Source organism: Frondihabitans sp. VKM Ac-2883, assembly GCF_015350875.1.
Taxonomy (GTDB): Bacteria; Actinomycetota; Actinomycetes; order Actinomycetales; family Microbacteriaceae; genus Frondihabitans.
In genome coordinates, this window is record NZ_JADKSF010000001.1 from 390470 (window position 1) to 444866 (window position 54397).

Consider the following 54397-nt stretch of genomic DNA (forward strand, 5'->3'; position numbering starts at 1 on the left):
GGATTCGGCGAGCGCCTCAAGCTTGTCGGCACTGCGAGCGACGAGCACCAGGTCGAGGCCGTCGCTCGCAAGACGGCGCGCGAAGTCGGCGCCGATGCCGGTGGAGGCGCCGGTGACGAGGGCCGTGCGGGCGGTCGTCAGGCGGCGGGCCGCGCTGGGGCGAGCGGCAGAAGAGCTGCGGTGGGAGGCCATTCGCCGATGGTACCGAGTCGGGCGGCTCGGTGGCGCGTTCCCGAATTCGAAGGAGAAACGGCCGCGTGACCCCGTCGGATCCTTGATTTTTCGTTGCCGACCGCGCGTTTTTCCTTCAAATTTGGGACGGGACGGGACGGGACGGGACGGGGCGAGCGGGGCGGTCAGCGGAGCGGGGTCAGGACAGGAGGGCGCTCGCCGGCACCGGAAAGCGGAGCGTCACGCGAGTGCCCGAGCCGGGAGCGCTGCGGATCGAGGCCTCTGCCCCGACGTTGCGCGCGCGCTCCAGGATGGAGACCCGGACGCCGAGCCGCTCCGACGGGATCGAGGTGTCGAATCCGACGCCGTCATCGATGACCGTGATCTGCGCCGCACCGTTCATCACCCGGATATCGACGAGCCGGGACGCCCCGGGGCCGGCGTGCTGACAGCTGTTGACCAGGGCCTGGCTCGCCGCATCGGCGAGGGTCTCGACGACGTCGGCCGGCAGCAGCACGGCGGGGATCTCGTCGGCGGGCGTGAGCTCCGCTGTCGGGTCGAGCGTCATCAGTGTGGCGGCGAGCCGATGGCGCACTTCGGCGAAGAGGACGGGCCGATCCCCGGTGGGCGTCTCGGCGGTGAGCGACGTCAGCCGGGCCATGCTCGCTCGCGCCATCGAGGCAGCGAGCCCGCGTGCGGCGGTCGTATCGGCCTTGGCCGCGGACAGCAGCGTCGTGAGCACCCCGTCGTGCACGATCGCGTCGACCTCGACGCGCTCCACCTCGATTGCGTGCTGCCGGACGGCATCGCCGTATCGGAGAACGGCCGCAGACTGGGCGGAATCGACGGCAGCCGCTGCACGCCGGAGCAGGGTGACGAGGATCAGGATGGCCGCACCGAGCAGGAACGCGTAGAAGCTCTCGAGGAGGGCGTGGTCGGCGGCGCCGTTACCCCCCGACGGCGTCTGCCGCACGACGAAGAAGATGGCCGGCACCACGACCACGTAGACCGCGGCGATCCACGTCACGAATGCCGACACGGCGGCGGCCATGACCAGGTTGCAGATGTACCAGAGCCAGGGCACCGAACTCTGCACCACGGTGTGGTCGAGAGTCGCGAACGGCCAGGTGATGAGAGCGGCGAGATAGGCGAGCGACACGAAGGTCGAGGCGAGGACGATGCTCCGGCCCAGAAGTCCGATCACGGCCATCACGGCGAACGAACCGTACAGCGCGACGACGAGCACGATCATCCACACCGGTTCGAGCTCGTCTCGCTGCTGAAGCACGAAGGGGATCGCCTGCCCGCCGAACACGAGACAGAAGATCGCGAGGCTGCGACTCAGGATGCGCTCGATCAGCAGGCCCGTAACGGGCTTGGGTCCCCGGCGCGCGGACGGGCGCTCGAGCGTCGGCTCGCCGAGCGCGAGCGCGGTCGGAGGCGCAGTCACAGGCGCGGACACGGGGACGGTCATGCGGTTCTCACGGGAATGGGTGGCGGGGAGCGGGTCGAGCTGACTGGCCGGTCAGATTACCGGACGGTTCGAACACTAATCGGCGAGAGGACTGGTGAGGAGCCCGAGGCGCAAAACGCACGTCTATTGGGGGTACGTGGGGCGTGTCGTCTCGGCGATCGATGCTCAGGCGAGGGCGATCGGCGCGCAGGGTGGAGACCCCGGTGGCCAGGGTGGAGATCCGCACCGCGTGGCAGGCTAGGCACATGGCCTCCCCCTCCTCGCCCGACTCCGACGCGCCCTCCGAGATCACCATCGGAGCGGGCCAGGCGCGGATCGACCCCGACAAGTACAGCCCCGGCTCGTTCACGCTCGTCGTCGACGGGACGCCGCAGTCGCACGTCGACCTCGAGGATCCGACCCACCTCGTCTTCGAGTACGTGCGCCGCATCGGTCACGCCATCGATACGCTGCCGGACGGCCCGATCACCGCCCTCCATCTGGGCGGCGGCGCCCTCACCCTGCCGCGCTACGTGGAGGCGATGCGGCCGGGCTCCCGCCAGCAGGTGATCGAGCTCGAGCAGGATCTGATCGACCTGGTGCGGGCCGAGCTGCCCTTTCCGCGCGGAGCCTCGATCCGGGTCCGGTACGGCGACGCCCGCGCCGTGATGGAGAAGCTCCCGGCCGGCCTGCGCGGCACCGTCGACCTGCTGGTGGTCGACGTCTTCGGCGGATCGAGGATCCCCGCCCACGTCACCTCGCTCGAGTTCTACACGGCGGCTGCGGCTTTTCTGTCTCCGCGTGGGATCCTCGTGGTCAATTCGGCCGACGGAGCCGGCCTCGCGTTCGCGCGCGGCCAGGCGTCGACACTGGCGACGGTGTTCGAGCACGTCGCGGCCGTCGCCGATCCGGGCACGCTCAAGGGGCGCCGGTTCGGCAACGTGGTACTCATCGGGTCGCACGCCGAACTGCCGCTGGGCGAGATGCCGCGGGTGTATTCGGCGGATCCGCTGCCGGCGAAAGTCGTGGCCGGGCGCGAGCTGCGCGACTTCATCGCGGGGGCGCCGGTTGTGACGGATGCGACCGCCGTGCCGTCGCCGGAGCCGTCGCGGTCGGTGTTCGGGGGGCGCTAGCGGCGGGGCCGAGGCAAATTCGAAGGAAAAATGCGCGCCTGCAGGCTCGGATCCGCGAGAATTCGTCGGCCGAGCGAGGTTTCTCCTTCGAATTTGAAGGAGAGGCGGGGCTACTTCGAGTCGGGCGCGGGCGGAGCGTCGGGGGCCGGCTTGTCGCCCAGCAGGTCGAGCAGGCGCGCTTCGGCGTCGTCGGAAGCCGCGGCCGCCTCGGCGTTGGCCTCGGTCACCGCACGGACGACCTCTTCGCGCTGCACCTTGATGCCGCGGGGGGCGTCGATGCCGACGCGGATGCCGTCGCCACGGGAATCGAGGATGGTGAGGACGATGTCGTCACCGATGAGGATCCTCTCCCCGACCTTGCGCGTAAGCACCAGCATCCCGCAAGACTACCGGCGCGGGGCGCTGCCGCAAGACGCCGTGCGGACCGAGCGACGGGCCGCGGCACGAGCGGCAGTCCGTACGACGCCGCGCGGCAGCACAGCAGCTACGCGTCGGCCCACCCGACCGGCAGGCCGAGCGCGCGCTGCGGCAGCACAGCAGCTACGCGTCGGCCCACCCGACCGGCAGGCCGAGCGCGCGCACCGTGTCGGGGCTCGACGTCTCGGCGATCCCGGTCACGGCGAGACCGTCGGCGTCGATCACGGCCGTGACCAGGGCGACGAACCGCTCGGTGTCGGCGTGCTTTCGGGCGGCGTCGACGACGACCCAGATCTGATCGGGCGCCAGATCCCGGACAATGTCGGCGGCGCGGGAATCCCACCCCACGGCGACGAGCGTGGCCCGGTCGAGCTCGACCCCGGAGGCGCGCGCGTCGAGGGCACCCCGACGATCCGAGACGGCGACGAACCGGCCGTCGGCGCAGGTGCCGGCCACTCGCACCGCCGCCCTGGTGCGGCTCGACCCCTCGGCCATGGCCTGGACCGTGGCGGAGGTGTCGGGGCGCTCGCCGACGACGACCACGAGGTCGCCCGGGCCCTCGAGCAGCGACGGGGCGAGCGGGCCCGCGGCAGCAGCGGCGGCACGACGGCCGCGGCCGGTCGGCGCGGGCCTGATCGGAACGGCGAACAGAGGATCCGACGGGGCCGGCCCGGCGGGAGCGCTCGGCTCCGTGATCGCGGGCGCGACGCCGTTGAAGGCGAGATCGTCCATGAGGTCGGCGAATGCTCCCGACCGGGTGGAGACCGCGGGCTCGGGCTCCGGAGCGGCGAACGCGGGCGACCCGGCAGCGGCGGGCGCACCCGTGCCCGCCGAGGAGCCCGACGCGGACTTCTGCGCGAAACCGTCCTCGGCCTCTTCGGCGTCGGCCAGCAGAGCGGCGAGCCCGACGCGCTGGGCCGGGGTCGGCGTGAAGGCGCGCTCGGCGTCGGGGCCGGTGAGGGGTCGGGCTGGATCCTTCGTCGGTGCCGCCCGGCGGCCGCGCTCGGGAAGCTCGACCGTCGCCTCGACGTAGCGCTTCGAGAACAGCCCGGCGATGCCGAGACCGCCCGAGGTGACCCGTTCGGCCGCGACGATCCGGGCCCTCGGGCCGTGCTCGCTGCGGACGCGAGCGGCGATCTCGTCGAGGGTCTTGCCCTTCAGGACGATGCGCTGGCCGGTCATGGAGTCAGCCTCTCACGACCTCCGCGACCCCGGAAGCCCACCGGTCAGGCCGCGAGCGAGTCGGCGCCGCGCACGACGCCGACGGTCTCGATCGTGACGTGTCCGGCCGTGGCCTCCTGGTACGACAGCACCGGCAGACCGCCGGTCTGGGCCGAGACGAGACGGCGGATCGCGGGGCGAAGGGCCGGCGCGCAGACCAGCACGGCCGAGAGCCCCGAGGCCTCGACGTTCTGCACCTGCGCCTTGAGCGAGCCGAGGATCATCTCGATGCGGTTCGCGTCGAGGAGGATCTGGGTGCCGTTCTCGGACGGACGCAGCCCCTCGAGCAGCGACTGCTCGAGCACGGGGTCGATCATGATGACGCGGAGGATGGCGCCGTCGAGATACTGGGCGGCGAGCGCCGGGCCGAGCGCCGCCCGAGCCGCCTCGATCAGACCCTCGGGGTCGCTCGACACCTTGGCGCGGAGGGTCAGCGCCTCGCAGATGCGGCCGAGGTCGTTGATGGGGATCTGCTCCTGCAGGAGGCCCTGGAGCACGCGCTGCAGTTCGGCCATGCTCAGCATCGACGGGATGAGCTCGTCGACGGCCGGCGCATTGACCGTCTTCACGCCCTCGACCAGCACGCGCACGTCTTCGCGGCTGAGCAGGCGGGCCGCGTTGTCGGAGATCATCGACGACAGGTGGGTGACCAGCACCGAGACGCGGTCGATCACGGTCGCGCCGGTCATCTCGGCGGAGTGCCGCATCTCGGCGGGGATCCACTTGCCGGCGAGGCCGAAGACCGGCTCGACGGTCGAGACGCCGGGGAGCGCGTCGAGGTAGTCGCCGAGAGCGAGCACTTTTCCGGCGGGAGCGATGCCGCGGCCCGCCTCGACACCGGCGATCCGGATCGCGTAGGTCGACGGCGGCAGCTCGACGCTGTCGCGGGTGCGCACCGGCGGCACGACGACTCCGAGCTCCATCGCGATCTTGCGGCGCAGCGCCTTGACGCGGCCGAGGAGGTCGTCGGAGGCGCCCGAGACCATGTCGACGAGGTCGGGGGCGAGCTGGATCTCGAGGGCGTGCACACGCATCTGCTCGAGCAGGTCGTCGGTCGTCTCGGCGGGCGCGATCGCCGCGGTCTGCGCGGCGAGTTCGGCCTTGGCCTGCTCGGCGGCGGTGCGGGCCTTGATGCGCTGCCCGATGACGAGCAGCATGACGCCGACGATGATGAAGGGGATCTTCGGCATGCCGGGGATGAACGCCATGGCGAGGGCTGCGACGCCGGCGATGGTGATCGCGACGCGCGACTGGGTGAGCTGGGTCGACGCCGTCGAGCCGAGGTCCGACTCGGCGTTCGAGCGGGTGACGATCATGCCGGTCGAGACGGCCATCAGCAGCGCGGGGATCTGGGTGACGAGACCGTCGCCGATGGTGAGGATGCCGTACTTCTGCACCGCGTCGCCGATGGCGAGACCGCCCGTGGTGACGCCCATCGCGATGCCGCCGATGAGGTTGATGATGATGATCAGGATCCCGGCGATCGCGTCGCCCTTCACGAACTTCGAGGCGCCGTCCATCGCGCCGTAGAAGTCGGCCTCGCCGGCGACCTCGGCCCGGCGCTGCTTGGCGATCTCGTCGGTGATGAGGCCGGCGTTGAGGTCGGCGTCGATCGCCATCTGCTTGCCGGGCATCGCGTCGAGAGTGAAGCGCGCGCCGACCTCGGCGACGCGCTCGGCGCCCTTCGTGACGACGACGAACTGGATGACCACGAGGATCAGGAAGATGACGGCGCCGATGATGACGCTGCCGGCGACGGCGACGTGGCCGAACGCCTGGATGACGTCGCCGGCGAAGCCCTGGCTGAGCACGAGGCGGGTCGACGCGACGTTGAGGCCGAGACGGAAGAGCGTCGCGATGAGCAGCAACGAGGGGAACACCGAGAAGTCCATCGGCTTCTTCACGAACATCGTCGTGAGCAGGATCACCAGCGCGAGCAGGATGTTCACGATGATCAGCACGTCGAGCAGGATGCTCGGCACCGGGACGACGAGCAGCATCACGATGCCGACGACGCCGACCGGGACTGCGAGTTTCGGCAAATTCTTCACGAGGTGGCTCCAACGAGGGTGGTGGGTGCTGCTGCGGGAGGTTCGGGTGCGGCGGCGATGGTGCCGCCCGGCATGGTGTGGACGCCGTGCGCTGCGCGGGATCCTCGTGCCTTGAGGGCCATGACGAAAGTGAGGACGCGGGCGACGGGCGAGTAGAGGTCGACCGGAATCTCGTCGTTCAGCTCGCAGGCGGCGTGGAGGGCCCGGGCGAGCGGGATGTCTTTGACCATGGGCACACCCTCGGCCTCGGCCTTCTCGCGGATGCGGCGGGCGACCTCGCCGGAGCCCTTCGCCACGACGCGGGGTGCGGATCGGCCCGGCTCGTACTTCAGGGCGACGGCGACGTGCGTCGGGTTGATCATGACGACGTCGGCGTCGGCGATGGTCGACATCATTCGGTTGCGGCTCATGGCGAGGGCCCGCGAGCGACGCTGCTGCTTGATCAGCGGATCGCCGTCTTGCGACTTGCTCTCGTCTTTGATCTCTTTCTTGGTCATGCGCGTCTTCTTCCGGTTGCGACGCATGACCACGATCATGTCGAGGCCGCCGAGCACGAGACCGGCGACGACCGCGGCGACGACGAGCGACGACACTCCCCCGCCGGCGGCCGACATCAGCGACGCCAGCGGCAGGTTGGCCGTCATGAGCACGGGCATGAGGTTCTGGATGACCATCCAGAGCACGAGCGCGACGACGCCGGTCTTGAGGAGCACCTTGGCTCCCTGCCAGAGCGCCTGCAGCCCGAACATGTTCTTGATGCCTGCGAGCAGGTTGAAGTGCTCGAACTTCATGATCGACTTCTTGAAGTGGATGCCGCCCTGGACCACGGCGGTGATGAGCACCGCGATGCCGACGATGGCGAGCATCGGGGCGACGATCCCGCCGATCGACGAGAAGGCGTCCATCATGGCGGCGGTGGCGCGCGCGGGCGTCGGGTCGTCGATGACGTCCTGCAGGGTCATGAGCTGGTGGAGGCCCGCGACGGTCGAGCGGTCGATCGCGCCGGGGATGGCGATGACAGCTGCGCCGACGCCGACCCACGCGCTCAGGTCGGTCGATTTGGAGAGTTGGCCCTTATCGTGGACCTCCTTCATCCGCTTCTCGGTGGCGTCCTCTGTCTTTTCGCCGCTGTCGTCAGCCATCAGCTCACCGCCCCCATCATCGCGTCGACGGCCTGCTTCGAGAGGCTGTTGACGATCTGCGGAAGAGCGACGAAGACCATGCCGGCGAGGCCGAGCGTGATCATGATCTTGAGCGGGTAGCCGAGCTGGAACGCGTTCAGGGCGGGCGCCACGCGAGTGAGCAGGCCGAGGCCGGCATCGGCGAGGAAGAGCACCACGATGAGCGGCCCGGCGATCTGCAGGGTGGAGAGGAACATCTGCGTGGTGGTCGACACCAGCAGCTGCACGGGATGGGCGAGATCGAGGCCGACACCGACGGGGATGGCGTCGAAGGTGCGGGTGAGGCCGCCGATGATCAGCTGGTAGCCGCCCGAGGTGAACATCAGCACGAGGGCGGTCATCTGGAAGAGGCGGGTGAATTGGGCGCCGTTGACCTGCGAACCGGGGTCGTAGCCCATGGCGAGCTGGAACCCGCCGAAGAGGTCGACCGCGCTGCCGGCCGCCTGGACGGCCGCGAAGACGAGCCACACCAGGAAGCCGAGGACGGCCCCGGCGACGACCTCGAGCACCAGCGAGACGAAGAAGGATCCCGTCGTCTGCAGCTGGTAACCGGGGACGACCGCCGGGGAGACCGCGATGGCGAGACCGACCGACAGCATCGCCTTCACGCGCGCCGGAATAGCCTTGTAGGAGAACGGCGGGGCGATGACGAGGAACGCCACCATGCGCACGCCGGCGAGCATGATCGCCTCGACCGCGCCCATCGAGAAGTCGAAGCCCATCAGCCACCGCCGAGCAGACCGGGGATCCGGTCGAACAGCGCCGTGGTGAAGCTCACCATGGTCGAGATCATCCAGTTGCCGCAGACGACGAGGGCGATGGCGACGGCGATGGCTTTCGGCACGAACGCGAGCGTCGGCTCCTGGATCTGGGTGATCGACTGCAGCAGCGAGATCGCGAACCCGACCACGAGCGCCGTGATGAGCACGGGCGCGGCGAGCTTGCCGGCGACGAGCAGGGCCTGCACGCCGATGTCGAGGACTCCGGTGGTGTTCATCAGTTGTAGCTCTCGATCAGGCTCTTGATGATGAGGCCCCAGCCGTCGACGAGCACGAACAGGAGGATCTTGAAGGGCAGCGAGATCATCACCGGCGGGAGCATCATCATGCCCATCGACATCAGGGCGGCCGACACGACGAGGTCGATCACGAGGAACGGCAGGAAGATCACGAAGCCGATGATGAACGCGGCGCGGAGCTCCGAGATCATGAACGACGGGATGAGGGTGAGCATCGGCACCGACTGGATGTTCTCCGGGTTGGCCTTCTTGGCGGCCCGGGTCATCAGGGCGATGTCTTCTTCACGGGTGTGCGCCGTCATGAAGGTGCGGAGCGGCCCCTCGGCGAGCTCGATCGCCTTCTGGAAGTCGATCTTGCCGCTCAGGTAGGGCTGCAGGGCGAGGTCGTTGATGTGGATCAGCACCGGACCCATGATGAACAGGCTGAGAAAGAGCGCGAGGCCCGCGATGACCTGGTTCGGCGGGATCGACTGGAGGCTGAGGGCGTTCCGCGTCATCGCGAGCACGACGAAGATCTTGGTGAAACTCGTCATCATCAGCAGCAGCGCGGGGGCGACGCTGAGCAGCGTCAGGCCGAGAAGCGTGACGACGGCGGACGAGGGCGTGCCGTCGGGGCCGTTGATGTTGACCGACATGCCGCCGGTGCCGGTTGTCGCAGGGGCGGTCGGCGTGGTCGGGGTGACGGGCGCGGTCGGCTCGACCGGCGCGGCATGGCCGGCGTTCGCGGTGATCAGCAGGATGCCGACGACGAGGGCGAGGACGGCGATGACGATGGCTACGACGCGCAGCACGCGGGCGAGGCGCTCGCGACGATCGCGGGCGGTGACGACACGGCTCGTAAGCGCGGCGGGCTTGGCTGCTCCGACCAGGCGGCCGGCGAGCGAGTGCTCGAAGCCGAGGCGGAGGGCGGTCATGGCGAATCCGGGCGCGGCCGAAGGAGCCGCAACCCACGAGCTGCGGCGGAGCGGGGCGGTCATGCCCTCTTCTGCGTTCGCATGGCTGCCGCCGCCTGCTTCCAGGTGCTGGCGGAGAGAATCGAACCGGCGATCGGCGAGGCGGCGACCGGCGTTGCGGCGGCGGCGCGGGCGGCCCGCCGCGGACTCAGAACGACGGGCTCAGGATCCGGCTGCACCGCGATCGGCGCCGGCGTCTGCTCGAGCACCGCAGCGAATGCACTCCCCGCGACCGGAGCCGCCGAGATCGCCGTGACCGTCGCGTCGACGGGCGCCACGGTCGACCCGATGACGCTGACCGACTGCTCGGTCACGCCCAGGACGTAGCGGACACCCTCGACGTCGACGACCGCGACGGACGCCTTGCCCGAGATACCCTGGCGGGCGACCACGGTGACGTGCTTGGCCTGCTTCGCGCCACGACCCGTCTTGGTGGCGACCTTCTTCTGGATAGCCCAGAGGAGGCCCAGCACCGCGGCGAGGGAGATGACGACCCGAAGGGCCAGGAAGAGGGTGTCCACGGGTCAGTTCTGCCCGTCCGCGAGGTCGAGGATCTGGGTGATGCGGACGGCGTAGTCCTGGTCGACGACGACGACCTCGCCGTGGGCGATGAGGCGGCCGTTGAGGAGCACGTCGGCCGGGGCGCCCGCGGAGCGGTCGAGCTCGATGACGGCGCCGGGCTCGAGGCCGAGCACGTCGCGGACCGACATGCGGGTGCGACCGATCTCGACGGTCAACGCCATCTCGACGTTGTTGATGCGGCCGAGCTTGTCGGCGACCGATCCCTGGAACGGGACCGCTGCGGATCCTTGCCCCGGGTTGACGGCGCCGAACTCGCGGATGCGGACGACGAACCAGCCGGCCGGGCGACCGGCGTCGGTGAGCTCGAAGAGGATGCTGTCGGGGTCGGCGGCGAGCGCCTGTGCGTCTTCCTGGCGGACGTCGCCGAGCACGCCGGCTCCGAGGGCGTTCGCGGCTCCCTCCAGGGCGGGACGGAGCAGGTCGCTGGCGTTCAGGCCGGCGGGGGCGATACCCGAGGCGTCGGTGTGGACGAGGGCGAAGTCGGCCGACACGTCGCCGACGAACGTCGCGGTGACGGCCTCGGCGAGGGCGCCGTAAGGGGCGGACTGGACGATCTGCGTCGTGAGCGGGACGCTCGAGGGCAGGAGGCCGGCGAGGGCCTTCGCCGCGCTGGCGTGCAGGGCGGTGACGGTCGGGGTCATGCGAGTCTCTCTTCGGTGGTGACGATGATGCCGGCGAGGCGCGAGCCGTTGGCGCCGACGGCCGCGCGACCGACGGAGATGCCGCCGACGGTCATGTCGAGCGGGCGGTGCGCGGGGTGCGGCAGGGAGATGAGGTCGCCGACCGCAAGGTCGAGGACGGCGGTCGGGCGCATCTGCGCCGGGAGGAACTGCAGGGCGACGTCGACCGGCACGGAAGCCAGCTGGGCGTCGATGAGCTCGCTGGAGTTCTGCGCCGTGGAGGTCGGGTTCGTCTCGCCGAGCTGCGGGAGGAGGATCTCGGCGGGCAGCGCGAGGGTGGCCGGGGTGGCGAGCTCGCCGACGCGGATCTCGAACGAGGCGACGATCATGAGGTCACTCTTCGCGGCGGCCTGGGCGAACTGCGAGTTGTACTGGAATCCGCCGACCGAGATCGGGGTGACCAGGAGGGATCCGAGCGAGTAGCGGAGGTCTTCGAGCGCGTCGTCCATGAGGCGGCGCACGAGGGCCTGCTCGATGGGCGTGAACTTGCGCTCGGGCAGCACTGTCGAGGCGTGCGTGTTGCCGCCCAGCATGTGGGTGACCCAGCCGAGGGCGGCGGCCGACGAGAACTGAATAACGGCTTTCGCGCTGACGCCCTCGAGGGGGCAGAGCACCATCGCCGTGGTCGCCGGGAGCGACGCGGCGAAGTCGTCGTAGGTCGTCATCTCGACCTGGTCGCAGGTGACCTGCGAGAGCACACGCACCTTGGCGGTGAGCTGCGTGCCCCACTGGCGGGCGAACGTCTCGAAGCCGAGCTCGAGCACGCGCGAGTGCTCACGGGCCAGCGTCGTCGGTCGACGGAAGTCGTACACCTCGATCGAGCGGGCGGAGCCGGTGCGCGTGGGCGCAGGCTTGAGCACGCTCGGGGCGGTCTGATCGAGGAGGGTCACGTAAACCCTTATCGGCCGGACCGCGCCGGGCGTTAGCCACGATTGTGAATTATCTCGCCGAGTGAGCTAATGGCCGCCCTCGGCTTCGGTGGACGTCGTCTTCTCCTCAGTGGTCGACTCCGTCGTCTTCGACGCCGTGGGTGCGGCTCCCGTGGCCGCCGCCTCGGCCGCTGCGATCTTCGGGATCAGCGCGTTGACCTCGTCTTTCTGGTTCGACAGGACCACGATGTCGACGCGCCGGTTCTTAGCCAGGTCGGCGTCCGAGTCACCCTTCGCGAGGGGCCTCGAGGATCCGAAGCCGACCGACTGGATCCTCTCGCCCGGCATCCCCCCGCGCTCGACGAGGTCGCGCAGCACCGCGGTGGCCCGCGCGGCCGAGAGCTCCCAGTTCGTGGCGTACGGCGCAGTCGAGGCACGAGAATCGGCATGACCCTCGACGGAGACGCTGTGGCTCGCGGTCTTCAAGACGGGCGCGATCGCATCCATGACCTGCTTGGCCGTGCCCGAGAGGTCGGCCGAGTTCGAGCCGAAGAACGTCTCCGAGCCGACGAGGCGGACGGTGAGTCCGCGCGAGGTGATCGCGAACTCGACGTCTCTCGACAGGCCCTTCTGGGCGAGTTTCGCGGCGATCGCCTTCTTGATCACGGTCAGGTCGTCGACCTCGGCGGTGGCAGCCTTCGTGTTGGCCTTCTGCTGAGCCTTGGTCTGAGGGACCGCGGCGGCGGCCTTCGCGGCGGCCTGGCCGGATCCTGCGGCATCACTGTTCGTCGAGTCGGTGCCGCTGGCCGCCGTTGCCGTCTTGGCGTCGGTCTTGGAGGCCGAGTAGCCCTCGCCCTCTTTGGTGGCGTCGGCGGCCTTGACGACCGTGCCGGAGGCGGTGTCGACCGTCTCGGACTTGGTCTGGCCGAAGCCGGTGGCGAGCGACTCCTTGAGGGCAGCGAACTTGTTGGCGTCGACGCTCGACATCGCGAACAGCACGATGAACAGGCACATGAGCACGGTGATCATGTCCATGTACGAGGCCATCCAGCGCTCGTCGGGGTGATCGTCGCCGTGTTCCTCGGCGTGACCCTTCTTGCGGCGGGCACTCATGCCGCGATGTCTTCCTTGTCGCCGACCTTCGTCGACTTGACGGTCTTGCCCTCGGCGGGCAGGTCGACCTTCGGCACCATCGCGCGGAGGCGGGCACCGAGGAGGCGGGGCTGCGTGCCCTCCTGGATGGCGAGGACGCCCTCCATGAGCAGTGTCATGCGGGTGACCTCGAGCTCCATCATGCGCTTGACGCGGCCGGCCAGCGGCAGCCACATCAGGTTGGCGCTGATGAGGCCCCACAGGGTCGCGATGAACGCCGAGGCGATCAGCGGGCCGAGCTCGTCGGGCGAGGAGAGGTTCTCGAGCACGTGGGTCAGCGAGACGACCGTGCCGATGATTCCGACGGTGGGGGCGTAGCCGCCCATGCTCATGAAGAACTTCGCACCCTGGCGGGCCTGAGCCGTACGGCCCTGGATTTCGTCTTCGAGCAGTTCACGCAGCTCGTCGGCGTCGGTGCCGTCGGCCACGCTCTGTAGCGCGCCCTTGAGGAACGGGTCGTCGACGCCCTCCGCCTCCTGCTCGAGAGCGAGGAGGCCGTTTGCCCGGGCCTTCTCCGAGATGGCGACGAGCTCCTCGATCGACTTCGCCGGGTTCGACTTCTTCGCGAGGATTGACGGGAGGATGATCTTGAACGAGTTGATGGCGTCTTTGAGGGCGCCCGAGGCGATGCCGACGCCGAGCGTCGTGCCGAAGACCAGCAGCAGCGGTCCGGGCAAAAAGATGGACATGACCGAGACGTGCTCGATCGTCATCATGCCGACGAGGGCGCCGAACGCGAGAACCGCGCCGATGAGGAGTGCGGGATCCATGTCAGCGACCGCCGTTCTGCTCGAACGCGCCGGCGGTCACGAGGCCGAGGGCGGGGCGGGTGGCGGAGCTCCTCGCGGCTGCGGCCTGTGCGACCGGGCGGGCGACAGGCTGCGCGGCTTGGCGGGCGACAGGTTGCGCGACGGGCTGGTCGTCGTAGGCGAGTGCGACGATTCGCGAGCGGTACCGGGCGACCAGGTCGATGACCTCGGCCATCGTCTCGGTCACGATGAACTTCGCGCCGTCCACCATCACGAGGGTGGTGTCGGGGGTTTCGTGGATTCGCTCGATCAAGTCGGGATTGATCGCGAACTGACTGTCATTGAGTCGTGTGACGACGATCATCGGCCCGTCCTAGGTCTGTGTCTCCCGGCGCATCCGTGCTCCGGGGAGCGCACGTCCTGTGCTGCTCACTACCCACTATCGGCCGGGGGCGGGGGTGCGTTAGGTGGTCGTGCGGGTTTTGCAGATCGTTTCGGCGAAATGAAGGAAAAATGTGAACCGGGGCACCCGGATACAGATGTTCCCGTCGCGCGGAGGCCGCTTTTCCTTCGTACTGATCCGCATCCAAACCCAGAGGGCTCAGCTGAGGCTTGCGACGGTCACACTCTTAATGCGACCCTTGAAATGTCAGTATTTCAAAGGAGAAAAACGTGATTGTCCGTAGAAGAGCCTTGAGCGTCTGTGTAGTCACGCTGAGTGTTGCAGCCAGCGTCAGCCTCCCTTCCATGGCCCAGGCAAGTGTCCCCGCTCGTTCTGCCCGGACCACCTCAACCATGCAGGAGGTGCAGCTGAGCCGCAGTCAGATGCGTGAAGGTGTCGAGCAGCTGAAGGCATCCGGCATCATCACCGAGCAACGTCGCGATAGCGACGGTCGCTTGGTAAGCACCTTGCAGCTAGGCGGAGGATCAGACGTCGAAATTGCCGAGCCGACGGAAGCGGAGTCCCGCATCTGGGCCGGTTCGGACAAGTACGGACTCTGGGTCAAGTTCAATAACTGGGACCAGAGCCTGATTATCGGCGGTGGAGTAGCTGCCGTCGTCACTGGTATCTGCTTCGCAACGGGGCCTGCTGGATGCGTCGTGGCCTCGGCGGTCGGGCTCGTCGCGGCGACTTCGTTGACCAAATACGGCGTCTGCTCGAACAACCGCGCCCTCAAGGTATGGGTGTTCGAAACAAAACGTGGTGCCAAGTGCGTCTGATGGCACGTTTTTTCAAGCACCCGCTTGTTCCGTTCCCAATGACAATCGTGTGGCTCGGCGCGTGGTCTGCGGTCTACCTCGCCGATGTTCCGGGCTGGCTCGAAGTGACTGCACGCGGCCTCTGGGCCGCCGGTTTCGTCGCCGGTGGTCTCTGGACCGGAGCCAACGTGCGACGTCGACGCCGGGCCCAGTCCGCGGGCACACGACCAACCTGACTTTCCAGACGTGCCCTGCCAAGTCGGATCCTGAGGTTCGAAGTCCGAAACGCGTGCTGCGGGTATCCGCCATTTGCGGGTGACCGAGCCGAAACACCCGCAATCCTTGAACACTCGGTGCCCGCAGGATCCACCCGAGCGGGAGCGGCTAGCGCTTCAGGTTCGTGAGCTCCTGGAGCACCTCGTCGGAGGTGGTGATGATGCGGGCGTTCGCCTGGAAGCCGCGCTGGGCGACGATCAGGTTCGTGAACTCCTGCGACAGGTCGACGTTCGACATCTCGAGGGTGCCGCCGGCGAGCGCGCCGCGACCGGGCTGCCCGGGGGCGCCGAGGGTGCGTGCTCCCGAGTTCGACGAGACGACGTAGCCGGAGTTGCCGACCTTCTCGAGGCCGGCGGGGTTGGTGAACGTGGCGAGGGCGAGCTGGCCGAGCTTCGAGGTGGTGCCATTCGAGAAGGATCCGATGAGGGTTCCGTCGGCCGAGATGGTGTAGCCGTTCAGCGTTCCGGCCTGGCGACCATCGACGTCGGAGATCGCGACAGTCGAGAGGGTGGCGAAGCCGGTGAGGCTCGACATGTCGGCGGTGATGTCGCCGACCGTCAGCGAGCCGGAGGTGGTCTGCTTGCCGTTGACGAAGGCGAGGTTCGTGGTGCCCGTGTTGCCCTGGCCGTCGGTTCCGGCGACGCTCCACCCGGCCGTGGTCTTCGTGTAGTCGAGCGTCAGCGTGTGCTTCGTGCCCTTCTTGTCGTAGATGTCGACGTCGCGGGTGATGACGGTGCCGTTGGCCGCGTCGCCCGGGAGGTTGCCGGCGACCTTCGCGGTGGTCGTCTCCTGAGCGGCCGACGTCGCTCCGACCGGGAGCATGATGTCGGCGAGACCGCCGTTGGTGTTGACGACGCCGTCGGTGGCCGGGTACCCCTGGACGATCTTGCCGTCGGTGGTGGTGAGGCGGCCCTGGCTGTCGAAGTCGAACGAGCCGGCGCGGGTGTAGACGCTCTCGTTGCCGTTGCGGGTGACGAAGAATCCCTCGCCCGAGATCATCAGGTCGGTCGCCTTGCCGGTGGCCTGGGCCGAACCCTGCGAGAAATTGGTGGTGATGCCGGCGACCTGCACGCCGAGGCCGACCTGCGCCGGGTTCGTACCGCCGAGGCCCTCCTGGGCACCGCCGGCACCGTGGGTGATCTGCGACAGGGTGTCTTGAAACACCGTCGACGACGCCTTGAAGCCGACCGTGTTGACGTTGGCGATGTTGTTGCCGGTGACGTCGAGCATGGTCTGGTGTGCGCGGAGGCCGGCGATGCCGGAGTAGAGCGAGCGGAGCATGGCGGATGCCTTTCGAAAAGAAAGAAGGAGGAAGGAAGTGTGGAGTGGTGCGGCCTTCCATGGCCGTGAAGCCGGTCGCCATCCGTGGCAGCCGTCGTGTTCGGTGTCTGTGATGCCGGTGCCTCGAGGGCTGCCGGTCGCGAATCGTCGCTCGCGAGGGGGGTGGAGGTCTACGGGGTGGTCGCCGCCGCGGAGGTCTTGTCGACGATTCCCGAGATCGAGTCGAGCGGGACGTCTTTGCCGCCGACGCTGACGGTCGGCACGCTGCCGGTAAATGAGACCGAGGAGGCGGTGCCGGTCACGGTGGTGCCGGTTCCGTCGTCGTAGGTCACCTGCTTGCCGACCAGGTTCGCTGCCGAGATGCGCATCTGCAGCGAAAAGTTTTCGTTGCCGGTGGTCGTGTTGTTGGTGACCTGCTCCATCATCGCCAGCTGCGTGGTCTGGCTGATCATGGCGTTGGTGTCCATCGGGCTGGAGGGATCCTGGTTCTTCAGCTGCGAGACGAGCAGCTGCAGGAACATCTCGCTGTCCATCGACTGTTTGGGCGTGCGGGACGTCGCGGTGGTGGAGGCGGGCACGGTGGCCGTGACCGTGCCGGTGATGCCGTCGAGTGCCATTCGTTCAGTCCTTTCAGGCCATCACGTCGATGGAGGTGGCGGAGATCGAGTGCGCATGAGGCGCGCTCGACGGAGACTCTTCGTTCTCACTATCGGCCGGTGTCGCCGATCCGTCAGTGCGCGGGCCGCGGCCGGCCTGGCTCTGCCCCTGCCCCTGCCCCTGCCCCTGGCCCTGCCCGAGGGCGCTCTGACCCTGCTGCGGCTGGTTCTGGCTCGACAGGTCGACGGTCGACGAGACACCGGCGGACTGCAGGTCGCGGCGGAGGTCGCCGAGGATCCCGCGGACCGCCTCTCGACCGGCGTCCGACTGCGCGAACAGCTCGACCCGCATCCCCTCCGCACCCACGTGGGCTCGGACGGTGACCGGCCCGAGGGCGTCGGGGCTGACCTGCACGGTCACGACGTGCTCGCCGTGACCCGCGGCCGCGAGCGTGAAGACCGGCCGGGCGAGCTGGGTGTGCAGAGGGGCCGCCGGTTGAGCCGGGGCTGCGGCGACCGGGGTGGCGGTCGTGGTCGCGGCGGGGGCGGGGGCCTGCGGCGCTTGCACAGCAGCGAAGGCCGCGGCGGTGTCGGGGACGGTCGGCTGCGCTGCGGTCGCGGTGGCACCGGACGGTGCGGCGGCAGGCGCCTCGGTGTCGAGGGCGGGTGCGATGACGGCGTGGACGATCGGCGTTGTGGCCGCCGTCGGAGCACTCGCCGCGCCCGAGGCCGCTGCGACGGATGACGCGGGGGCCGGGGAAGCGGGCTGAGTGGCAGCCTGCTGAATGGTGGCTACCGGGCCGGTGATCGCCGCAGCGGTAGTTTGCTTTGCGGTAGTCGGCGCAGCGGTGGTCGACACTGCAGCACTCGGCACTGCGGTAGTCGGCCCTGCGGTTGTTGGCCCTGCGGTGGCCGCGCCCGCCGCGAGCCCGGTGGCCGAGCCGGACTTCGCGTCACCGCTGGCGACCGCGGTCGTCGACTCCGATTTGGGGCGTGTGCTCGAGCCAGGGGGCGTCGCGCCGGCGACCAGCGCGGCTGGCAGCTGCGACGCCGTGGGCAGGGCGATGGTGGGCGCGGCCGGGTCGAGCGGCGCCGCATCAGTGGCAGCCGGGGTGAGGTTCGCAGTCGGTGCTACTGCTGGTGGTGCTCCCGGAGCGGACGCCGCTGACGAGGTGGCCGACGGCGTCGGTGCGACCGGGGATGGCGACACGGCCACGGCGGAGGCCGGTTCGGCCAGCGCGCCGCCGAGCGGTACTGCGGCCGAGGCAGTGGCAGTGGCAGTGGCAGCGACGAGCGAGGCCTGAGCTGCCAGCGCGGTCGGCAGGGTCGCGCCCGGCGCGGTCGCAGCCGACGTGATGGCGGCAGAAGAGGGCACGCCAGAAGAGGGCACGGCCGACGGCTGAAGTGCCGCGACGAGCGAAAGCGCGGAAAGGGGCAGGCCAGACAGGGGCACGGCAGACAGGGACGGGCCAGACACGGGCGAGGCCGGGGCCGCCGAGGCATCCGCCACCGGAGCGGCATCGGCGCCAGCGGCAGGGCTCGCAGCGTCGGCAGGCGTCGTGTCGGAACCGGAGCCGCCCTGCGACGACGGGTCGCGGGTGTCGCGCTGCGGCGAACGCGCGGCAGCGGTGCGGGGCTCGACGGGCTCGCGGGCGGGAGTCGAGGGATCCTGCGCGTGCATCGCGTCGCCGAAGGCCGACGCGGAGGCGGGCGAACCGGACGACCGCGAGGGCGTGGACGGCGACGAGGCGGGGCGCGCTCCGAGCAGGTCGGCGACGGCGGGGCTCACGCGGAGGCTCCGGATGCCATGAGCTGTTGGAGAGCCGCCGTGACGAGGTCGGACTGCGAACCGGTCGCCTTCGCGGTCGACGCCGCCGACACCGACGCCGATGCGGTCGACGGCACGATGCGCCGGATCTCGCCGATGTCGCTGTCTTTGAGGTAGTTGTCGATGATGCGGACGTCCTTGCCGGGTCGGGGCGCGTGCAGGATCTTGCCGTCGCCGAGATAGATGACGATGTGGCCGCCGTCTTTGGTGCTGATGAGGTCGCCGGCCTTGGCGTGGGCAAGATCGGGGATCTTGACGCCCATCTCGGCCTGGTCGGGCACCACGCGCGGCATGGTGATTCCGAGGTCTTTGAAGACGGTCTGGACGAGGCCCGAGCAGTCCATGCCGGAGGTCGTGGTGCCGCCGAAGACGTAGGGCACGCCGAGGTACTTCTTGGCGTCGGCGACAACGTCCGCGCCGGTCACGCCGTTGTTGACGAGACCCCCCGTCGGACTGGCCGGCGTCGCTGTCGTCCCGGCGGTGGAATCGAGAGCGGTGGTCGACGCCGCCCCAGTCGCGGCCGTGCCGGTCGTCGCCGTCGTGGCATTCGCCGACGCGAGCGCCGTCGCGAACGTCGATGCACCGTCGGTCGACTCGGTGCTGGACGACGAGGTGGAGAACTCCCCCGACTGGATCTGGGCGATGGTGCTCTGGATCTGCGAGATCCGGGTCATCACGTCCGTGACGCTCATGACTGCTCCCCCTCACGGGCGGTGAACTGACTGGGACGGTGGTTGTTCGAGGCGATCTCGTCGAGCGCGAGCTGCTCGTCGCGGAGCTCCTCGGCGAGGGCGAGCGCGTTGTGTCGCTCTTCGAGCTTCTCCAGGGCGATCGACCGGGCCCGGGCACCGTTGAACTCGGACTGCGCCTCGGCCGCCTCGATCCGGTGCGCGTCGGCGACGGCGTCGAGCTCGGCGATCATGCTGCGGGTCGAGGCGCGTGCCGCGGCCACCGCGATGAGCGTGGCCGCATCGGTGACGATGGATTTGGAGCCGGCGGCGTCGACGAGAGTGCGCTCCACACGGGCACGGCGTTCGGCGACGTCGCGGATCCTTCGGTTCGCCTCCGACAGCTCGGCGAGCGCCTTCTGCTGCTGGGCGTGACGGACGCGGAGCAGCCCGGCGAGAGAGAACTGCTTCACAGGGCACCGCCGAGGATCCGAGCGAGCCGTTCGAGCCTCGCCCATGCGTCTGCCGCGGGCGTCTGGTCGTCCATGCTCTGCTGCAGGAACGCGTCGATCTCGCCCTGGTGGGCCACCGCCGCGTCGACGAGCGGGTTGGTGCCCGGCTGGTACGCGCCGACGTCAATGAGATCCTGCGCCGACTTGCGGGCGGCCATGACGGTGCGAAGGTGCTTGGCGGCGGCGGACTGCTCGCGCGAGATGACCTTCGACGCGACGCGCGAGATCGAGCCGAGTACATCGATCGACGGGAAGTGACCGGTAACGGCCAGTTTCCGGTCGAGCACGACGTGGCCGTCGAGGATCGAGCGGGCGGCATCGGCGATGGGCTCGTTGTGGTCGTCGCCATCGACGAGCACCGTGTAGAGGCCGGTGACCGAGCCGGTGACGTCGGTGCCGGCGCGCTCCAGGAGGTTCGCGAGCGTCGAGAACGTCGACGGCGGGTAGCCCCGGGTGGCGGGAGGTTCGCCGACGGAGAGTCCGATCTCGCGCTGAGCCATGGCGACGCGGGTCAGCGAGTCCATCATCAGAACGACGTCGGAGCCGCCGTCGCGGAACGACTCGGCGATGCGGGTGGCGGCGAACGCGGCACGGAGGCGCATGAGGGCGGGCTCGTCGGAGGTCGACACGACGACGACGGAGCGGGCGAGCCCCTCGGGGCCGAGGTCGTCTTCGAGGAACTCGCGCACCTCGCGGCCGCGCTCGCCGATGAGGGCGATGACGCTGACCTCGGCGTCGGTGCCGCGGGCGATCATCGACAGGAGCGACGACTTGCCGACGCCGGAGCCCGCGAAGAGGCCGAGGCGCTGTCCGCGGCCGGCCGTGGTGAGAGTGTCGAGCGCGCGGACGCCGAGCTGGAGGGGCGTGTCGATGCGGGCGCGCTGCATCGAGTTCGGGGTCGCGTGGTCGATCGAGACGAGCTCGTCGAAGTCGAGCGGGCCCTTACCGTCGAGGGGACGGCCGAGTCCGTCGATCACGCGGCCGAAGAGGCCGCGGCCGGTGGGGACGAGGATCGGGCGGCCCGTCGGGCGCACGGCCATTCCGGCGCGAACACCCGTGAGCGGACCGAGCGGCATGCATCGCACCCCGTCGGCCGTCGCTGCGACGACCTCGGCCAGGCGCTCGACACGCTGGCCGGAGGCATCGACGAACGGTTCGCCCACCGCGACGACCTCGCCGATAGCGGAGTCGAGGCCTGTCACGCCGAGGCCCAGGCCGACGACGCTTGACACGACGCCGATGCGCAGCGGTCGCGCCGCGAGCGAGGCCGCACGCACCTGGGCGGCGACGTCGAGCGAGGGGGCGAAGAGGGTCGATGCGGCGAGGGTCACGCGGCGCCCCCGAGCAGTTCGTGGCGGGCACGGTCGAGCGCCGAGCTGAGCGTGGCGTCGATGAACCCGGCGGTGAGGTCGGCGCGGGCGTCGCCGCGAGCGAGGGAAGCGTCCGCCACGAGGTGCACGCCCAGCGCGTCGCCCTGGCCGTCGAGCAGCGAGAGGTCGGCGGGGTTGAGGCGCACCGAGACGACGTCGGCGGGATCGACCTCGGCGAGCGCGCGGGTGAGCGCGGCGACGACGGTCGACTCGGGGTTCGTCTCGAGCTCGTAGCCGATCACGGCAGTGGCGAGCTGGAGGGAGGTGGCGAGGAGGGTCTGCTGCACCTCGGTGCGGAGGGCCGCCTGACGCGCGTCGATGGCGGCGGTGGCCGCGTGGAGCACGGCGATGGCGGCATCGGCGCGGGCGTTCGCGTGGGCGATCACGGCGGCCTGCTCGGCGGCGAGCGCCTCGCGGAGGGCTGCGGTCTCGGCCGCGGCGGCACGGAGCCCCGCCGCGTACCCGGCGGCCTCACCACGCTGGGCGGCCTCGTCTTCGCGCGCCGCCGAGAGCGGGTTGCGGAGCACGGGGAACGCGACGCGGGTGAACAGGGTGTCGCTACTCAACGAGGGCCTCCTCGTCGCCGCGCTGCACGGTGATCGCGCCTTGGGCCTCGAGTTCGCGGATCGCGCTGACCACCGAGGCGCGGGCCTCTTCGACCTGCGACAGGCGCACGGGGCCGGCGGCGCGGATCTCGTCGTCGAGCAGCTCCCGGTTGCGCTCCGAGACGTTGCCGCGGATGACCTCGGTGACGGCCTCGGGTGCGCCCTTCATGGCGATCGCGAGCACGGCCGCGTCGATTCCGCGCAGCACCTGCTGCACGTCGCGCGGGTCGAGCTTGACGATGTCGACGAAGGTGAGCATGCGCGAGCGCACCTCTTCGGCGAGCGCAGGATCCCGCGCCTCGAGCCCCTCGAGGAGGATCCGTTCGGTCGCGGCGTCGGAGCGGTTGATGATCTCGACCAGCGGTTGGATGCCTCCGACGGCCTCGACCTGCTCGCGAGGCGCGACGACGGCGCCGGCCCGCACCTTCAGCGTCTGGGCGACGATGCCGACGGCCTCGGGGGTCGCGGTGCCCATGGTGGCGATGGCCTGGGCGACGTCGGTGCGGAGCGAGACGTCGAGCCCGACGAGCACCGCGGAGGCCTGGTCGGCCTTCAGGTGCGCGAGCACGAGCGCGATGGTCTGCGGCAGCTCGCTGTCGAGCAGGGTCAGCAGCTGACCGGAGTCGGCGGCGTCGAGGAATTCGAATGACTTGCCGGCCATCGACGAGGCGAGACGCTCCATGACGCCGGCGGCGCGCTCCGATCCGAACGAGGCCTCGAGCAGCCCGACCGCGAAGTCGCGGCCGCCACGACGAGTGACCCGGCCCTGTGTCGACAGCTCGTGGAACTCGCCCACGGCCGTGTCGGCCACGCTGGACTCGACTCGACGCATCTTGACCAGCTCGGCGGTGATCTCGTCGGCTTCGGTCTCGTTGAACTTCTGCATGACCGTGGCGGCACGCGCCTGATCCATCTGCATGAGGATCACGGCGACCTTCTGCGCCCCGGTCAGCTCGACCGGCTTGACTGCGGAGCTCATACGGTCTGCTTGTCTTCGAGCATGCCGCGGAGGAGCTCGGCCGTGCGGTCGGGGTCGCTGGCCGCGAGGGCGTCGATCTCGGCGCGCTTGCGCTCCATCGTGGCGCCCTCGGGGGCGAGTGAGGGCAGCTGCACGGTCGGGGCGTTGCTGGCCGAGAGGGCTTCGAGACGACGGCGCTCGGCGTCGGCGAGAGCCATCGACTGGGTCTCGGCCTCGCCCGGCCAGGTTCCGGCGACCGACGAGATCTCGCCGAGGTCGATGTCTTCGCGCTCCTGCTTGCGGCCCTTGCGGGTCAGCAGGAACAGCGCGATGAGCAGCGGGATCGCGATGGCGGCGATCGTTCCGACGGTGCGGATGGTCGACCACATGCTGTCGCTGGCGGCCTGCGCGTCGGCGGCCTTCAGCGCGGCGGCGGCGGCCTTCGCGCCCGAGGTGTCGAACGACACGGCCTGCACGCTGACCGAGTCACCGCGCTTGGTGTCGACGCCCGCGGCCTTCGACACGAGGTCCGAGATAGCGGTGAGGTTCTGCGAGCCGGCGATCGAGCTGTTCAGGGCGACCGAGATGGTCTGCTTGTTCAGCTGACCGGCGGGGATGTTCGTGGTCTCGGTGGTCTTGTCGACGGCGTTGTTCTTCGTGGCCGACTCGTTGACGTAGCCGTTGCCGCTGGCCGACGAGGTTCCCGAGGTGGCCGACCCGCTCGGGACGGCGATGTTGTCGGGTCCGAGCACACCGGTCGTTCCCGAGGATCCGGCAGCGCCGTCTCCCGCATACGACTCCTTGGTGCTCGACTCGCTGAGGGGCTGCGCCCCGCCCGTCGGGTCGGCGTACGACTCCGACACCTTCGTGCCCGACGACTGGTTCATGTCGGCCGCGACGACGACCGTCGAGTTGCCGGCGCCCAGCACCTTGTCGAGCATCGCCTGGACGCTCGCCTGCACGCGGCTCTCGTAGTCGCTCGACTGCTGCGACGAGTTGCCGGTCGTGCCCGTGCCGACCGCCGAGAGGACGACACCCTTCGAGTCGACGACCGAGACGTCGGTCGGCTTCATGCCCTCGATGGAGGCACTCGTCAGGTGCACGATCGCGTCGACCTGGTCGGTCGACAGGGTGACACCCGACTTGGCCTGGACGAAGACGGAAGCGGTGGGATCCTTGGTGTTCTCCGCGAAGACGGTCTCCTGCGGGATCGCGAGCTGCACGCTCGCCGCCTGGACGCCGTCCATGGCGCCGATCGTCTTGGCGAGCTCGCCCTCGATCGCGCGCTTGTAAGTGACGTTCTGCTGGAACTCCGACGAGGTGACGCCCATGGTGTCGAGCAGCGAGTAACCGCCGGTGTTGTCGGCGGGGAGGCCCGCCGACGCGGCCTTGAGGCGCTCCGAGTAGACCTGCGACTGCGGCACGAGGATCGTGGATCCGCCGTCGGTGAGCTGGTAGGGAACGCCGTCGGTGGTGAGCTGGTCGACCACGGCCGAGGCGTCGGTCGCGGCGAGGCCGGTGAACAGCGGCGTGTACGACGGCTTCGTGAGAAACGACGTGAGCGCGACGGAGCCGAGCACGAGCACGGCGACGCCGATGATCGCGAGCGTGCGCTGGGCGACGGTGAACGCCTTGATCCGGTCGGAGAGGCCGGTGAGCATGGAGCGGAGAGCGGGGGGCATCAGGCCTGCATCCTCATGATCTCGTTGAACGCGTCGACGCCCTTGTTACGGACGGCCGCGACGAGTTCCATCGTGACCTGGGCACGCGTGGCGGCGATCGTGGCGGTGTGGACGTCGTCGAGCGACCCGGTGACGGCCTTGACCGCGAGATCCTGCGACTGGCCCTGCAGCGACTGCAGGCCGTCGATGACGTTGCCGAAGCTCGAGGCGCCCGTGGTGGGGGTGGCGTCGAGGCCGTTGATGGCCGAGGCGTCCTGCGCGGCGCCGACGGAGCCGACACCGGAGTTGAGGGCGGTCGAGCCGGTCGGGAAAGTCCCGGAGACGGGGTAGATGGGCATTAGTTGCGTCCGATCTGGAGAGCTGCTTCGTAGCTCGTCTTGGCGCGGTCGACGACCGCTGCATTCGCTTGGTAGCCGCGCTGGGCCATGATCAGGTCGGCCATCTGCGTGCCGAGGTCGATGTCGGGCATGCGCACATAACCGTCTTTGTCCGCCTGCGGGTCGTCGGGCGAGTACGTGACCCGACCCTCGGCCGAACCGAACGCGGCCGCCTTGACGTAGACGCCCGAGACGCCCTCGCCCTCCTGCACCTCGACGTAGCGCGCCTGGAAAGCGGCGCCCGACATCGGCTTGACGGTGTTGACGTTGGCGATGTTGTCGGAGATGGCGTCCATCCACTTGCGGTGGACGGTGAGGCCGGTGCTCGCGATACCGATCGCGTCGAACATGCCCATCAGCTGGTCCTGAGGGCGGCGCGGACGCTGGTGATGACGTTGTTCTCGGCCTGCGCGGCGAACTGGTACTGCAGCACGGTGGTCGTGTTGCTGAGGGTCTCGGTGTCGAGATTGACGTTGTTGCCGTTCTCGTTGGTGGGCTCGAGCGAGCGGGCCATCGTGGCGGTCGTCGCTCCGTTGCCCTTCTCGACGCTGGCCTTCAACGCGTCCTCGAACGACACCCGCTCGGCCGTGTAGCCGGGGGTGTTGATATTGGCGATGTTGTTCGAGATCGCCTTCTGGCGCATCGAAAGGCCGTCGAGGGCGCTTTCGAGAGCTCGAGAGGTCACGGATTCCAGCACGTCTGCTCGCTTCGCAAGTAGCAGGGAGAGGCGGCCGATCCGTGGCCTGAGGAGTGAGCGATCCGTGCTCACGTTGCCCTATCGACTCGGGCCGGGGCGGCGTTAGGAGCGGATCGGATTCGGCCGCCCCCGTCTTCGGGGGTCAGAGGCGACTGAGGATCGGCAGCATGGGCGGTTTGCTGGACATCGCGTGGTGTGCGGCAGACTTGACTGCATGTCTGTTCCCCGCACCCTCGCCCGCCTTGCCCTCGGTGGCGCCCTCGTCTTCGCCGGCACCACCCACCTCACTTCGGCGCGCGAGGCGTTCCGCGCCCAGGTGCCCACCTGGCTCACCGCCAAGACGCCCCTCACCGAAGACCAGGTCGTGCTGGCCTCCGGCGTCGTCGAGATCGCGCTCGGCGCCGCGCTCGTCTCCGGCATCAAGCGCCCCGTCGTCGGCAACCTCGCGGCGACCTTCTTCACGGCGATCTTCCCCGGCAACATCTCGCAGCTCGTCACGCGCACCGACGCGTTCGGGCTCGACACCGACCGCAAGCGCGCCGTGCGCCTCGTCTTCCAGCCGGTGCTGGTGGCCGTGTCGCTCTGGTCGACGCGCCGCTAGTTCTCGCTCGGGCCTGGCCTCCTGGGCCGCTCCCCTGCCGCCCCCTGCCGCCAATTTGAGAGCGATCCGGCCGCTCAGTCACGCCCGTTGCACGCAGATCCGGCGGCCGGCTTCGGATCACTCTCAAATTTGCCGGCCGGGTCGCCACAGAGCCGACCCGCGTCGCGCCAGAAGGGTCGGCGGCGCGGGTCGCAAAGCCGGACGGCCGGAGCTTGTCGCAGGCCCGGCTCTGCGACCCGCGTAATGCCAAGAGGAGTCAGCCGGTCGCGTCGAGGTAGACAGCCCGATCGGTCTCGCGCGCGGGCGGAACCGACCGCAGCGCCGCCAGATGCTTCGACACCGATCGGCGGGCCTCGAGCACGCGCTCGATGGCCGACTTCTGCGCCCGCTGCACCTCGCGGGCGCGGTCGGCGAGCTCAGCCGGGAGGGGTCCGAGGTCGGCGACGGGCCGGGCCAGGGTGCGAGGGGGCACAAAGGTGCCGTCACCCGAAGCGCCGGCGACGGCTTCCATCTCGGCGAGCGCCTCGAGCCAGGCGGCGCGGGTCTCGTCCGACCTAGGCAACTCCGAGGCTCCCGCCGAATGCGGCCGGTGCGGCGGGAACGAGCGCGGCGGCTTCGTGCCAGGCCTGCCTGAGCGGCTCGAGCAGCACGATGCTCTCGCGCGTGAGCGCGACGTCGCGGTGGACGTTGGCATTGACGAGGGCGACCGAGACGTAGGTGTAGAGCGCCTGGAGCTCGACGCCGCCCTCCCACAGCTCGACGCGGAGCGACGTGGTGAGCTCGGAGACGATGGCCTGGGCGTGGACGAGGTTTTCGGAGGCGGTGGCCCAGGATCCTTGGTTCTGTGCCGCTTCGGCACGACCGAGGTCGAGCAGGAGGCGGTCGTACAGCATCGTGAGGAGCCGGATGGGCGTGGCCGAGAGGACTGCCTCGCGGCCGTAGGCGTTGCGCTGCTTGGCTGCGGCGCCGAAGGTCATGGTCATGGCGTGCCTAGCTGTAGGTCGGCAGGTTCGCGAGCGACGACGTGAGCGACGACGACTGCGACTGGAGGTTGGAGAGCTGCACCTCGAGAGCGGAGTAGAGCTTCTCGAGAGAGGCGCGGCGGTCGGTGAGGCGGAGATCCCACTCGTCGACCTGTTTGCTCATCGAGGTGACGAGCGACTGCTGGCCGGTGATGACGCTGGTCAGCTGGCCGTTGTATTTGTCGGAGACCTGGTTCGCAGCCGTGGCGACACGGGCGGTCAACGTCGAGAACATCGCCTGGGTGCCGGCGGGGTCGGCGGCCATCGCGGCGGCGAACTTGTCGGCGTCGAACTCGAGCGTGCCCGAGCGGGTGATGCTGATGCCGATCTGCGACGGCGATTTTCCGTCGATCGGCAGGGAGGCGGCGTCCATGAGCGACTGGTTGGCGCTCCGGATCGTGCTGTTGCCGGTGAACGGTCCGCCCGACACGATGGCCTTACCGGCCGAGTCGGTGCTGTTGACGATGGCGCTCTTGGTCGAGATGAGGCCAAAAACGCCGTTGAGGCCGTCAACGAGGCTCGAGGCCACTTTCGACGCGGCGGCGGTGTCTTGCCCGATCGTGATCGTGACCGGATCGGCGGAGGTCTTGCTGACCGTGACGGCGACCCCGGGAAGCAGGTCGCTGAAGGTGTTGGTGCTCGACGTGACCGTCTGCTCGGCGCTGGTGCCGGCCCAGAGGGTGACGCTGGCGTCCTGCGCGGGCTTGGTGACGGCGGCGCCCGGAGCGGTGAGGAGGTTGGTGGCCGTGCCCGACGCGACGTCGGCGGCGGTGCCCTGGTAGACATCGAATCCGCCCGAGACACCGGTGGTCTGCGACGTGAACTGGAGGCGGTACTGCGCGGTGCCGTCGGCGGCGGTGCCCGACGAGACCTTGACGGCCTTGACTCCCGAACCCGAGCCATTGACGGCGGTGACGACGTCGTCGAGCGATGTCGACGCGGCCGAGATGTCGAACGACTTGCCCGAGGCCGAGACGATGGTGAGCTTCGCAGGATCCGCGGGCCACGTCGAGAGGGCCGCCGTGACCCCCGTCTTCGCCTGCGCCACGGACCCGACCGTGAACTCGATCGAACCGGCGGCCGCGGAGGTTCCGGCTGTTGCCGTCGCGGCGGTCGACGAACTCGTCGCCGTGAAGAGGGAGAGCGAAGTGGCCGACTTGGCCGACGTCGCGGCGGTCGCGAGTGCCGCCACCTGAGAGTTGAGGCCCTGGAGCGCCGTGATGGTGCTCTGGGTGGAGGTGACCTTGGCTTTGAGGAGGGTCTGGGGCTGCGACTCGGCGGTCATCAGCGAGTTGATGAGCGACGTCGTGTCGAGGCCGGAGACGAGGCCGTCGACGGCGAGTCCTGCCATGACCTGCTCCTAGGCGATGAGGGCGAAAAGGGGTGGTCCGCGGCGGGGGTGGGGAGAAGACCCGAACTTCCTCTCCTCACCGCCTGCCGCGGATGGGTGGTGCTGTGGTGCTACCGGCTCGCTAGGGACTAGCGGAGGAGGCTCAGCACACCCTGCGTGCTCTGGTTCGCCTGAGCGAGCATCGCGGTGCCGGCCTGGCTGAGGATGTTGGCTCGTGTGTACTTGACCATCTCCTGTGCCATGTCGGTGTCGGTGATGCGCGAGGAGGCGGCCGTGAGGTTCTCCTTGGCGACGTTGGTGTTGTTGATGGCGTGCTCGAAGCGGTTCTGGACCGCACCGAGGCTGGCGCGAGCGGTCGAGATCTTGGTGATCTCGTCGTCGATCGTCTTGATCGCAGCCGACGATCCGGCAGCGGTCGAGAGGTCGATTGCTCCGACAGCGGTCGCGGTCTTCGACACGTCGGCCGGCGCGAGGTCGACGGTGATCGTGTTCGAGGCCGCGTCCGAACCAGCGCCGACCTGGAAGCTCAGCTTGCCGTCGGCGCCCGTGCCACCCTTGCCGTCCAGCAGCTGGATGCCGTTGAAGTTGGTGGAGGCGGAGATGCGAGTGAGCTCCGTCGTGAGGGAGTCGGTCTCGGTCTTGATCGCAGCACGCGAGGTCGCGTTGTTCGAGTCGTTACCGGACTGAACAGCGAGGTCGCGCATGCGCTGGAGGATCGACTGCGTTTCGGTCAGTCCACCTTCAGCCGTCTGGACGACGGAGATGCCGTCCTGAGCGTTGCGAGCGGCGACCGTGAGGCCACCGACCTGCGACTTGAGGCCCTCGGAGATGGCGAGACCCGCAGCATCGTCAGCGGCACGGTTGATGCGGAGACCCGACGAGAGCTTCTCGAGGGACTTCGACAGGTCGCCCTGCGTGCTGTTGAGGTTGCGGTAGGTGTTGTTCGCCGCGAGGTTGTTGTTGATCTGGAAACCCATGATGGTTCTCTCTTCCGTGATTTATGGGGTGTGGTGCTGCCGCCCATCCGTGGGCTGACATGGATAGCTATCGGCGGGGGTGTCCGGTCCGTTAGCGGAATGGTGAAAAAGTTTTTAGGAGGCTGCCGCGGTCTGCTGCACAGGCACGCTCTCGCGCATGGCGGTACCGATACCGACGACCGCGTTGCTGGCCACGCGGGCCAGGTAGGCGGCGCGGCGGGCTGGAGCGGTACGCGACTCGTACGACACCTCGGCGGTCTCGTCGGCGGCTGCGCCGGCATAGTGCGTGTTGAGCCCGTCGCGGAGGAGGCGGATGGCCTCGGTGCGCTGCTGCGACACCGCGGAGTGGGTGATACCGAGCTCGTCGGCGACCTCGGTGACGCTGCGGTCGCCGAAGTAGACGTTGTCGATGATGAAGCGCATCTTCTCGGGCAGAGCGTCGACCGCGGCACGCAGGTAGCGGGTGCGCTCCTGCTCGAGCAGCGTCTCTTCGGGAAGGATGATGTCGGCGGCGAGCTGGTCGGCGACGGTCTCGTCGATGGCCGTAACGGTGCGGGCGGCATCGGTCAGAGCGTCGGTCGCCGTCTTGCGGTCGACACCGAGCGACGAGGCGATCTCGTCGACGTTGGGGGTGCGGCCGAGGGCGGCGGTCAGGGTCTCCTGCGTGGCGAGAGTCTCTTTGATGCGCTTGCGGGTGCCGCGGCTGGCCCAATCGCTCGAGCGCATGTCGTCGGCGAAGGCACCCATGATGCGAGTGCGGGCGTAGGCGCCGAACGGCACACCCTGGGTGGGGTCGAAGGCGTCGGCCGCCTGGACGAGAGCGAGGGCGCCGGCCGAAGCCAGGTCGTCACGGCTGAGGTGCGTCGCCTTGGCGCACACCTCCGAGACGAGGTAGCCCACGAGCGGGAGGTTCTGAACCACCATCGTGTTGCGCTCTGCCTTGTTCATCGCGGTAACCCTGTCGTTGTCGGCCGAGTGGAAATCGGCATGGCGAAGCACCCCGGCATGACGGCGCGCCGGAGTGAATCGGAAGAAGTGATGGGCTGACCGCTGAGCCGATGGCCCTGTCGGTCGGTGCCGCCGGTGATCTCGGCGACACCCTCAACGCTAGTGAGAGCAGGGGGCCGAAAACTAGGCGTAAAAGACCCCACTCCGGGGGTTTGGGGTGTCATCATTTCGGGGGACAGCCAGCGTTTTTCCCGAATTTTCACCCCCGGACGGGGTGTTGTGAGCCCCTCGCCAACCACCTGGTTCGGTCTCCTTTGCAAATTCGAAGGAGAAACTCGCGCTGGCCCGCCCCGATCCGCATGAATCCGTTCGGCCCGGCGCGTTTCTCCTTCAAATTTGGAGAAAACAGGGCGAAGGATCCCGGTGCTCACCTAACGAGGCCGGGCCACCGGCCGATAGTGGCCGGTGAGAGCAAAACAGCTCCCTGCGGCGGCCACTCGAAAAGGCGGCCGGCACCGCAGCCGACACTTGGAGGGACCGTGGGCGTGAACGAATTGTCCGCCGTGCTCTGGCGTGAAAGGGAGCTCCTCGAGCTGCTCACGTTCAAGCTGGAAGAGGAGCAGCTGCTCCTTACCGCCGGAAAATCCCGGTGGATCGAGCACGCCACTCGCGAGGTAGAGCAGGTCCTCGACCGCCTGCGCACCGCCGGCCTCGAGCGGACCGTCGAGGTCGCCGTCGTCGCCGAGGAATGGGGCACGTCGTCCGAGGCGCCTCTGCGCGAGCTCGTCGACCACGCTCCCGAGGGCCCCTGGGCCGATATCTTCTCGTCGCACCTGCGGGCGATGACCGAGCTCACGCGACAGATCAAGCAGCTTCGCGACGAGAACGAGCAGTTCTTGAGGGCCGCCGCGCGCTCGACGCAAGAGACTCTCGCGACGGTGTCGTCGGATCCTTCGCTCTATGACTCGCACGGCGCCGGCCGCACCGCGACGGTTTCGTCGAGCCACCTCTTCGACGGGCGGCTGTAGTGAGCACGTTCTCCGGGCTGAACACCGCGTACCGGGGCCTCACTGCCGCGCGCGCCGGCCTCGACGTCGTCGGCCAGAACATCGCCAACGCCACGACCGAGGGCTACACCCGACAGCGCGTGACGACGTCGTCGATCTCGGCGGTGGAGCCGGGCCTCTTCTCGACGGGCACGGCCATCGGCCAGGGGGTCTCGATCGACGGCTATTCGCGCATCGGCGACGCCACCCTCGACGCGCAAGTGCGCGGCACCGCTTCATCGGCCGGATACGGCTCGGTCCGGGCCGGTGTGCTCTCGACTCTCGAGACCTCCCTCAACGAACCCGGCAAGAACGGCCTCTCGACGCAGCTCTCGAACTTCTGGGCCGGCTGGGGCGACGTCTCGAACGATCCGACCGACACCTCGGCGGCGGCGAACCTGCTCGGCCAGGCGCGGGGCATCGCCAGCACGATCGCAACCGGCTACCAGGGTGTCAGCAACCAGTGGAGCGCCGCGCGCAGCAGCGTGGCGACCATGGCCAGCGACCTCAACGCGGCCGCCAAGCAGGTCGCTGACCTGAACGGGCAGATTCAGCAGGGTCTGACCACCGGCGGCAGCGTCAACGAGCTCGTCGATCAGCGGAACCTCCTGACCGAGAAGATCTCGTCGCTCGCCGGCGGCTCGGTCCACGCCAACTCCGACGGGACGGTCAACGTGCTCATAGGAGGCAATGCGATCGTCAGCGGCACGACCGCGCGCACCGTCCAGGTCTCGGGGTCGACGACTCTCGAGGGTGCCGCCGCAGCTCCCGTGACGCTCGAATGGACGCACCGACCGGGTGCCTCCGTCGGCCTCGACGGCGGACAGTTGGCCGGTACGCTGTCGGTTCTCGCCCCCGCCGACGGCTCGGGCTCGGGTGGCGTCCTCGCCGAGGCGGCCGCCAGCTACAACGCGTTCGCGACCAAGCTCGCGACGAGTGTCAACGCGGTGTACTCCGGTGGATCCTCGCCGAGCGGTTCGACCGGCGCCGACTTCTTCTCCGTCTCGTCGACCGGGCCCGCCGCCCTCGGCCTCGGCGTCATTCCGACCTCCGCCTCGGGCATCCAGGCGAGCGCACCCGGCTCGGGCAACACCGGTGGGGTCGCCGACAAGCTCTCCACCCTCGGCGTCGGAGCAGCTTCCCCCGACCGCGTCTGGGCCTCGTTCGTCACGTCCACCGGGGCTGCAGCAAAGGCCGAGATCGCCTCGTCCGACCGCGCGACGCTGGCCGCCACCGCCGCCAAGACGCAGCAGACCTCGACCGCCGGCGTCGACCTCGACGAGGAGAACGTCAACATGCTGACGTTCCAGCACGCCTACCAGGGCGCCGCCCGCGTCATGACGGCCATTGACGAAATGCTCGACACCCTGATCAACCGCACCGGACGGGTGGGCCTGTAATGCTCGGACGCGTCACCAACCAGACCGCCGCCCTCGCGTCATCGCGCATGCTGCAGGCCAACGCTGCTCGACTCGCGCAGCTGCAGGGCCAGGCCTCGTCGCTCAAGGCGATCTCGGTGCCGTCGGACGACCCGACCGCCACCGGCCAGTCGCTGTTGGTCCGCGGTCAGCAGGCCGCCAACGCGCAGTACTCCCGCAACGCCGACAACGGCGTGGGCTGGCTCGCGACGACCGACTCCGCCCTCAGCGACACCAAGAACATCCTCGATCGGGTGCGGTTCCTCACCGTGCAGGGAGCCAACGACGGAGCCATGTCGGCCACCGCCAAAGAAGCGATCGCGACCGAACTCGACGGCCTCAAGACCGACCTGCTGGCCACCGCTAACACGTCGTTCCAGGGCCGATCCGTCTTCGCCGGTTCGTCCGACGCGGGCGCCGCCTTCACCCCGGGCACGCCGCCGGCCTTCACCGGAATCACCGGCAGCTCGGTGCAGCGTCGGATCGCCGACGGCACGACAGTCCAGGTCGACACCGACGGCGCGGCGGTCTTCGGCACGGGAGCCGACTCGGTCTTCTCGATGATCGACTCGATCTCGGCCGATCTGCGCGCCGGCGTCAACATCGGCGGCAAGCTCGCCGACATCGACACCCGCCTCACCGCCGTGCGCGGAGCCTGGGGCGACGTCGGAACCCGCCAGGCGCAGCTCGAGCGCGCCCAGGACACCCTGAAGAACACCTCCGTCTCGCTCGAGAACCAGCGATCCGGAATCGAGGATCTCGACCTCGCCAAGGTCGCCCTCGACCTCCAGACCCAGCAAGTCACCTACCAAGCCGCCCTCGCTGTCACCGCCAAGGTGATCCAGCCGACCCTGATGGACTTCCTCCGATGAGCGCTTCTCTCTCCTTCGTCACTCCTCCGCCCGGGCTCGACCCCGTCGTCGACTTCTCCCTCGACGAGGTCAAGGGCGCCAACGGCCTTTATGCCCTGCACGCGGTCGCCGAGCCGTCGACGCGCATGTTCGTCGTGGACGCCGCGATCCACCTCCCCGACTACGCCCCCGAGATCAGCGACGAGCAGGGCGAGGCTCTCGGCCTCTCCGGCCCCGAGAACGCGCTGCTCCTCGTCGTCGCGAACCCGGCAGCGTCGGGCACCACCGTCAACCTCATGGCGCCGATCGTCGTCAACTCGGTCTCGGGTGCCGCCGCGCAGGTGATCCTCGAGAACCAGGACTTCCCGCTGCGGGCCGCTCTCATGCCGGTGTCGGCCGCTCCGGTCGCCCAGCCCGTCGCCCCGGCCCGCGTGGCCGTTCCGGCCTAGCTCGGGCCCGTTCGCGCGCCGATCAGGCCAAAAGCCCCGCGCTCGACTACCCTCGACACCGATGACCGAGCACGACCGTACCGACGACGCCCAGGGCGGCACCACGAGCCACCCTGTGCCCTCGAGCCTGACCGCACCGATCGTGCCGACGGGCCCTTCGGGCACCTCGCACTTCGATCCCGTCAGCCTGCGACCCGCCATCGACGCCTCGGCGCTCGAAGACCGCCTGGCCGAGCTCGGGGCGAGCCGCAGCACCGCCGCCCTCGGCGAACGCGCCGACCTGCTTCGCATGCTGGGCCGCCTCGACGAGGCCCTCGCGATCAGCGAGGAGGCCTTCCGGCTCGCTCACTTCACCGGCGACCGGGCCGACTCGACTGCAGCGCGCATCCGCCGCGCCTACGTCTTCAAAGAGCAGGGCCGCCTCGAGCGTGCTCTGAGCGACCTCCACACCAGCCGCCTCAGCGCCTCGACCGAAGAGTGGCACGAGCTCGAGGCCGCGGCCGCCGAACTCGAGGGCTACACGCTCTACGACCTCCAGCGCTACGAAGAGGCCCGGCAGTCTCTGGCCGCAGCGCTCGAGGCCTACGAGAAGGCCGGTGCGCCCGCCGAGCGCACCAACGGCCTCCGCGTCGCCATCGAAGGCGTCATGCGAGCTGTGCTGCAGGGGTCCGCTCCCGCCGCACCCGAGCCGATCATCGAACCCGAGCCCGAGCCCGCCGCCGAGCCGATGGTCTCGACCGTGGTCGTCGACGCTCCCGTCTTCGCTGACGAGGTGGCCGGCGAGACCTCTGCCGTAGACTCCGAAGACGACACCGACGCTCGCGTCACCGACGACCGCGACGACGCTGATGCCACCGGCGACACCAACCCGGCCCCGCTCTTCCGCACCACCGGCTCCCCCGCGTTCCTCGTCTCGCCGTCCGAGCAGGGCTCCCCCGCGCGACTCGACCCGTCGGCCCCGCGCCTCGACCCGTCGGCCCCGACCTCCGAGTCGATCACCGATGCCGCGTCGATCGGAGTCGAGACCCAGGCGATCGCGATCCCGCATGCCACGGCTCCCGGCCGCAGCCGCCGCGACATCGACGACGAAGACCGCAACGAAGACGACGAGCCTGCCAACGGCTTCGACGCCGAGGTGAATCGCGCCCGCAAGGCCGCGCGCAGCATCTGGGGCGCCTTTGACGCCTCGCAGTCGAAGACGCCGCCGAGCGACCGCTCCTAGCGAGTGGCCGATCTGGCCAAGGTCCGCCACTGGGCCTCGTCTTTGATCGCGCTCCACCTCGACCCCGGGGTCTGGACGTTCGACTTCGACCGCGCGACCACCCGCGCCGGACTCTGCAACTACACCAAGCACCGCATCACGGTCTCGCGTCACCTGGCCGAACGCTACGACGACGATGAGATCCACCAGGTGCTGCTGCACGAGGTCGCGCACGCGATCGCAGGATCCGCAGCGGGTCACGGCCCGAAATGGCGCACCGTCGCGGAGGGCCTCGGCTATGCCGGGGGCCGCCTGCACGACGGCGCCATCGCCTCCGAGCTCGCCCCCTGGGTGGGGCTCTGCCCGCAGGGCCACGAGCACTTCCGCTACCGCGCGCCGCGGAAGCCGCTCGCGTGCGGCCGGTGCGCGCGCCGCTTCGACCTCGCGAACCTCATCGTCTGGCAGAAGCGCGAGGTCTGAGCGCCAGAGCGGCCGACCTTCCGGCGTCACCAGCTAGGCTGGTTACATGACGGTTGAGACGTGGTTCCGCTCCGACGCCGGAGTCCGCTGGCAGTTCGAGACCGGCGCCCTGTGCCTCGACTTCGCCTATCTCGGAGGGTTTCCCGAGGGCGCATTCGGCCCCGCCTCCGGCCTCCCCGGAGCCACCGCCGCCCCCGGATCACCCCGGTGGGACGGCCTGCTCGTTCCCGCCGACCTCGGCGACTGGCTCGGCGAGCGCTACCCGGGCATCGGTCAGGCACCAAGTGACCGTGAGCTGCACGACGCCCGTTCGTTCCGTGACGCCGTCGCCCGCCTGGCGCTCTGCGCCGCCGACGGCCACACTCCCGACGCCGACGACATCGACGTCGTCAACCTGTTCGCGGCGCTCCCTGATGTTCCCCCGTCGCTCGCGGGTGGTCGCCGTCAGGCGGGTGCGGGTCGGCTGCGCACGGGGCAGGCGCTGGCCTCGGTGGCGCGGGATGCAGTGACGCTGTTCGCGCGGGTGGGGTTTGTCGGGGAGCCGGGCCGCCGGATCCTTCGGTGTTCCGCGGACGACTGCGGGCTCGTGTTCTACGACGACTCCCGCGCCGGAACGCGTCGCTGGTGCTCGATGCCGAAGTGCGGCAATCGCTCGAAGGTGCGTGCCCACCGCGCTCGAGTTGCGGCCGCGCACGCCTGACACCTCAAAAACGACCGCTGATCTCGGGGATCAGCGGTCGTTTCTGTGGTCTCGCAAGGTGTCTATTCGACGACCTTGACCTCTTTCCAGAACGCGACGTAGTTCGAGAAGTCTTTGCCGACGCGGTCGAACGCGGTCGGGAACGGCGTCGGGTAGCTGAACGCACGGTCGGGCAGGCCGTTCACCGAGAAGTACTGGCACTCGCCCTTCCACGGGCAGGTGTAGGGGGTGTCGGTCTTCTCGAGCAGCGCGTCGTTGACGCTGGCCGGCGGGAAGTACCAGTTGCCCTCGATCTTGATGAGGTCGGATTCGGGGGCCTCAGCCACCACGGTTCCGTCGTCGAGTACTGCCTTCATGTTGTCCTCCAGGGGATCGGGGTCTACTGGACCGAACGCTACGCGCGCGAGGTGAATTCCCGCAGGACGACCACCGACGCGGGGCGCGACTCGCGCTGGGCGATCGGATCGTCCGCTCCCCCGAGGGTCGCCGACACCGACGCGGTGAGCAGGTGCGCCGTCGCCCTCTGCAGCCCCTGCCAGGCCGCACAGGCGGCGGCCGACTCCGGAGACGAGGAGTCGAGGCCCCGGGCGGCGAGCGCGTCGATCACGGCCCCTGCAGCAAGGTGGTCTTCGACGGCCGTGCGAAACCCGTCGGGGTCAAGTGAGCCCGCGCCGATCACTGCGACGACAGCCCGGTCACCGAGCTGCGCTTGAAGGCGCAGGATCCACTCGGCCGCGTCACCGGCGCTGGCCTCGGTGACGCAGAGAACGGCCGGGCCACCGGGGCACGCCTCGGCGATGGCTGCGACGAGCTGCGCTCCCGATGCCTCCCCGTGCCCGTCGAGTTCATCCGCGACGACGATGACGTGCGCTCCGGGCGCGATGCGCCGGGCGCCTGCCTCGCCCCACTCGAACCGGACCTGGTAGCGCTGCTGATGCATTGATCCAGGGTAGCGGCGGCTCGACCGTTCAGAACTCTGGCAGAACCGGCTGTATCCGGCCCATCGAGGCGGCTACGGCTCGCTTTTGCCAGAGTTCTGAACCGCCGGCGTCAGTGCGCGCCCGAGTACCGCTCCCCCACCGGGATGTCGACGGCGACCGTGTTGCCCGGCTGAGCCAGCGGGCACGCCCAGGCCGGGTCGTAGGCGCAGCTCGGGTTGTAGGCGAAGTTGAAGTCGAGCACGAGCGAGGTCGGCGCGGATCCTGGTCCGAGGTCGGCACCCTTGACCGTATCGAGCAGGTAGCGCCCGCCGCCGTAGGTGCCACCGGGCTTGCCCGCGAGTGCGTCTTTCACGGGCACGAAGATGCCGCCGCCGTAGGTCGCGAGTCGCCACACGTCGAGCGATCCGACACCGGGCACGTCGACGAGGCCGACCCGATCGAAGAGCACGTCGCCGTCGGTGCCGGTGGGCACGACCATGCGGTACTCGTCGGCGGGCTGGATCTCGACCTCGAAGCGCCAGTTGCGGTCGTACGGCTTGGTCGGGAGGCCGGTGAAGTCGGGGCGATCCTCGGGTAGCAGCGGCGTCGAAGGGTGGTTCGCGAACAGGTCGTCGCGGGTGCGGCGCCACAGGTCGTGAGCCGCCTCGAGGTCGGTCGCCTCGCGGATCGCGCGATACGTGTCGTGGATCGTGCGCCGCCACGACGCGATGTCGAGGGCGTACTGGGCCTGCTGGGTGGTGGTGCGGGTGTCGGTCACTTCGTCTCTCCCGTCGCGGCGGCGGGCGCGGTCGCCGAGTCGGCGGGCGCACTCCACGTGGGGGCGAGCTGCCGCATCCGCCAGCCCCGCCACTGCCAGACCACCCACAGCCCGGGCCACAGCACCGGGGTGAGCAGCCCCGCGTCGAACTCGAGCCGGTCGCGCAAGAGTGTGCCGCGGGCCAGACCGCTCGAATGCGGTGCGCGCGAGATCGCCATGCGGTGTCGGATCCTCAAGCGGGAGAACTGCCCCGTGACCCCGCGGCCCGTGTCTTCTTGGATTCGTGTGCCCTCGACCTCGTACCAGCGCAGGTCGACGTGCGTGATGCCCAGCGAGACGAGGCCCAGGATCCGGGCACTCACCCGCCTCGGCACGTCGTCCCAGCGCCTCGGGAACCCGCTCGCGTCCTCCGACCGATAGACCACCAGTGGCTTGGTGACCGCGACCATGACCTCGGGGTTGGCGAGAGCGTCGGCTGCGGCTTCGGGCGAGCAGGCGAGGAGGAGTTTGAGCTGCACGTGCATGAGGCCAGTCTGCTCGGGCTGATGAACCCTCGGCCTGCGAATTCGAGTCGTTCACCACAGAATCGGGCACATTCAGCCGAATTTGCAGGGTGAAGGCCCGCAAAACCACCCGAAAATGCGCATGCTGTACGCTTGAACCACTTGCGAGTCGACCCGATCGGCTCCCTGCGTCGTAGTACGCCCCTCCCACACCCCGGCCAGACCGGGGTTCGCGAAGCTCACTCTGCGGCGAAACGATCGAGCAAAACTGCTCCGTCGCCACATCTCGAGTCCAGCTACGCCATCGACAGGCGTATGCCGAAGGGGCTCGAAACCGATGCCCGAAAGGCACCAGTGACTGACACCCTCACCACCCCCGACGTCGCCATCACCCACGACGAAAACCTCACCACGTTCGCCGAGCTCGGCGTCCCTGCCCCGATCGTCAAGGCGCTCCTCGCCGACGGCAAGTCCACCGCGTTCCCGATCCAGGTCGACACGCTCCCCGACACCCTCTCGGGGCGCGACGTCCTCGGCCGCGGAAAGACCGGCTCCGGCAAGACCCTCGCGTTCTCCATCCCGATGGCTGCGCGCCTCGGCGGCAAGCTCGCCGGTGGCAAGCGCCGCCCGGGCCGCCCGCTCGGCCTCGTGCTGGCCCCGACCCGCGAGCTCGCCACCCAGATCGACGCCGTCCTCGCGCCGATGGCCGCGGCCTACGGCATGAACACCACCACGATCTTCGGCGGCGTCTCGCAGAACCGCCAGGTCCAGGCGCTGAAGCAGGGCGTCGACATCGTCGTGGCCTGCCCCGGCCGCCTCGAAGACCTGATGAAGCAGGGCTTCATCAAGCTGGACGCGATCGAGATGACCGTGCTCGACGAAGCCGACCACATGGCCGACCTCGGGTTCCTGCCCGGCGTGACCCGGATCCTCAAGTCCACCCCCGAGAACGGCCAGCGCCTCCTGTTCAGCGCGACGCTTGACAACGGCGTTGACAAGCTGGTCAAGCAGTTCCTCCACAACGAGGTGCTGCACTCGGTCGACGAGGCGAACTCCCCCGTCGCGAAGATGACCCACCACGTGTTCGAGACCGAGTCGGTCGAGACTAAAAAGGCCCTGATCAACACGCTCGCCTCGGGCAAGGGTCGCCGCATCCTGTTCATGCGCACCAAGCACCACGCCAAGAAGCTCGCGAAGCAGCTGACCGAGTCGGGCATCCCCGCCGTCGACCTGCACGGCAACCTGTCGCAGCCGCAGCGTGACCGCAACCTGGCCGCGTTCCAAGACGGAACCGCCCGCGTGCTCGTCGCCACCGACGTCGCCGCCCGCGGTGTGCACGTCGACGACATCGAGCTCGTGATCCACGTCGACCCGCCGACCGAGCACAAGGCGTACCTGCACCGTTCGGGCCGCACGGCTCGTGCCGGCGCCGAGGGCGACGTCGTCACCCTGATCATCCCGAGCCAGCGTCGCGATGTCGCTCAGATGATGAAGAAGGCTGACATCAAGGCCACCCCGGTCGCCGTGAAGCCCGACTCGAAAGAGGTCAAGGCTCTCGTCGGCGAGGTCGCCGCGTACGTGAAGCCCGCCCCGAAGTCGGAGCGCGTGCACGAGCAGCAGGGCGGCGGTCGCTCGCAGGGCGCCAACGCTCAGCGCAAGCGCGCTGCTCGCCAGACGTCCGATGGCTCACCGATCGCTCGCAAAGACCGCTCGGGTCGCCCCGCGTCCGACAACTCCGCAGGATCCGACGGCTCGGCTCGTCGCCAGGGCGGCGGCTCCGGTCGCGGCCAGTCCGCTGGCGGGCGCTCGGCGCAGGGTGGGCGCAACGGTGGCCGTGACGGCCGTCGCGACGACGCCCCCCGCAGCGGCAGCAAGAGCTTCTACTCGACCGAGTCCGGCTCCGGCTCGACCTCGGCGGCCCCGGCTCGCGACGAGCGTCGCGATGACCGTCAGCCCCGCCGCGCTCAGAGCGACGGCGGCTCCAGCCGCACCAACGGCGTGCGCAACGACCAGGCGGCGTTCGCGGCCGAGCAGTCGGGCGGCGCCCCCCGCGGTGGCTCCGACCGCAACGGTGGCGGCTCGCGTCGTGCCTCATCGGCCGGCGGTCGCCCCGCATCGCTGAAGGTCGGCTCGCTCGTGCGCGGATCCTCGCCCCGTGGTGGCTCGGCCGGTGGCCGCGGCCGCTGACCCACCCGCACCTCCTCGAACCCCCGTCGCTCACCGCGGCGGGGGTTCGTCGTGTGCGATGCCACTTCACGGCGTCGAGACCGGTTTTCGGCAAAACGGCCGCCGAAAGACGGTGCCTTTGCCGCAAAGCCGCGCCGAGCCGAACCGAATGACGGCAAACGTGGTGACCTAGAGGCATGGCTGACAGACAATTCGTGCTCGAATCAGGCCGCGGCATCGGCATATCGGCGGCGGGCGACCCCGGTGCCCGACGACTCGTGGTGCTCTGCCACCCCACCCCGGGGGCGGGCGGGCTGGATCCTGATCCCCTCGTCACCGGCCCGTGGGGCGTGCACCTGCTCTCGCTCGATCGCCCCGGCTACGGTGTCTCGGACCCGCTGAGCAGCGACTCCGAGGCGACGTTCGAGCATCGCGCCGACGACATCGCCGAATACGTGCGCCGCTCCGAAGACCAGGCGCACGAGACGCAGCGCGTCGACTTCGGCGCCGTCGGGGTCGTCGGCTGGGGCACCGGCGGCCGCGTGGCGCTGGCGTTCGCCGCCCGGCACCCCGACCTCGTCGACAGGGTCACCGTGGTCGGCACGTCGTCGCCCAAGCGGTCGAAACCCGAGAGCCGAGGATCCCACGCCCTCGAGTTCCTCCCCGTCAAATCGAATGCATCGATCGAGACTTTCTCGGCCGCCGTCGCAGACCGCTCGACCGCGGGTGGTCGCGCGGTCGACCGCGACTCGGCCGGACAGACACTGTGGCGCCTTGCCGACCTCGGCATCGCCGACGACGACCCCACCCTCGCGGGCCTCGAGGGCTACGAGGCGCAGGGGCTCCGGTCGCGCCTGGAGCTGATGCTCGAGGAAGCCGTGCTGCAGGGCGATATCGGCGTGGCCACCGACCTCGCCGCGATCCACGACGACTCGTGGGCGAAGTCGCTCGGGTCGATCACCGCATCGGTGCAGCTCGTCTACGGCGACGACGACCCCGTTGCGACCGTCGACGACGGTCACTGGTACGAGAGCCGGATCCCTGACGCCACGACGATCCGCGTGCAGGGCGCCGGCCGTCTGGCGTTGGTCGCGTCGTGGCGGAACATCCTGTCGCACGTCGCGCCCCGGGCCTGACTCTTCTGTCGCCCCCGGGTGGCTGTTCTGTCGCCCCCGGGGGCGGTGAGTGTCCACGATCTGCTGGTCTGATGCACGCTGCATCAGCAGATCGTGGACACTCGCCGGCCTGGGGAGAGGCTTAGAGGCTTAGAGGCTCAGACGAGCGGCGCTGGTGCGGCGGGACGCGCGGGGCTTGCGGCCCGAACCATGGCCGGGGCCAGCGCCTGAGCCCACATGCGGTGCATGGTGCGGAACGAGAAGACCTGCTCGTGGAGCATCTCGCTGACGCGCCACGACGGAAAAGGAACGAACTCGGCGCCCAGCACACTCGCCACCCGCTCCGATTCGCGGTTGAGACGGGCGATCTGGGCGACGATGACGGCGCGTCCGGCGGGGGCGATCGGCCGGAAATCCTGCATGGGTGGGATGCCGGCCAGAACGACGCGGGTGTCGGCACCGTAGCGCGCGCGGATCGCGGCGACGAGTCGTTCGAGGTCGTCACCCCAGTCGGTACTGCGCGTGATGAGCAGAACATCGGGGATGCCGAGCATGACGACGGCGACGTCGAAGGCGTCGAGTTGCGGGAGGAGCCGTTCGGCCCGGACGGCCCGGAGACTCGGCGTGCCCACCGCGTGCCAGGAGGCACCCCGGGTGGTCTCGGAGGCGAAGCAGGCCGCTGCCTGCGCTGGAACGGCCATCCCGTCGTGCAGAACTCCGAACCCGCTGACCGCGATGTCACCGACGAAGAGGAAGCGGACCGGGTCGGGCCCGGGTCGAGCCGGTGCAGGATCGCCGTCGGGGAAGATCCCCTTGCTTACCGTGTGCGAGTAGATGACGAAGTGGATGAACAGCAGCGGTCGGGCCGCCAAGTAGAGAGCCTGGAGGATCCAAGCGGGGAGGTGGGGTGCGCGGGTCATGGGAGGTTCAAGCGATCATGTCGAGTGACGAGACGGTTCTGCCCGGGATGGGGGCCGAGCCGGGGTGCGGGTGTGACACCAGAGTGGCAGAAATGAGGACACCGTGCTGTCCCCCAATCCGGGTGTCGAGAGTAGCCGACTCTCAGATGACAACGGGTGTCGCCGAGTCGCCCCGCCGGGAACGGGGTACGACCTGGGTCGACCACGACCGCGTCGGCCTACCGTTGTGCTTCAACCCGCTTTGACGGATCAGGACGGATCACCGTGACTTACCGAGCGACCATGCTGTACGAGGGCGACATCGGCGGCGTCCACCACGCCGAGGGAACGGCTGGCACGCGCGCGGGTGCATTGGCCGTCGCCGAACGCGAGGTTCCCGCCGGCACGCGCGTCGTGGGCGTCGTCGTCGCCGACGACGAGTCGCGGTTCGAGACCCGACTCGACTGACCCGACCCAGCTGACGCGACCCAGCTGACCCGACTGGGCCTTCGTCAGGAGTCGAGGTTCCAGACCGGCGCGACGTACGCACGCTTCCACCCGTGGCGGAGCCGCGTGACGGCACGATCGTAGGCGTCGAGCAGATCCATGCGGGGTCGCACCATCGACTGCAACTGGAGCCCCTCGTAGAGTGCGATGAGCTGTTCAGCTCCGCGCGTAGGATCCATCGTCTCCGGTTCGCGACCCATCTCGACGTCGCGGGCCAGGCTCGCCTGCACCATGCTGTGGAAGCGGTGCCAGTCCTGATGGAGTAGCGGCGCCATCGGATGCCCGGGCGTCGCGGCGATGCCGAGGAGCGACGTGAGAAGCCGCATCAACGCGGGGTCGTCGACGTTGGCCTGAACGATGCCGCGGAGGAACGCCACCGTCCCGTGCGAAGCCGAGACGCCCCGCAGTGGCGCCATCCGTTCGGCGTTCCACCGGTCGACTGTCGACAGCACGAGGCTGTCCCAGGTCGGGAACTGCGACTGAACCCTCTCGAGCGGCAGCCCCGCGGCCTCCGCGACGACCTCGAGGGAGGCTTCGTGGAACGTGGTGACCCGGAAGACCGCCATCGCGGCGTGGATGATCGCGATGCGCAGTTCGGTGGCGGCGTTGAGGGGGTCGACGAAGGCGGGCGAGGGGGTGGAGAGTTCTGGCACGAGAACCAGATAACCAGGGCCGGGGTTCCGGCGATATGCCCCGTTCTGGGGCACCGCAGCGTAACGTCGAGGCATGACTTCCGACGACGAGATGACCTTCGACGAGAAGCGTCACGACCAGCTGACGCGGGCACCCAAATCCGACGAGAGCGATGCCGCGCCGCGCATCACGAAATCGGAGGCACCCGACGGCACGACTCGCATCGACGTGGCCGACACGGCGAAGGTCGTCCCCGGCAAGGCGCCACGCGCGAGCTGACTCGGCGCCGGTCGATGCCGGACGCGGTCCGGGGCTGCGCCCCGCCGCCAGTCGGGCGGGAGTGTTTAGGCGGTCTGCACCGCTGAAGCCCACGATGCAGACTCGGCACCACAGACGAGCGTGGTGCGGAGTCCGCATCAAAGGCGCTGACGGGCGGTTACGCCCCCCCAGCGACGAAGCGATCGGCCGTCCGCAGCGCCAAGGCCATGATCGCCAGCGCCGGGTTCGCGATGACGGCGCTCGGGAACACCGAGTTGTCGGCGATCCACAGGTTCGGAATGTCGAAGCTGCGCCCGTTGGCGTCGACCACGGCGCTGTCGGCCGACGTGCCCATGCGCGCGGTGCCGATCGTGTGGGCGGTGCGCGCCAGCACGGTCGTCGACGTGGCGCCGGCCGCTTCGACGATCGAGGTCATGGTGCGGATCGCGTGCTTCTCGATCGCGTCTTCGTTGTCGTGCGCGGTAAACGAGATGCGCGCCTTCGGAATGCCGAAATCGTCGAGCTCGTCGGTGAGAGTGAGCCGGTTGTCTTCGTGCGGCAGGCACTCGGCGTTGATGCCCACGCCGGCCATGTACCGGTAGGAGTCCATCATGTCGACCATGTCGCGGCCCCACAGCCCGCCGCCACGCGCGAGGGTCGTCGACAGGGTCAGGGGTACGACGCCGAGGCTCTGAATCAAGTAGCCCCCGGCGAAGTCGGCGTCGGCCGGCCTCACGGTGTCTTCGGTGATGATCGACGACGGATAGCCGCGGTGGCTGCGCATCTCGGTGGGGAATTTGCCCCACACCTGCGTCGCGCCGTGCGCCATGTAGTTGCGGCCGACCTGGTCGCTCGAGTTGGCGAGGCCGGTGTGCAGCAGCAGTCGAGGCGTCTCGACTCCTCCGGCACAGAGGAAGAGCGCCTTCGTGCGCTGGCGGCGCTCAATGCCATCGCGCGTGTAGACCACGGCGGACACGCGCCCGGACGCGTCGAGCTCGATTCCGTGCACCATCGAATCGGCGCGGATCTCGGCGCCCTTCGCGACGGCGAGCGGCAGATACGTGGTGTCCATGCTGACTTTGGCGCCCGAGCGGCAGCCCTGGTGACAGCTTCCGCAGTTGGCGCAGGCGGGTCGCACACCGTGTTCGGGCTGATGCCAGTCGCGCGTGACGAGGGCGGCGGGCCCGTCGGTGGCGGTGATGCCGATGGCATCGCAACCGCGGATCATCATGTCGGACGACGCGTTCCGCGCGACCGGCGGCAGATCGTAGCGGCGGGTGGGATCCCAAGGATAGTGCGCGGGGCCGGCGACACCGACGAACTTCTCGACCTTCTCGATGTAGCCGGTCAGCTCGTCGGGATCGATCGGCCAATCTTCGCCCAGGCCGGAGTCGGTCTTGAGCTTGAGATCGCGGGCGTCGGGCCGGGGCGTGAACGCTCCCCAGTGCAACGTGGAGCCGCCGACGCCCTTGCCGCTGTTGTTCTGCCCGAACGCGGTCGGGTTCTCGCCGTCGCTGAGGCGTTCCTCCATCCAGTTGATGGCGACCGCCTCGGTCTCATCGGAGGTGTACTTCGACGCGTCGAAGTTGGCGCCCGCCTCGAGGGCGACGACTCGCAGCCCGCGCGACGCGAGCGAAGCGAGGATCGGCGCCCCGCCGGCACCGGTGCCGATCACGACGGCGTCGACGATCTCGGAGTCGTCGTAGGTGCGCATTCCGTCGAGCCTCATCGAACGGTCTCCTTCTCGGTGTCGGTGATGCCAGTGTCGGTGATGCCAGTGCCGGTGGTGCCGGTGGTGCTGGCCCCGGTGTCTCGGGCGGAGGGGACCGGCATCGCCGGCTCCCAGGCTTCGTGGCGATCGGCGCCCAGCTCGGTGAATCCCTGGATGCGAATCACGTCGCCTCCGTTGGCGAATCCGTCGAAACCGATGCGCTCCATCGTGGCCGGGTGGGCCAGCCAGGTGCGGGTGAGGTCGACGCGGCAGTCTTCGAACCAGAGCGTCATCTGCTCGGCGGTGAGGGTGCCGGCCCGAGGGGCGTACTGCTGATCGACGATGGCCTGGATCCTTGAGTCTTTTGCCTCGTCGTCGAGGGTCGCGAAATCGTCGAGTGCGTCGAGCCCTAGCCGGTAGGCCTCCTGATCGGGCGGGAGGGCGGCATTGCGCCACCCGTCGCTCACGCCTCGCGCGAGCCCGGCGTCGACGCGGCCGGCGATGTCGAAGGGGGCGCTGCCCTGTGGCACGACCCGCTCGGCGACCAGGCGGAGCGTCGCGAGCTGCGCGGCGTTGAGCACCTGCGGGGCGTAGTCGGGGTCGTCGGGCAGGGCCCGTCCGGCAAGGATCGCGCGCGTCTGCGAGCTCGTGCGGCCCGACCCGATGACGCGGCCGAACCCCGGTGAGACGAACGGCCCCGCGCCCACGCGTTCGCGCCAGAACACGCGGATCAGGTCGGCCACCTCGTCGGGTCGTTCGAGCGGCAGCAGGTGGCCCGCACCGGCCAGCACGTCAAGCGTTGCCCGCGGGTACACAGGCAGGTTGTGCTCGCGCTGGCCGGCCTCGCCGAGGGGCCCGTCAGACCCGCCGGCAATGATCAGGGCAGGAACATCGAGGATCCCGACCTCCGCCGCTCGGTCTTCCAGGCTGCCGCGTTCGAACCAGGCCAGCCACGCCTCCGCCGCCGAGCGCAGCACATCGCTGAGGGCGCGGTCGTCGTTTTCAGGGCTCAGCGGTGCGCCGACATTGTCGTCGATGAACGTGCGCGCGTCGGCGGTCGCGAGGTGGCCGTCGCTCGCGATGCCCGCCCGGGCCCACGAGAGCATCTGCGCTCGGGCGTCGTCGCCCATCGGCTCGGGCGAGGGCGGTGAGCCCGCGAGGAGCACGACACCGGTGAGGCCGAAGAGCCCCGAGCTGCCGTCGAGAGTGCGCGCCGCGACGAGACTCGCGATCTTGCCACCCATGCTGTGCCCGACGAGAACGAAGCGCGTGGAGCCGTGGCGCCGGATCTTGCGAACGACATGGCCGACCATCTCGTCGACGCTCGTGCCGGTGGCGGCCGACGCCTCGCCGAAGCCGGGCAGGTCGATGCCGACGACGTCGAAGTCGTCGGCGAGCAGCTCTCTCAGAGCGTCGAATTCACGAGCGCTGGAGCCGAGCGCGTGGAGGCAGAAGAGTGTGGGGCGGTCGTCGTGGGGCACGCCTTGGACAGTACGCCGAGCCGCCGACACCGAACCGGCTCGGGGTACGGGCGGCCGCGCTGTGCGGGCGCGGGTGGGCGAGTGCTGCCCGTGAGTCGGCGGGTGTTATGCGGAGTGGGCGGGTGCTGCCCGTGAGTCGGCGGGTGTTATGCGGAATGGGCGGGTGCTCCAGCACCCGCCCACTCTCGAAAACACCCGCCGACTCGGAGACACGGCCCGAGCGGGCGCACGCCGCAGAAGCGCGAGCTACGTCAGCGCACCGACCGACGCGAGCGCAGTCCGCAGCAAAGCACCGCGCCCACCCTCCATCTCGGCCGCGACCTCGGCACTCGCGGCGGTTTGGGGGCTCATCCAGGTGATCTCGAGGGCGTCCTGGCGCGGTTCGCAGGTGCCGGTGACGGGCACGACGTAGGCGAGCGACACGGCGTGCTGGCGCTCGTCCGTGTAGACCGAGGCCCCCGGGAACGGGAAGTACTCGGCGACGGAGAACGGCACCGGCGACGGCGGGAGCTGCGGAAAAGCCATCGGCCCGAGGTCTTTCTCGAGGTGGCGGAACAGTGCCGTGCGCAGCGACTCGCCGTACATGACGCGCCCGGAGACGAGCATCCGCGTCATCGTGCCCTCGCTGTCGGCACGCAGCAGCACGCCCACCTCGGTGACGACCCCCTGCCCGTCGATGCGCACGGGCACCGCCTCGACGTACAGGATCGGGAGGCGCTGCCGGATCTGGAACAACTCCTCCTCGGAGAGCCAGCCGGAGTTGGGATCGGGAGTCTGAACGGAAGCCATGCGCCATTCTTACCGGTCGGGCCTGGCTATTCGGGGCTAGTACCCCTTCGTGTTGCGGTTCGGCTGCGCGCTGCCGAACCCGAGGATGGCGGCGCGAGGCACGACCGATCGCACCAGGGTAGCGGGGCGTCACTACGCTGGAGCAATGGTCTCGATCGATCCCTCCGCCGTTCAGTGGTCCCTCCCCGAAGAGGAGCGCCGCGGCAAGCCGCTCGTGCTGCTCCTGCACGGAGTCGGCTCACACGAGGGCGACCTGATCGGCCTTGCACCGCACCTGTCGCCCGAATTCGTCTACGCCTCCCTGCGCGCGCCGCTCCCCTGGCCGCAGGGGCCGGCCGGTGGCGCCTGGTCGTGGTACCCGCTGTCGCTCCCGGGCGCACCCGACCCGGCACCGGTCGATGCCGCTGCGGACGCCGTACTGGCCTACGTCGACTCGTTGGGCGACGCGCATCCGACGGTCGGTCTCCTCGGCTTCTCGCAGGGCGGCTCGCTCTCGCTGCAGCTTCTCCGCCGCCGCCCCGGCTTCTTCGACTTCGCGGTGGTGCTGGCGGGGTTCGTGGTGCCGGGCGCCGATACGGCGGTGGATGCAGCGGTGGCCGCCTCGGATACTCGGGTCTTCTACGGCCGGGGCGATGCCGACCCGATCATTCCGGCCGATGCCGTGGAGCGCACCGAGCAGTGGCTCCAGACGAACGTGCCGGATGCGACGCTGTCGGTGTACCCGGGCCTCACGCACGGCATTTCGCAGGAGGAGCTCGGCGACGTGAACGCGTTCCTCGCCGAGGTGCACCCCGCCTGACCGGGGCGTTGGCCGGCCCACCGCACGACGTAGTGCGGTCACGCCCACTCGCCGCGGCACGTCTGCGAGTCCGCACGACGTTTCGCGGTCAAGCCAACGCGCCGCGGCACGTCCTCCAGTCCGCACGACGTATTGCGGTCACGCCCACGCGCCGCAGCAGACGCCCTAGGGGACGAGCGCGAGCTTGCCGCCCGGGTGGCCCGTCGCGAGCAGCTCCAGCGCGGCCGGCGCCTCGGTGAACGGGAACGTCTTCGCGACAGGTACCACGAGGTCGCCCTTGCCGGCGAGCGCCACCAGCGACGACCGGATCTCGTCGCGATACCGCGCACTCTCGGGCATCGCTCCGCCGATGACGCGGTAGCCGTCGCGCTCTGCCCGCCCGAACGCCGCGATGCTGACGATGCGCGCGCGATCCTCGACCAGTGCGAGCGACACGTCGATCGCCTCGTCGGTGCCGACGCAGTCGAGTGCGGCTGCGATGCCGTCGGGGGCGAGCGACCGAACGCGCTCCTCGAGCCCGTCGCCGTAGACGACGCCGGTCGCGCCGAACTCTTCGACGACACCGAAAGTGCGCTCGGACGCCGTGCCGATGCAGTGGATGCCCCACAGCTTGGCCTGCTGCAGAACGCTCACGCCGACGGCTCCGGACGCCCCGTGCACGAGGATTGTCTCGCCCGCCCTCGCACCGGTGACGTGCAGCATCTCGGCGGCGGTCGCCCCGGCGAGCAGCAGGTTCGCGGCCTCCGACCAGCCGAGCGACTCGGGCTTGGCGAAGACGTCTTTTGCGGGCACCGTGAGCTCGGTGGCATACCCTCCGGTCACCCGAAACGCGATGACTTCGTCACCCGGTGCGAACGGGGCGTCGGCCCCGGCGGCGGTGATGATTCCCGCGACTTCGTAGCCAAGGGGCGTCATGAGCGAACCGGGATCCTCGGCGGTCAGAATCGTCTTGACGTCGACGGGGTTCATGCCCACGGCCTTGACCTGGATGGTGACCTCGTCCGCTTTCGGTGCGGGCGGGTCGACGACGATGAGCTCGAGGCCGTCGAGAGAGCCGAAGGTCGAGACGATCCATTTCTGTGCCATGGAGCCAGATAACTCCCCCGCACCTGAAGGGATCGAAGGCGTGGGGGACTACCCCTGCGCGACGGGCGGAAGACCGAGCTTGCGGATGATGTCGGCCACCTCGACCGCCGGCTCGCGGCCCGCGTCGACGATGATGTGCCGCTCGTCGTCGCCGAGGGGTTCGAGGGTTGCGAGCTGCGAGGCGAGCAGAGTTGACGGCATGAAGTGGCCGGTGCGATGCGAGATGCGCTCACCGATCAGCTCGGCCTCGCCCCGCAGATGAACGAAGACCACGTCGGGCCCCCGCAGCACGTCGCGATAGGCGTGCTTGAGCGCCGAGCACGTGACGATGCCCGGGCGACCGTGTTCGGTGTGCCCGCGGATCCACGCCGCGACCTTCTCGAGCCACGGCCACCGATCGTCGTCGTCGAGGGGGATGCCGGCTGCCATCTTGTCGACGTTCGACTGCGGGTGCATCGCGTCGCCCTCGGCGAAGTCCCAGCCGAGCTTTGTGGACAGCGCCTCGGCGACCGTCGACTTACCGGAGCCGGAGACCCCCATGATCACGAGGATGGGCTGCTGCATCGCTGAATCGGTCATCAGAGGAACACTCCCAGGAGAGGGGCGCCCCGCGCAACCCGGTCGAGCCCCACAACGCCATGGTCGCCGCCTCACACACCGGATCCGGCTCGCGAAACCTCAGAATCGACCACTTGTGAGCGGATTCGGTGGTCGATTGTGAGGTCTCACAAGTCAGGATCCGCCTACCGGCAGCCCCTCGACCCGGCGCCGCCGGTGCCAGCGGGCGCCCGCGACAAGCGCCACCACGACCGGCAGCGGCGACAGGGCTGCAACGACCCCGAATCCCGCGTCGGGCGGCCCTGCTTCGTCGACGACCCCGCCTATGAATGATCCGAAGGCCATGGCCCCGACGACGAACGCCGACACCCACGCCAGTGCCTCGGTGAAGACCGTCGGAGACACCGCGTCGTGCACCACCCGATTGGTCGAGATGGTGAACGGCGTGATGGTGGCACCGGCGAACAGGCCGATGGGAAACAGCCAGTAGGGGTTCGGTGCAAGCGAGAGCGCACCCCAAAAGACCCCGAGCGCGAGCGACGAGACGACGAAGAGGCGGTAGGCCGGGATCCTGCCCGGAACCAGCCCCATCAAGAAGCCGCCGGTGACGCTGCCGATCGAGTAGGCGGTGAGCACCAACCCGGCGATCTGGGGTGCCCCGATGCTCGTCGTCCACGAGACGACCGTGACGTCGTTGACGCCGAAGATGACGCCGACGGCGGCGTTGGCGAGCAGAACGCCGACGAGACGGCGCGAACGCCAGGGGCGGAAGGCGTGCCGAGGGCCACTCGCAGGAGGCGGGATCACGGCCACGTCGGCACCGTGCAGTAACCAGATCGCGCCGGCTGTTCCGAACAGAGCTGACAACACGAGGCCGGCCGACGGGCTGATGGTGCCGGCGACGAGGGCGGCGAGAGCGGGGCCGAAGACCCAGACGAGCTCGTCGGCGATGGCCTCGAGCGAGAACGCGACCTGCAGGAGCGGGGTGGCGCCGAGCTGCCCCGACCAGCGCGCCCGCATGAAGGCGCCGACCGGCGCGATGGACCCGCCGACGCACACCACGACGACGCAGAGGAGCGCGGTGGGCGCCCGCCAGACGCCGAGGCAGATGAGGAGCGCCACCATCACGGGGTGCGCGACCGCGGCCACGATGAGTGCCCCGCGCTGACCGCGCCGATCGGCGATCCGCCCGAAGAACGGGCTGACGACGGCCATCGCCGCTATCGCGAGCCCGGACGCGAACCCCGCTGCGGCGAACGAACCGGAATACGCCTGCACGAAGAACAGCACGCTGTAGCCGACGATCGCCAGGGGCACACGCGCGACGACCCCGGCGGCGAACAGGGCACGGCGGTCGACGGGCCCGAGCAGTTCGCGGTAGCCGGCGAGACCCGACGAAGGATCCGGCCCACCGCCCGCCTCACCCGACTTGGAGGGCGCCTCGCTCACCAGCGGTGGTGCACGGCCGCCCGGAAGTACCGGTCGTAGAGCCGCTCGGCGCGATCGTGGAACTCTTCGCCGAGGTCGAAGACCTGACCGGCTTCGGCGTTGGAGCGCGCCTGCTCGACGTTGCGGGCCCCGGGAATCACGGTGGTGACGCCGGGCTGCTCGATGATCCACTTGAGGGCCGCCTGCGCGGTGGTGACGCCCTCGGGCACGAATTCGGCGAACGCGAGCGCGGCCTCGACGCCGGTCTCGAAGTCGACACCGGAGAAGGTCTCGCCCTGGTCGAACGCCTCGCCGTGCCGGTTGAACGAACGGTGGTCGTTCGGCGCGAATTGCGTCTCGGCGGTGTATTTACCGCTCAGCAGACCACTGGCGAGAGGCACTCGGGCGATGATGCCGACGCCGGATTCGACGGCAGCGGGCAGCACCTCGTCGAGCGGCTTGAGCCGGAACGCGTTCAGGATGATCTGCACCGTGGCGAGGTGCGGCCTCTCGATCGCCTTGAGCGCCTGCGCAGTCTCTTCGACGCTGACGCCGTAGGCCGCGATCATCTGCCGCTCGACCAGCTCGTCGAGGGCGTCGTAGACGGCGTCGCTGGAAAAGACGGGGGTCGGCGGGCAGTGCAGCTGGACGAGATCGAGGGTGTCCATGCCCAGGTTGCGGCGTGACCGGTCGACCCAGGCGATGAAGTTCGTGCGGTTGTAGTTCGCGGCCTCCTGAGCTTCGCGCCGCCCCATCTTGGTGGCGATGGTGAGCGGGGCGTCTTCGTTGCTGCGCCGCCACTTGGCGATCGTCTGCTCGCTGCGGCCGTCGCCGTAGACGTCGGCGGTGTCGAAGAAGGTCACGCCCGCCTCGCTCGACGCGTCGAGCACCGCGAACGCATCGCTCTCGGGCACGTCGCCCCAGTCGCCGCCGAGCTGCCAGGTGCCGAGGCCGACGACGCTGACGTCGCGGCCGGTTCGTCCGAGTGTGCGCTGTTCCATGTCGGTCACACTACGGGCCGCGACCGACATCGGGAACGCGGACCGCAGCATCCTGCGCGACCCGCCTCAGCCCAGCCGCTTGGCCGCGGCCACGGCCTGCTGGTGCCCCGCCGCCAGCTCGGAGTCCTGCTTCTCGACCTCGCCGCTCGGACCCCCGAACCGCTCGGTCAGCGTGCGCGTGGCGACGATCGTCTCCACCGTCATTCCGAGGGCCGCGCCGAGCACGATCGAGAGGGCCGGAATCGCATGGTCGTCGTATTCGCTCGGAGTGCCCGCGTCGTAGGCGCCACCCCGCGTCGACATGAGCACGACCGTCTTGCCCTTCATCGGCTGGGTCGGGTCGTCGCCGAACGGCGCCGTGACGGTCGGCACGTGGATGTGGTCGACCCACGCCTTGAGGGTCGAGGGCATCGAGTAGTTGTAGAGGGGCACGCCGATCACGACGACGTCGGCGGCGAGCAGCTCGGCGATGACCCCGGCCTGGAGCGACTCGGCCGCAGGATCGACGTGCGATCCCGCCGGGCGGAGCGCCTTCGGAAAGTGCAAGTCGGCGTCGGCCAGGTGCGGCAGCGGCTCGCGGTGCAGATCGCGGTGGACGACCACGTGATCTTCGCCGAGGGCGGTCCAGGCGTCGGCGAAGGTCGCCGTGAGGGCACGCGAGCGCGACGTGGTGAGGTCGGCGGACGAGTCGAGCTGCAGGAGAGTGGGCATGCGTTCACGGTAGCCCTCGGGCCGGCGGAGGTTTCGAGTGGGCGGGTGTTCTGAGGAGTGGGCGGGTGCTGCAGCGCCCGCCCACTCTCGACAGCACCCGCCGACTCCGAGAGTGATCGAGCCCGATGTCAGTGGGTGGGGGCAGGATGGCCTGACCATGACAGACGTCCTCGACCGCTTCTCGCCCGCCACCGCCACGTGGTTCCGCGGGGCGTTCGCACGTCCGACGCACGCCCAGGAGGGGGCGTGGGAGGCCATCTCGGGCGGGCAGAACGCACTCGTCATCGCGCCCACCGGCTCCGGCAAGACCCTCGCGAGCTTTCTCTGGTC

63 protein-coding genes (2 of these 63 cut by a window edge) are annotated in these 54397 nt (G+C 69.5%); 17 read left to right on the plus strand and 46 right to left on the minus strand.

What is annotated here, in order from left to right; all coding sequences use genetic code 11:
• A protein-coding gene (locus tag ITJ49_RS02010) for an SDR family oxidoreductase (protein ID WP_194600749.1) crosses the window boundary here: on the minus strand, positions 1–192 show its start. The gene continues 636 nt to the left of window position 1, outside the view; the window shows 192 of its 828 coding nt (coding positions 1–192); the start codon lies at positions 190–192; its stop codon lies off the left edge, out of view.
• A gap of 178 nt (positions 193–370) precedes the next feature.
• Positions 371–1645: a sensor histidine kinase gene (locus tag ITJ49_RS02015; RefSeq protein WP_194600752.1), complete on the minus strand. Its 1275-nt coding sequence runs from the start codon at positions 1643–1645 to the stop codon at positions 371–373.
• Positions 1646–1890: 245 nt separating this feature from the next.
• Between ITJ49_RS02015 and ITJ49_RS02020 the strand changes: the two genes are divergently transcribed.
• Positions 1891–2757 (plus strand): spermidine synthase, encoded by an 867-nt coding sequence (locus tag ITJ49_RS02020; RefSeq protein WP_194600755.1) that lies wholly within the window; start codon positions 1891–1893, stop codon positions 2755–2757.
• Between the two features lie 110 nt (positions 2758–2867).
• Here the strand turns inward: ITJ49_RS02020 and csrA are convergent, their stop codons facing one another.
• The 13 genes from csrA to ITJ49_RS02085 all read right to left on the minus strand — a co-directional run bounded on the left by csrA (position 2868) and on the right by ITJ49_RS02085 (position 13994).
• Complete coding sequence (gene csrA, locus ITJ49_RS02025; protein WP_055964882.1) at positions 2868–3134, minus strand: carbon storage regulator CsrA; 267 nt, start codon at positions 3132–3134, stop codon at positions 2868–2870.
• Between the two features lie 163 nt (positions 3135–3297).
• Positions 3298–4356 carry a hypothetical protein gene (locus ITJ49_RS02030; RefSeq protein ID WP_194600757.1) on the minus strand — a complete coding sequence of 353 codons (1059 nt, stop codon included), beginning with the start codon at positions 4354–4356 and terminating at the stop codon, positions 3298–3300.
• A 44-nt stretch (positions 4357–4400) separates the two neighbouring features.
• On the minus strand, positions 4401–6395 hold the full coding sequence (locus ITJ49_RS02035; protein WP_255521646.1) for a flagellar biosynthesis protein FlhA: 1995 nt from the start codon (positions 6393–6395) through the stop codon (positions 4401–4403).
• Between the two features lie 47 nt (positions 6396–6442).
• Positions 6443–7588 (minus strand): flagellar biosynthesis protein FlhB, encoded by a 1146-nt coding sequence (locus tag ITJ49_RS02040; RefSeq protein ID WP_194600761.1) that lies wholly within the window; start codon positions 7586–7588, stop codon positions 6443–6445.
• The gene (locus ITJ49_RS02045) at positions 7588–8349 is read right to left on the minus strand and encodes a flagellar biosynthetic protein FliR (protein ID WP_194600764.1); all 762 of its coding nucleotides are present in this window, start codon (positions 8347–8349) and stop codon (positions 7588–7590) included. Before ITJ49_RS02045 ends, ITJ49_RS02040 begins: the two co-directional genes overlap by 1 nt.
• On the minus strand, positions 8349–8624 hold the full coding sequence (gene fliQ / locus ITJ49_RS02050; protein WP_055964871.1) for a flagellar biosynthesis protein FliQ: 276 nt from the start codon (positions 8622–8624) through the stop codon (positions 8349–8351). Before fliQ ends, ITJ49_RS02045 begins: the two co-directional genes overlap by 1 nt.
• A complete protein-coding gene (fliP, locus tag ITJ49_RS02055; RefSeq protein WP_228513890.1) occupies positions 8624–9622 on the minus strand; it encodes a flagellar type III secretion system pore protein FliP in 999 nt (332 codons plus the stop codon). Before fliP ends, fliQ begins: the two co-directional genes overlap by 1 nt.
• On the minus strand, positions 9619–10119 hold the full coding sequence (locus ITJ49_RS02060; RefSeq protein WP_194600768.1) for a flagellar biosynthetic protein FliO: 501 nt from the start codon (positions 10117–10119) through the stop codon (positions 9619–9621). Before ITJ49_RS02060 ends, fliP begins: the two co-directional genes overlap by 4 nt.
• 3 nt (positions 10120–10122) lie before the next feature.
• Positions 10123–10821, minus strand: a complete 699-nt coding sequence (gene fliN / locus ITJ49_RS02065; protein WP_055964866.1) for a flagellar motor switch protein FliN — start codon at positions 10819–10821, stop codon at positions 10123–10125.
• Positions 10818–11750, minus strand: a complete 933-nt coding sequence (locus tag ITJ49_RS18010) for a flagellar motor switch protein FliM (protein ID WP_233572919.1) — start codon at positions 11748–11750, stop codon at positions 10818–10820. The genes fliN and ITJ49_RS18010 overlap by 4 nt, the downstream gene beginning before the upstream one ends.
• A gap of 66 nt (positions 11751–11816) precedes the next feature.
• The gene (locus ITJ49_RS02075; RefSeq protein WP_194600769.1) at positions 11817–12842 is read right to left on the minus strand and encodes a flagellar motor protein MotB; all 1026 of its coding nucleotides are present in this window, start codon (positions 12840–12842) and stop codon (positions 11817–11819) included.
• Positions 12839–13651, minus strand: coding sequence for a motility protein A (locus tag ITJ49_RS02080; RefSeq protein ID WP_194600774.1), 813 nt, complete (start codon positions 13649–13651; stop codon positions 12839–12841). Before ITJ49_RS02080 ends, ITJ49_RS02075 begins: the two co-directional genes overlap by 4 nt.
• 1 nt (position 13652) lies before the next feature.
• Positions 13653–13994 carry a flagellar FlbD family protein gene (locus tag ITJ49_RS02085; RefSeq protein WP_084816335.1) on the minus strand — a complete coding sequence of 114 codons (342 nt, stop codon included), beginning with the start codon at positions 13992–13994 and terminating at the stop codon, positions 13653–13655.
• Between the two features lie 383 nt (positions 13995–14377).
• Between ITJ49_RS02085 and ITJ49_RS02090 the strand changes: the two genes are divergently transcribed.
• Both ITJ49_RS02090 and ITJ49_RS02095 read left to right on the plus strand, forming a co-directional pair.
• Positions 14378–14851: a hypothetical protein gene (locus ITJ49_RS02090; protein WP_194600777.1), complete on the plus strand. Its 474-nt coding sequence runs from the start codon at positions 14378–14380 to the stop codon at positions 14849–14851.
• 38 nt (positions 14852–14889) lie between these two features.
• Positions 14890–15066 carry a hypothetical protein gene (locus ITJ49_RS02095; RefSeq protein ID WP_194600780.1) on the plus strand — a complete coding sequence of 59 codons (177 nt, stop codon included), beginning with the start codon at positions 14890–14892 and terminating at the stop codon, positions 15064–15066.
• 148 nt (positions 15067–15214) lie between these two features.
• Here the strand turns inward: ITJ49_RS02095 and ITJ49_RS02100 are convergent, their stop codons facing one another.
• From ITJ49_RS02100 to ITJ49_RS02155, 12 genes are all read right to left on the minus strand, one after another.
• Positions 15215–16387 carry a flagellar hook protein FlgE gene (locus tag ITJ49_RS02100; protein ID WP_194600783.1) on the minus strand — a complete coding sequence of 391 codons (1173 nt, stop codon included), beginning with the start codon at positions 16385–16387 and terminating at the stop codon, positions 15215–15217.
• A 170-nt stretch (positions 16388–16557) separates the two neighbouring features.
• Positions 16558–17004, minus strand: a complete 447-nt coding sequence (locus ITJ49_RS02105; protein ID WP_194600786.1) for a flagellar hook assembly protein FlgD — start codon at positions 17002–17004, stop codon at positions 16558–16560.
• A 13-nt stretch (positions 17005–17017) separates the two neighbouring features.
• On the minus strand, positions 17018–18772 hold the full coding sequence (locus tag ITJ49_RS02110; RefSeq protein WP_194600789.1) for a flagellar hook-length control protein FliK: 1755 nt from the start codon (positions 18770–18772) through the stop codon (positions 17018–17020).
• Positions 18769–19503, minus strand: a complete 735-nt coding sequence (locus tag ITJ49_RS17955) for a C40 family peptidase (protein WP_194600792.1) — start codon at positions 19501–19503, stop codon at positions 18769–18771. Before ITJ49_RS17955 ends, ITJ49_RS02110 begins: the two co-directional genes overlap by 4 nt.
• Entirely contained in the window at positions 19500–19952 is a 453-nt protein-coding gene (locus tag ITJ49_RS02120; RefSeq protein WP_055964850.1) for a flagellar FliJ family protein, read from the minus strand. The genes ITJ49_RS17955 and ITJ49_RS02120 overlap by 4 nt, the downstream gene beginning before the upstream one ends.
• Positions 19949–21322: a FliI/YscN family ATPase gene (locus tag ITJ49_RS02125; RefSeq protein ID WP_370544330.1), complete on the minus strand. Its 1374-nt coding sequence runs from the start codon at positions 21320–21322 to the stop codon at positions 19949–19951. The genes ITJ49_RS02120 and ITJ49_RS02125 overlap by 4 nt, the downstream gene beginning before the upstream one ends.
• The gene (locus ITJ49_RS02130; protein ID WP_194600795.1) at positions 21319–21927 is read right to left on the minus strand and encodes a FliH/SctL family protein; all 609 of its coding nucleotides are present in this window, start codon (positions 21925–21927) and stop codon (positions 21319–21321) included. Before ITJ49_RS02130 ends, ITJ49_RS02125 begins: the two co-directional genes overlap by 4 nt.
• A complete protein-coding gene (gene fliG / locus ITJ49_RS02135; protein WP_055964845.1) occupies positions 21920–22945 on the minus strand; it encodes a flagellar motor switch protein FliG in 1026 nt (341 codons plus the stop codon). The genes ITJ49_RS02130 and fliG overlap by 8 nt, the downstream gene beginning before the upstream one ends.
• Complete coding sequence (gene fliF / locus ITJ49_RS02140; protein ID WP_194600798.1) at positions 22942–24606, minus strand: flagellar basal-body MS-ring/collar protein FliF; 1665 nt, start codon at positions 24604–24606, stop codon at positions 22942–22944. The genes fliG and fliF overlap by 4 nt, the downstream gene beginning before the upstream one ends.
• A complete protein-coding gene (gene fliE, locus ITJ49_RS02145) occupies positions 24606–24944 on the minus strand; it encodes a flagellar hook-basal body complex protein FliE (RefSeq protein ID WP_194600801.1) in 339 nt (112 codons plus the stop codon). The genes fliF and fliE overlap by 1 nt, the downstream gene beginning before the upstream one ends.
• Complete coding sequence (locus ITJ49_RS02150) at positions 24944–25339, minus strand: flagellar basal body rod protein FlgC (RefSeq protein ID WP_194600804.1); 396 nt, start codon at positions 25337–25339, stop codon at positions 24944–24946. The genes fliE and ITJ49_RS02150 overlap by 1 nt, the downstream gene beginning before the upstream one ends.
• A complete protein-coding gene (locus tag ITJ49_RS02155; RefSeq protein ID WP_055964838.1) occupies positions 25339–25680 on the minus strand; it encodes a flagellar basal body protein in 342 nt (113 codons plus the stop codon). The genes ITJ49_RS02150 and ITJ49_RS02155 overlap by 1 nt, the downstream gene beginning before the upstream one ends.
• A gap of 214 nt (positions 25681–25894) precedes the next feature.
• On the opposite strand from ITJ49_RS02155, the gene ITJ49_RS02160 reads away from it, so the two are divergent.
• A complete protein-coding gene (locus ITJ49_RS02160) occupies positions 25895–26281 on the plus strand; it encodes a DoxX family membrane protein (protein WP_194600807.1) in 387 nt (128 codons plus the stop codon).
• 256 nt (positions 26282–26537) lie between these two features.
• On the opposite strand, the gene ITJ49_RS02165 is transcribed toward ITJ49_RS02160, so the two are convergent.
• The 5 genes from ITJ49_RS02165 to ITJ49_RS02185 form a co-directional block, all read right to left on the minus strand.
• Positions 26538–26843 carry a hypothetical protein gene (locus ITJ49_RS02165; protein WP_123939668.1) on the minus strand — a complete coding sequence of 102 codons (306 nt, stop codon included), beginning with the start codon at positions 26841–26843 and terminating at the stop codon, positions 26538–26540.
• A complete protein-coding gene (gene fliS, locus ITJ49_RS02170; protein WP_055964824.1) occupies positions 26836–27264 on the minus strand; it encodes a flagellar export chaperone FliS in 429 nt (142 codons plus the stop codon). Before fliS ends, ITJ49_RS02165 begins: the two co-directional genes overlap by 8 nt.
• A 7-nt stretch (positions 27265–27271) precedes the next feature.
• Complete coding sequence (gene fliD / locus ITJ49_RS02175) at positions 27272–28654, minus strand: flagellar filament capping protein FliD (protein ID WP_194600809.1); 1383 nt, start codon at positions 28652–28654, stop codon at positions 27272–27274.
• A 128-nt stretch (positions 28655–28782) separates the two neighbouring features.
• A complete protein-coding gene (locus tag ITJ49_RS02180; protein ID WP_194600811.1) occupies positions 28783–29631 on the minus strand; it encodes a flagellin in 849 nt (282 codons plus the stop codon).
• A 114-nt stretch (positions 29632–29745) separates the two neighbouring features.
• Positions 29746–30579, minus strand: a complete 834-nt coding sequence (locus ITJ49_RS02185; protein ID WP_194600813.1) for a sigma-70 family RNA polymerase sigma factor — start codon at positions 30577–30579, stop codon at positions 29746–29748.
• A 539-nt stretch (positions 30580–31118) separates the two neighbouring features.
• Here ITJ49_RS02185 and ITJ49_RS02190 point away from each other — a divergent pair.
• From ITJ49_RS02190 to ITJ49_RS02220, 7 genes are all read left to right on the plus strand, one after another.
• Entirely contained in the window at positions 31119–31607 is a 489-nt protein-coding gene (locus tag ITJ49_RS02190; protein ID WP_123939673.1) for a flagellar protein FlgN, read from the plus strand.
• Positions 31607–33025, plus strand: a complete 1419-nt coding sequence (gene flgK / locus ITJ49_RS02195) for a flagellar hook-associated protein FlgK (protein WP_194600815.1) — start codon at positions 31607–31609, stop codon at positions 33023–33025. The genes ITJ49_RS02190 and flgK overlap by 1 nt, the downstream gene beginning before the upstream one ends.
• The gene (gene flgL, locus ITJ49_RS02200; RefSeq protein WP_194600817.1) at positions 33025–33915 is read left to right on the plus strand and encodes a flagellar hook-associated protein FlgL; all 891 of its coding nucleotides are present in this window, start codon (positions 33025–33027) and stop codon (positions 33913–33915) included. Before flgK ends, flgL begins: the two co-directional genes overlap by 1 nt.
• Positions 33912–34343, plus strand: a complete 432-nt coding sequence (locus tag ITJ49_RS02205; RefSeq protein WP_084816331.1) for a flagellar assembly protein FliW — start codon at positions 33912–33914, stop codon at positions 34341–34343. Before flgL ends, ITJ49_RS02205 begins: the two co-directional genes overlap by 4 nt.
• 61 nt (positions 34344–34404) lie before the next feature.
• Entirely contained in the window at positions 34405–35565 is a 1161-nt protein-coding gene (locus ITJ49_RS02210; RefSeq protein WP_194600819.1) for a tetratricopeptide repeat protein, read from the plus strand.
• A 3-nt stretch (positions 35566–35568) separates the two neighbouring features.
• Positions 35569–36024, plus strand: a complete 456-nt coding sequence (locus ITJ49_RS02215; protein ID WP_055964798.1) for a SprT-like domain-containing protein — start codon at positions 35569–35571, stop codon at positions 36022–36024.
• A 46-nt stretch (positions 36025–36070) separates the two neighbouring features.
• Positions 36071–36724 carry a CGNR zinc finger domain-containing protein gene (locus ITJ49_RS02220; RefSeq protein ID WP_194600821.1) on the plus strand — a complete coding sequence of 218 codons (654 nt, stop codon included), beginning with the start codon at positions 36071–36073 and terminating at the stop codon, positions 36722–36724.
• A 62-nt stretch (positions 36725–36786) separates the two neighbouring features.
• On the opposite strand, the gene ITJ49_RS02225 is transcribed toward ITJ49_RS02220, so the two are convergent.
• The 4 genes from ITJ49_RS02225 to ITJ49_RS02240 all read right to left on the minus strand — a co-directional run bounded on the left by ITJ49_RS02225 (position 36787) and on the right by ITJ49_RS02240 (position 38946).
• Positions 36787–37080, minus strand: coding sequence for a DUF427 domain-containing protein (locus tag ITJ49_RS02225; RefSeq protein WP_123939685.1), 294 nt, complete (start codon positions 37078–37080; stop codon positions 36787–36789).
• A gap of 38 nt (positions 37081–37118) precedes the next feature.
• Positions 37119–37664 carry a hypothetical protein gene (locus ITJ49_RS02230; RefSeq protein ID WP_194600823.1) on the minus strand — a complete coding sequence of 182 codons (546 nt, stop codon included), beginning with the start codon at positions 37662–37664 and terminating at the stop codon, positions 37119–37121.
• A 110-nt stretch (positions 37665–37774) separates the two neighbouring features.
• Positions 37775–38422, minus strand: coding sequence for a DUF1684 domain-containing protein (locus ITJ49_RS02235; RefSeq protein WP_370544331.1), 648 nt, complete (start codon positions 38420–38422; stop codon positions 37775–37777).
• Positions 38419–38946, minus strand: a complete 528-nt coding sequence (locus tag ITJ49_RS02240) for a hypothetical protein (protein ID WP_194600828.1) — start codon at positions 38944–38946, stop codon at positions 38419–38421. Before ITJ49_RS02240 ends, ITJ49_RS02235 begins: the two co-directional genes overlap by 4 nt.
• 333 nt (positions 38947–39279) lie before the next feature.
• On the opposite strand from ITJ49_RS02240, the gene ITJ49_RS02245 reads away from it, so the two are divergent.
• Both ITJ49_RS02245 and ITJ49_RS02250 read left to right on the plus strand, forming a co-directional pair.
• Positions 39280–41112 (plus strand): DEAD/DEAH box helicase, encoded by a 1833-nt coding sequence (locus tag ITJ49_RS02245; RefSeq protein WP_370544332.1) that lies wholly within the window; start codon positions 39280–39282, stop codon positions 41110–41112.
• Between the two features lie 176 nt (positions 41113–41288).
• Positions 41289–42227 (plus strand): alpha/beta hydrolase, encoded by a 939-nt coding sequence (locus ITJ49_RS02250; RefSeq protein ID WP_194600834.1) that lies wholly within the window; start codon positions 41289–41291, stop codon positions 42225–42227.
• 137 nt (positions 42228–42364) lie between these two features.
• On the opposite strand, the gene ITJ49_RS02255 is transcribed toward ITJ49_RS02250, so the two are convergent.
• Positions 42365–43126 (minus strand): GDSL-type esterase/lipase family protein, encoded by a 762-nt coding sequence (locus tag ITJ49_RS02255; RefSeq protein WP_194600837.1) that lies wholly within the window; start codon positions 43124–43126, stop codon positions 42365–42367.
• A 264-nt stretch (positions 43127–43390) separates the two neighbouring features.
• Here ITJ49_RS02255 and ITJ49_RS02260 point away from each other — a divergent pair, with 264 nt between their 5' ends.
• On the plus strand, positions 43391–43573 hold the full coding sequence (locus ITJ49_RS02260; protein WP_194600840.1) for a hypothetical protein: 183 nt from the start codon (positions 43391–43393) through the stop codon (positions 43571–43573).
• A gap of 44 nt (positions 43574–43617) precedes the next feature.
• On the opposite strand, the gene ITJ49_RS18015 is transcribed toward ITJ49_RS02260, so the two are convergent.
• Positions 43618–44265, minus strand: coding sequence for a TetR family transcriptional regulator C-terminal domain-containing protein (locus ITJ49_RS18015; RefSeq protein ID WP_194600843.1), 648 nt, complete (start codon positions 44263–44265; stop codon positions 43618–43620).
• Between the two features lie 73 nt (positions 44266–44338).
• On the opposite strand from ITJ49_RS18015, the gene ITJ49_RS02270 reads away from it, so the two are divergent.
• Positions 44339–44524, plus strand: a complete 186-nt coding sequence (locus ITJ49_RS02270) for a multidrug transporter (RefSeq protein WP_194600846.1) — start codon at positions 44339–44341, stop codon at positions 44522–44524.
• Between the two features lie 157 nt (positions 44525–44681).
• Here ITJ49_RS02270 and ITJ49_RS02275 read toward each other — a convergent pair whose 3' ends face one another.
• From ITJ49_RS02275 to ITJ49_RS02285, 3 genes are all read right to left on the minus strand, one after another.
• On the minus strand, positions 44682–46232 hold the full coding sequence (locus ITJ49_RS02275) for a GMC family oxidoreductase (protein WP_194600849.1): 1551 nt from the start codon (positions 46230–46232) through the stop codon (positions 44682–44684).
• Positions 46229–47695: an alpha/beta hydrolase gene (locus ITJ49_RS18020; RefSeq protein ID WP_194600852.1), complete on the minus strand. Its 1467-nt coding sequence runs from the start codon at positions 47693–47695 to the stop codon at positions 46229–46231. The genes ITJ49_RS02275 and ITJ49_RS18020 overlap by 4 nt, the downstream gene beginning before the upstream one ends.
• 246 nt (positions 47696–47941) lie before the next feature.
• Positions 47942–48484, minus strand: a complete 543-nt coding sequence (locus ITJ49_RS02285) for an NUDIX hydrolase family protein (protein WP_055964762.1) — start codon at positions 48482–48484, stop codon at positions 47942–47944.
• A gap of 145 nt (positions 48485–48629) precedes the next feature.
• Between ITJ49_RS02285 and ITJ49_RS02290 the strand changes: the two genes are divergently transcribed.
• Complete coding sequence (locus tag ITJ49_RS02290; protein ID WP_194600855.1) at positions 48630–49283, plus strand: alpha/beta hydrolase; 654 nt, start codon at positions 48630–48632, stop codon at positions 49281–49283.
• Positions 49284–49448: 165 nt separating this feature from the next.
• Here the strand turns inward: ITJ49_RS02290 and ITJ49_RS02295 are convergent, their stop codons facing one another.
• From ITJ49_RS02295 to ITJ49_RS02315, 5 genes are all read right to left on the minus strand, one after another.
• Positions 49449–50369, minus strand: a complete 921-nt coding sequence (locus tag ITJ49_RS02295; protein WP_194600858.1) for an NADP-dependent oxidoreductase — start codon at positions 50367–50369, stop codon at positions 49449–49451.
• A gap of 48 nt (positions 50370–50417) precedes the next feature.
• Complete coding sequence (locus tag ITJ49_RS02300; protein ID WP_194600861.1) at positions 50418–50948, minus strand: gluconokinase; 531 nt, start codon at positions 50946–50948, stop codon at positions 50418–50420.
• Positions 50949–51101: 153 nt separating this feature from the next.
• Positions 51102–52376 carry an MFS transporter gene (locus tag ITJ49_RS02305; protein ID WP_194600864.1) on the minus strand — a complete coding sequence of 425 codons (1275 nt, stop codon included), beginning with the start codon at positions 52374–52376 and terminating at the stop codon, positions 51102–51104.
• Complete coding sequence (locus tag ITJ49_RS02310) at positions 52373–53356, minus strand: aldo/keto reductase (RefSeq protein WP_055965430.1); 984 nt, start codon at positions 53354–53356, stop codon at positions 52373–52375. Before ITJ49_RS02310 ends, ITJ49_RS02305 begins: the two co-directional genes overlap by 4 nt.
• A gap of 66 nt (positions 53357–53422) precedes the next feature.
• Complete coding sequence (locus tag ITJ49_RS02315; protein WP_194600867.1) at positions 53423–54067, minus strand: FMN-dependent NADH-azoreductase; 645 nt, start codon at positions 54065–54067, stop codon at positions 53423–53425.
• Between the two features lie 157 nt (positions 54068–54224).
• On the opposite strand from ITJ49_RS02315, the gene ITJ49_RS02320 reads away from it, so the two are divergent.
• Positions 54225–54397: the start of a DEAD/DEAH box helicase gene (locus ITJ49_RS02320; RefSeq protein WP_194600870.1), read on the plus strand. The gene runs 4651 nt beyond the window's last position; 173 of the gene's 4824 nt are visible here — the first part of the coding sequence; its start codon is at positions 54225–54227; the stop codon falls past the right edge of the window.

What these genes read in the sequence shown, in the direction of transcription:
- ITJ49_RS02270 (WP_194600846.1), top strand. Translation starts at nt 44,339, where the DNA reads ATGACTTCCGACGACGAGATGACCTTCGACGAGAAGCGTCACGACCAG.
- ITJ49_RS02225 (WP_123939685.1), bottom strand. Translation starts at nt 37,080, where the DNA reads ATGAAGGCAGTACTCGACGACGGAACCGTGGTGGCTGAGGCCCCCGAA.
- ITJ49_RS02220 (WP_194600821.1), top strand. Translation starts at nt 36,071, where the DNA reads ATGACGGTTGAGACGTGGTTCCGCTCCGACGCCGGAGTCCGCTGGCAG.
- ITJ49_RS02290 (WP_194600855.1), top strand. Translation starts at nt 48,630, where the DNA reads ATGGTCTCGATCGATCCCTCCGCCGTTCAGTGGTCCCTCCCCGAAGAG.
- ITJ49_RS02240 (WP_194600828.1), bottom strand. Translation starts at nt 38,946, where the DNA reads ATGCACGTGCAGCTCAAACTCCTCCTCGCCTGCTCGCCCGAAGCCGCA.
- ITJ49_RS02080 (WP_194600774.1), bottom strand. Translation starts at nt 13,651, where the DNA reads ATGGATCCCGCACTCCTCATCGGCGCGGTTCTCGCGTTCGGCGCCCTC.
- fliP (WP_228513890.1), bottom strand. Translation starts at nt 9,622, where the DNA reads ATGACCGCCCCGCTCCGCCGCAGCTCGTGGGTTGCGGCTCCTTCGGCC.
- ITJ49_RS02150 (WP_194600804.1), bottom strand. Translation starts at nt 25,339, where the DNA reads ATGGGCATGTTCGACGCGATCGGTATCGCGAGCACCGGCCTCACCGTC.
- ITJ49_RS02210 (WP_194600819.1), top strand. Translation starts at nt 34,405, where the DNA reads ATGACCGAGCACGACCGTACCGACGACGCCCAGGGCGGCACCACGAGC.
- ITJ49_RS02075 (WP_194600769.1), bottom strand. Translation starts at nt 12,842, where the DNA reads ATGAGTGCCCGCCGCAAGAAGGGTCACGCCGAGGAACACGGCGACGAT.
- fliD (WP_194600809.1), bottom strand. Translation starts at nt 28,654, where the DNA reads ATGGCAGGACTCGCCGTCGACGGCCTCGTCTCCGGCCTCGACACGACG.
- ITJ49_RS02105 (WP_194600786.1), bottom strand. Translation starts at nt 17,004, where the DNA reads ATGGCACTCGACGGCATCACCGGCACGGTCACGGCCACCGTGCCCGCC.
- fliQ (WP_055964871.1), bottom strand. Translation starts at nt 8,624, where the DNA reads ATGAACACCACCGGAGTCCTCGACATCGGCGTGCAGGCCCTGCTCGTC.
- fliG (WP_055964845.1), bottom strand. Translation starts at nt 22,945, where the DNA reads ATGAGCTCCGCAGTCAAGCCGGTCGAGCTGACCGGGGCGCAGAAGGTC.
- fliF (WP_194600798.1), bottom strand. Translation starts at nt 24,606, where the DNA reads ATGCCCCCCGCTCTCCGCTCCATGCTCACCGGCCTCTCCGACCGGATC.
- ITJ49_RS02045 (WP_194600764.1), bottom strand. Translation starts at nt 8,349, where the DNA reads ATGGGCTTCGACTTCTCGATGGGCGCGGTCGAGGCGATCATGCTCGCC.
- ITJ49_RS02090 (WP_194600777.1), top strand. Translation starts at nt 14,378, where the DNA reads ATGGCCCAGGCAAGTGTCCCCGCTCGTTCTGCCCGGACCACCTCAACC.
- csrA (WP_055964882.1), bottom strand. Translation starts at nt 3,134, where the DNA reads ATGCTGGTGCTTACGCGCAAGGTCGGGGAGAGGATCCTCATCGGTGAC.
- ITJ49_RS02300 (WP_194600861.1), bottom strand. Translation starts at nt 50,948, where the DNA reads ATGACCGATTCAGCGATGCAGCAGCCCATCCTCGTGATCATGGGGGTC.
- flgL (WP_194600817.1), top strand. Translation starts at nt 33,025, where the DNA reads ATGCTCGGACGCGTCACCAACCAGACCGCCGCCCTCGCGTCATCGCGC.
- ITJ49_RS02230 (WP_194600823.1), bottom strand. Translation starts at nt 37,664, where the DNA reads ATGCATCAGCAGCGCTACCAGGTCCGGTTCGAGTGGGGCGAGGCAGGC.
- ITJ49_RS02180 (WP_194600811.1), bottom strand. Translation starts at nt 29,631, where the DNA reads ATGGGTTTCCAGATCAACAACAACCTCGCGGCGAACAACACCTACCGC.
- ITJ49_RS02315 (WP_194600867.1), bottom strand. Translation starts at nt 54,067, where the DNA reads ATGCCCACTCTCCTGCAGCTCGACTCGTCCGCCGACCTCACCACGTCG.
- ITJ49_RS02295 (WP_194600858.1), bottom strand. Translation starts at nt 50,369, where the DNA reads ATGGCACAGAAATGGATCGTCTCGACCTTCGGCTCTCTCGACGGCCTC.
- ITJ49_RS02250 (WP_194600834.1), top strand. Translation starts at nt 41,289, where the DNA reads ATGGCTGACAGACAATTCGTGCTCGAATCAGGCCGCGGCATCGGCATA.
- ITJ49_RS02255 (WP_194600837.1), bottom strand. Translation starts at nt 43,126, where the DNA reads ATGACCCGCGCACCCCACCTCCCCGCTTGGATCCTCCAGGCTCTCTAC.
- fliS (WP_055964824.1), bottom strand. Translation starts at nt 27,264, where the DNA reads ATGACCATGACCTTCGGCGCCGCAGCCAAGCAGCGCAACGCCTACGGC.
- ITJ49_RS02285 (WP_055964762.1), bottom strand. Translation starts at nt 48,484, where the DNA reads ATGGCTTCCGTTCAGACTCCCGATCCCAACTCCGGCTGGCTCTCCGAG.
- ITJ49_RS02040 (WP_194600761.1), bottom strand. Translation starts at nt 7,588, where the DNA reads ATGGCTGACGACAGCGGCGAAAAGACAGAGGACGCCACCGAGAAGCGG.
- fliE (WP_194600801.1), bottom strand. Translation starts at nt 24,944, where the DNA reads ATGCCCATCTACCCCGTCTCCGGGACTTTCCCGACCGGCTCGACCGCC.
- ITJ49_RS02020 (WP_194600755.1), top strand. Translation starts at nt 1,891, where the DNA reads ATGGCCTCCCCCTCCTCGCCCGACTCCGACGCGCCCTCCGAGATCACC.
- ITJ49_RS02205 (WP_084816331.1), top strand. Translation starts at nt 33,912, where the DNA reads ATGAGCGCTTCTCTCTCCTTCGTCACTCCTCCGCCCGGGCTCGACCCC.
- ITJ49_RS02030 (WP_194600757.1), bottom strand. Translation starts at nt 4,356, where the DNA reads ATGACCGGCCAGCGCATCGTCCTGAAGGGCAAGACCCTCGACGAGATC.
- ITJ49_RS02015 (WP_194600752.1), bottom strand. Translation starts at nt 1,645, where the DNA reads ATGACCGTCCCCGTGTCCGCGCCTGTGACTGCGCCTCCGACCGCGCTC.
- ITJ49_RS02185 (WP_194600813.1), bottom strand. Translation starts at nt 30,579, where the DNA reads ATGAACAAGGCAGAGCGCAACACGATGGTGGTTCAGAACCTCCCGCTC.
- ITJ49_RS02100 (WP_194600783.1), bottom strand. Translation starts at nt 16,387, where the DNA reads ATGCTCCGCTCGCTCTACTCCGGCATCGCCGGCCTCCGCGCACACCAG.
- ITJ49_RS02085 (WP_084816335.1), bottom strand. Translation starts at nt 13,994, where the DNA reads ATGATCGTCGTCACACGACTCAATGACAGTCAGTTCGCGATCAATCCC.
- ITJ49_RS17955 (WP_194600792.1), bottom strand. Translation starts at nt 19,503, where the DNA reads ATGAGCGTCACGGACGTGATGACCCGGATCTCGCAGATCCAGAGCACC.
- ITJ49_RS02275 (WP_194600849.1), bottom strand. Translation starts at nt 46,232, where the DNA reads ATGAGGCTCGACGGAATGCGCACCTACGACGACTCCGAGATCGTCGAC.
- ITJ49_RS02310 (WP_055965430.1), bottom strand. Translation starts at nt 53,356, where the DNA reads ATGGAACAGCGCACACTCGGACGAACCGGCCGCGACGTCAGCGTCGTC.
- ITJ49_RS02160 (WP_194600807.1), top strand. Translation starts at nt 25,895, where the DNA reads ATGTCTGTTCCCCGCACCCTCGCCCGCCTTGCCCTCGGTGGCGCCCTC.
- ITJ49_RS02035 (WP_255521646.1), bottom strand. Translation starts at nt 6,395, where the DNA reads ATGCTGCTCGTCGTCCCGGTGCCGAGCATCCTGCTCGACGTGCTGATC.
- ITJ49_RS02095 (WP_194600780.1), top strand. Translation starts at nt 14,890, where the DNA reads ATGACAATCGTGTGGCTCGGCGCGTGGTCTGCGGTCTACCTCGCCGAT.
- fliN (WP_055964866.1), bottom strand. Translation starts at nt 10,821, where the DNA reads ATGACCCCGACCGTCACCGCCCTGCACGCCAGCGCGGCGAAGGCCCTC.